Raw genomic sequence first — 57,671 nt, forward strand, 5'->3', positions numbered from 1 at the left:
CTTGGTTGAAGCAGACGGCGTCAAAGGTGCAGAAGTCATTAACGGTATGGGAGCAAAAATTAACAGCTCCGGTTATGCCATCGTCCCATCATTGGTGCCTTATCGTTATAACGATATCAGCCTTGATGCCAAAGGGATCGAAAATGCCAGTGCCGAACTTACCGAAAACCAACAGCGCATAGCCCCCTATGCTGGTTCGGTCGTCAAAGTTCGCTTCAAAACGCTTGAAGGTTATGCTTTGTTAATCAAAGTCTTAGGTGAGAAAAACGCCAATATGCCGTTGGGCAGCAACGTATACGACAGCAACAACGCCGTTATCGGTTTAGTGGGCCAAGGCAACCAGATTTATGCCCGAGCTTCAGGCAAGCAAGGTGTATTGCAGGTGAAATGGGGTGAGTCTGCCAGCGAGCAATGCACGCTGAATTACGATTTACGCGATCAGGACATGACGCAGTCACTGTATCGTTTGGAGTTACCATGCAACAGCCACTGACGCCCAAAGTAAAACGTGAGATAACAACTATGCGTATGCGCAAAACCTTTTCTGCTGCATTGCTGGCGCTGGCAGGCGTCACGCTGGCAACGCCCAGCTGGGCTGAATGTTACAAGATCACCGCGATCGACAATAGGCCGAGTTCACCCACTTATACCGAAGCAGGTAAAGGGACAGCAGCCAATTGGGACGGTTCTGTTGACGCAGCGGGCTCTTTAGGAACTGTACAGTCGGTTATTAATGTCAACAGCAGCACTTTTCAACCAAATGGAACATTGATTGCCAGCGGCACCGTCAACTTCTTGCAGTCTGGAGCGCAACCGTACAGCCCAGATCAAATTCTGTTCCGCTGCACCGCTAGCGAAGCTGGAAAGCTGTTTGAGTACTATGCCACTAATGGCGACTCAACCTATGCGGGCTACGTAGAGGTAGGTACTGTCAATGGCATACCCCAGGCTTATCAGACTATTATTGATGGTGTTGCCCTAAGAGCGACAAATCTGGTTACTGGTGAATATTATTCTCGCTACTGGAAAGCTCGCCTTTTGACTAACCTGGATACAGACTCACAGGGGTGGATACTGGTTAAAGCCAAAAACTTTAGCAACACTAAAGTGGAGTTATTCCGCCTTAGTAACTCCGCAGGTTCAACCACTACCGGTGTCGTTAATTGGACACAGCCCAACACATATATTGCGTTCAAAGGAGGAACCCTTTCCTCTAATCTAAGCGTTGGTGCAGACTCTTTATCAATATACGGTGGTTGGTACGCTTACTGGCCTGGTGCAGTCAACCTGCATAACCGCATTTATGTCCGTCGGGCAGCTACCTGTTCAGTAACTAACGTAACCCCGACCGTGGTCTTCCCGCTTATCACGGTAGCAGAGCTTAAAGCCGGAGTAACGCGTCAACGGCCTATCACCATTCAATTTGCCTGCCAGACAGGAAAGCCAGCCAATACTGGTCTTGTGGCCCTGGCCAGTGGTGTCGGCGCTAACCAGACCGCTATGGGGATCCTAGTCAACCCCGCAAACGCGGCAGCAGCCGTGGCCGCAGGATTGGGTACCGCTGGTTCCGGCGTCAGCTATCTGCTGTCAGACGGCTATGGGATTGATCCTAATGTCGCCAGTGGCGTAGGCATTCAGATTTCGCGTCCTAACGGCACGACCATGAACTTGCTCAGCACGTTGAGTGGCGGCGTGTTAGGTGGTAATAACGCAGGTTGGTACCCGGTATTAGACGATGCTACTTCAAGCGGCGAAGTTAACGGTGTTACAACCTATACTAAAACCCTCAATGCGACGTTAAAGGCCTTGCCTGGCAAAACGGTTACCGCAGGCAAAGTAAGCGCGACGGCACAGGTTATTATTCAGGTGCAATGATGCGAAAATTAATCGGATTATGTATTGCAGGCGGCATATTGTTCAGCAGTTGGGCGCAGGCTGGCGTGATCATCGAATCATCGCGCGTAGTGTTTTCGGCTGCCGATCGCGAACGCTCACTGATGTTGTCGAACGGTAATCCTTATCCGGTCATCGTACAAACCTGGATTGATGATGGGTCACCGGAAGGAACGCCAGAAACTGCGGGAGAGGTCCCGGTGCTGCCTCTCCCGGGGCTTTTCCGGCTGGAACCGGGGGAAAAGAAAAACCTGCGCCTGCTGGCTACGCAGATAAAGCAGCCACAGGATCGTGAATCCTTGTATTGGCTGAATATTTACGAGATCCCCCCTACCGATGCCAAACTGCCACCTGGGGTTTCTGCGGTGAAAGTCGCGGTGCGCCTGCAGTTGAAGACCTTCTACCGCCCGCAGAATCTGAAAATAGACGTCGATAAACTGACTGCGCAGCAGCAATTCAGCCTGATCAGGCTACCCGGTGTATTGAAACTCAAAGTTGAAAATGCTTCACCTTACTACGCCACCTTCAGTGCAGCCGAACTCACGGGCGGGGGTAAATCCTCTCTGGCAAACATTGGTATGCTGGCCCCCTTCTCCACTAAAACGCTGGAGATCGGTGGCGAAGCCAACTGGCAACCCGATAGCATCAGTTATATTTTGGTCAATGATGATGGCAACAGCGTTGAAGGCAAAAAGTCCCTCAAGCGGCAATAAACCCGTGTAGCCCCTAAAGAACGGGGCTTTATCACCGTTATCAAACCCGTTGCTGCTGCAGACGCTCACTGCGGTAAAAACTCAACACACACCAGCCTAATGCGATCAGTGCCAACGGCGCAGCGACAAAGCCAATATTCGACATGCCTAAACGCAGGCTGACCTGGTTACCCAACAGCGCACCTGCTCCGATACCAAAGTTATACAGACCAGAATAAATTGACATAGCCACATCGGTCGCATCCGGTGCCAGATGCAATATTTTAGCCTGCATGGAAAGGCCAATCGCCATAATCGCCATGCCCCACACGATGCACAACAGCGTCAGCGACGTTTCACTGCCCGAAGCGGGCAACAGTAACAGCAGGCTGACGGCCAGCAAGCCAATCGCACCAATAAAGAAACCTGATGGGAAACGTTCGCTGTAGCGGCTAAACAGCAGGCTGCCGAGAATCCCCGCCGCCCCAAATAACAGCAGCATCAAGGTGGTAAAGTTTGCCGCCAGCGCTGCCACATTCTGAATAAAGGGTTCGATATAGCTGTAGGCGGTAAAATGCGCCGTTATCACCACGATAGTGAGCATATAAAGGCTAACCAGCGCTGGGCGCTTGAACAATAGCGGTATGCTGGAGAACGAGCCAGAATGTTCACTTTTCAGCACCGGCAGTAAGCGCCACAACATTATCAGCGCCAAGGTGGCACAAATGGCGATACCGATGAAGGTCATACGCCAGCCAAGCAGTTGCCCAACCACACGGCCTAACGGCAGCCCGAGAACCATCGCCAACGCGGTGCCTCCTGCCAGCATACTCAACGCCTGGGCTTTTTTGCCCGCCGGAGCAACGCGGATTGCCAACGATGCGGTAATCGACCAGAACACCGAGTGCGCAAGCGCCACTCCCGCACGGGAAATCACTAACGTCGTAAAGTTCCATGCCACAGCCGTGAGCACGTGGCTGGCAATAAACAGGGCAAATACGCCGATCAGCAATTTACGCCGCTCAATTTTGCTGGTCAGTAGCATACAGATCAGCGATGTGGCTGCAACGATCCAGGCATAAATGGTAATGATCAGGCCGACCTGTTCGGTTTGCATCTCAAAGCTTTGGGCAATGTCGCTCAATAATCCGACCGGAATAAATTCAGTGGTATTAAAGATAAATGCCGAAACGGCGAGCACAACAACGCGCATCCAAGCGGTTGAACGGGAAGGCGTACTTTCTTCCATTAAGGTGATCCATAACAGGGCAGGCAATGGCGATATGTTATCCAACCGACGAGGAAAATGCGATACAGATCACGCTTTTATTTCGCTGTTTTTTCAACCACAGGTTTTGGCGGTAAAAGCATAATATGGCCAACAAAAAACGCCCCCAATGAGAGCGTTTTGTTGTAGTACCAAGTATTTGTGGTTACATGAATATGGTCGGCTAACCCTAGAGCGAGGCTTTAGGCACCAACAACGCGTTCAACCAGAGCCTTGGTCAGGTCGGTACGAATCTGGTTGCAGGTTTTCGAAATCCGGAATTGGTAAGCGGCATCCATGATTTGGTGGATGTCGGTACTCACATTGTCACGAACCCGCATATACAGTTTGGCTTCCGACACAATATGGTTCAATTCAAGGCTACGGCTCTGGTACATCGCTTGATTAACCTGCTGCAAGGCATTTAATTCTTTCATGCAGGAATGTATTACCGTCTCCGTGCTTTCAGAAATCACTGGCCGAGGTGCCGGTTGAGTCACAGTGGTGGTTGTGCGCGGCGTTGCCGCTGGAGCAGTTTTGGCTTTGGGGGGATTGTTCAAATTTTGACACCCTGCCAACAACACACACAGTGCGGCTACCGCGATTGCTTTTTTCATTACTGAGAAACTCCGGAAAACAAAGGAACGGTGTAGTTTACCGCTATAAAAATGACTTTGCGTAGCATAGAGTAATAAATACAACCTTGACAAGGTCCGCCACATCCCAAGACCATGCCTACCAACAAACATTCTCTAGAGCAGCATAGAATAATCTTACGAAATAATCCATTCAAAATACAAAGAGCCGCATCATTGTATTGATAAATATCATCACGTTAAAAAAGGGTTAACCAATGAAAAGTGCTGAAAAACGAGCCAAGATGTTCAATCTGTCAGCAAACACACTTTTTTCTCACTTTAGTGCTTTGACAAACCCATAGTCCACCGCTATCATGCGCCCCGTTCACACGATTCCTCTGTAGTTCAGTCGGTAGAACGGCGGACTGTTAATCCGTATGTCACTGGTTCGAGTCCAGTCAGAGGAGCCACTTTCTATTCCATTGATGTCTTTTCAAGTCAATGGATGAAGCAAAATCAATAAGTTACGAATGAATGTGGTTACGCTAAATTCCACATTGTTACGTTGACTACCAGAACTTTTGAGGGCCTGCTCGACTCGATAACATCGAGGCCCTCAATGTCACTTAGCGAAACAGTAATCAGTAAAACGCAATATCAAGACAAACCTTTCAATCTAGCCGATAGCGCTGGTCTTTACCTCTTAGCCAAACCCAACGGTGCAAAACTCTGGCATCTCAAATACCACCATGGTGGTAAAGAGAGAAAACTCGCCTTCGGTGCCTATTTTGCCGTTTCTTTAACGCTGGCCAGAAACCCGGCAGCAAGACCCGGTATCTTTCCCGAAAATGCCGACAGTGTCAGGCTGCATGAAAAGTCAGGTTTTCGCATAATAGGTTTCAGGGAAAAGTCGGCAAGATGAGTGGCAAATGGCGGGATGTGATAACGCCCTTTTCGCTCATAAAAAACTCATAGCGTACTCGTTGGATTCACTCTCTCATTCTTAGCTAGTCTCTCCGAAACACTCACTTCACATTCGAAAAATCAGATGTAATATTGACTTTGTTGGCTAGCGTTTTAAGATGGCGTGAGTTATTTGAGTTGGAGCCATCATGACAACACTCACCCCCTTACAGCTGTTCAAAAACCTGTCAGACGAAACCCGCCTGAATGTCATCCTGCTGCTGCGAGAATCCGGTGAACTCTGTGTTTGCGAGCTTTGTAACACGCTCAATGAGTCTCAACCCAAGATTTCCAGGCACCTGGCCATGCTCAGAGAGTCTGGGCTGTTACTGGATCGCCGTGCAGGAAAGTGGATCCACTATCGCCTGTCACCACATATTCCTGCCTGGGCTGCTGCCGTGATTGAGCAGGCCTATCTCAGTCAACGAGACCAAATCGTTTTGCTGGCACGCGGTAATGGAACGATGAGCAGTAAGACTGCCTGTCTTTAATGTCCTAAAAAATTTACTCTTTCATATCTGTTTTTTCACATTTGATTGAGTAAGGTGCCAAACTGATTTAATAACAGAAAGGATGGAATCGATGAAAACGCTCTCAGTGTATGACCCGGCACTCTGTTGCAGTACCGGAGTGTGTGGCACCGATGTTGATCAGGCCTTGGTCACCTTCTCTGCTGATGTGGAATGGCTCAAAAAACGCGGTGTCACCGTTACACGTTATAACCTTGCCCAGCAGCCTATAGCCTTTATCGACAATACGCTGGTCAAAAACTTCCTCGAAAACTCAGGCGCTGAAGGCCTGCCGCTCATTCTGCTGGATGGCGAATTGGTCATGGCAGGACGTTACCCTACCCGTGCTGACCTAGCTCGCTGGTGCAAACTGCCGCTAGAAATCACCGGCATCACCCCGAAAAGCTGCTGTGGCGGCAACACGTCTTGCTGTTAATCAACACGTGGAGGGAAGGTCATGAAATTCTTACAACATCCACCAGTGTTTCTCTTTTTTACCGGGAAAGGCGGGGTCGGTAAAACGTCCATTTCCTGTGCCAGCGCGATTACCCTGGCCGATGCCGGTAAGCGCGTCTTGCTGGTCAGCACCGATCCGGCCTCGAATGTCGGCCAAGTGTTTAATCAGCCTATCGGCAACCAGATTACCGCGATCGCCACCGTGCCGGGACTGTCTGCGCTGGAAATTGACCCGCAGGCAGCGGCTCAGCTCTATCGCTCCCGTATCGTTGACCCCGTCAAAGGTCTGCTGCCAGAGGCGGTGGTTCGCAGTATCGAAGAGCAATTGTCAGGTGCCTGTACCACTGAGATTGCCGCGTTTGATGAGTTCACCGGTTTATTGACTGACGCTGCACTGCTGAATGATTTTGACCATGTGATTTTCGATACGGCACCTACCGGGCATACCATACGTTTACTGCAGCTTCCAGGGGCCTGGAGCAGTTTTATCGACAGTAACCCGGAAGGTTCTTCGTGCCTGGGCCCGTTGGCCGGTTTGGAAAAACAACGCGACCGTTATGCCCAGGCATTACAGGCCCTGTCCGATGCAGCAAGAACCCGCCTGATATTGGTTGCCAGGGCGCAAAAATCCACGCTCACTGAAGTCGCCAGAACCCATCACGAACTGGCACAGGTCGGCTTGCGCAACCAGTTTCTGGTCATCAATGGGATATTGCCTGAAGCTGAAGCGCAGGCAGACAAGTTGGCTCGCGCCTTGTATTGGCGTGAGCAGCAGGCATTGAGTGCGTTACCCGATGTCCTCACAGTGTTGCCCAGAGATGATTTGATGCTGCAACCGGTAAATATGGTGGGAGCTGACGCACTGCGCCAACTGCTGGTGAAAAGCGAAGCCCGCCGTTCAGCTTCAACACTGCCTCTGACCGAAGCATTCACCGAATTACCCACGCTGTCCTCTCTGGTTGAAGAGATCACCGCTGATGAACACGGTTTGGTGATGCTGATGGGGAAAGGTGGCGTCGGTAAAACCACTTTGGCCGCATCGATTGCGGTAAAACTGGCTGAGAAAGGGCTGGATGTTCACCTGACCACTTCTGACCCCGCTGCGCACCTGGAGAACACTTTGCATGGGCAACTCCCTAACCTGATCGTCAGCCGGATAGATCCGCTGGCTGAGACGGAACGCTATCGTCAGCATGTCTTGTCCACCAAAGGCAAGGATCTAGACGCCCAGGGTAAGGCGTTATTGGAAGAAGATCTCCGTTCCCCCTGTACTGAGGAAATTGCGGTCTTTCAGGCTTTTTCCCGCGTGATACGGGAAGCGGGTAAGCGCTTTGTGGTGATGGACACGGCACCGACCGGCCATACGTTGTTGCTGCTGGATGCCACCGGGGCCTACCACCGTGAGGTCGCCAAACGGATGGGGGAAAGTGGCCATTACTTGACGCCCATGATGCAGTTACAGGATGAAAAACGCACCAAAGTATTATTGGTGACGCTACCTGAAACGACACCGGTACTGGAAGCCGCCAATTTGCAGGAAGACCTGCGTCGGGCAGGTATCGAGCCTTGGGCGTGGGTCATTAACAACAGTTTAGTTGCTGCGGCCACCTCTTCACCGCTGTTGCAATTACGTGCATTGCATGAAGTTGAACAGATAAAAAAAGTCAGAGACTCATTGTCTTCACGCCTAGCACTCATTCCACTGCAAGAAGAAGAGCCAATCGGCATTGCACGGTTGAGTCAGCTGGCTGGCGGCGTTTAATTTAATATCATTTTTCCGGGTAAGAGTGCGTTCTTACCCTTTTGGGGGCGTTATGTTGTTGGCAGGAGCTATTTTTATTCTGACTATTGTACTGGTGATCTGGCAACCCAGAGGGCTAGGCATTGGCTGGAGCGCCATGCTCGGCGCAGTACTGGCGTTACTGAGCGGTGTGGTTCATCTCGGTGATATTCCAGTTGTATGGCAGATTGTCTGGAATGCCACCGCGACCTTTATTGCCGTAATCATCATCAGCCTGTTACTGGATGAGTCGGGTTTCTTTGAATGGGCAGCGCTGCATGTAGCACGCTGGGGCAATGGCCGTGGCCGTTTGCTGTTTACCTGCATCATCTTGTTGGGTGCGGCGGTGGCGGCGCTATTCGCCAATGATGGTGCCGCACTGATCCTGACACCGATTGTGATTGCGATGCTGCTGGCGCTGGGTTTCAGCCGTGGCGCGACCTTGGCGTTTGTGATGGCGGCAGGCTTTATCGCCGATACCGCCAGCCTGCCGCTGATCGTGTCAAACCTGGTGAATATTGTTTCGGCGGATTTCTTCAACCTCGGATTCACTGAATATGCAGCGGTGATGGTACCGGTTAACTTGGCTGCAATTGCCGCAACGCTGGTGATGTTGCACCTGTTTTTCCGCAAAGACATTCCGGCAGTTTACGATCTGTCCCTGCTGAAAGCACCGAAAGAGGCCATTCGCGACCTGAACACCTTCAAGACCGGGTGGCTGGTGCTGGTTCTGCTGCTGGTTGGCTTCTTTGCCCTGGAGCCGCTTGGTGTCCCCGTCAGTCTGGTCGCCGCCGTGGGCGCGCTGATTTTGTTCGCCATTGCCAAGAAAGGGAATGTTATCAATACCGGCAAGGTGCTGCGCGGCGCACCCTGGCAGATCGTGGTGTTCTCGCTGGGCATGTATCTGGTGGTGTACGGCCTGCGTAATGCCGGTTTGACCTACTACCTTTCAGCCCTACTGAACCAGTTTGCCGAACAAGGACTGTGGGCGGCCACGCTGGGCACCGGATTCCTGACGGCGTTCCTTTCCTCCGTCATGAACAATATGCCGACCGTTCTGGTAGGGGCCCTGTCGATTGACGGCAGTGATGCCAGCGGAGTGATCAAGGAGGCAATGATTTATGCCAACGTGATCGGCAGCGATCTGGGGCCGAAAATCACTCCGATAGGCAGCCTGGCCACCCTATTGTGGCTGCATGTGCTATCACAAAAGAATATGACCATCACCTGGGGATATTACTTCCGCGTGGGCATTGTCATGACGATCCCGGTGCTGTTAGTCACACTGGCGGCATTGGCCTTGCGACTATCCATTTCCCTGTAATTGTTTTTAAACAACCACGCCAGCAGGCATAACCGGCTGGCGTTTCAATGAGAGAGCATCACGATGAGCAATGTGGCTATTTATCATAATCCGGCTTGTGGAACATCGCGTAACACGCTGGAGTTAATTCGCAACAGTGGCACTGAACCCACGGTGATTCTGTATCTGGAAACACCGCCAAGTCGTGAGGTGCTAGTGAAACTGATCGCAGATATGGGGATCACGGTTCGTGCGTTATTGCGCAAGAATGTTGACCCTTATGAGCAGCTAGGGCTGGCAGAAGATAATTTCAGCGATGACCAGTTGATCGACTTCATGCTGCAGCACCCGATCCTGATCAACCGCCCGATAGTGGTCACGCCACTGGGGACCAAATTATGCCGGCCTTCTGAAGTAGTACTGGATATTTTGCCCGAGGCACAACGTGGCGCGTTCACCAAGGAAGATGGTGAACGCGTGGTGGATGCGCAAGGAAAACGTTTAGAGAAATAGAAAGATAACTCATGGAAGGCACGCGGTGTACTGCGTGCCTTGTATCGCTGAATAGGTTATTCGCTGTCAGCTAACCTTTGTAGCTGGGCCAACCCGACAGGGTCTGCCGATTGTTGAGGAACAATGGCGATCCGGGAAACCGTCAGTAATTCTGTGTAACTGCCAGTTCTGGATCAGCATACTCCATTTTTTCGACGCCGCCTGGATGGCCAGATAAATCACTTTTCTCACTGAGTCATCTGTCGAGAACACTTTACGTTTCTTTATCGCCTGACGGATCACGCTGTTCAGCGATTCGATGGCGTTGGTCGCGTAGGTCGCTTTGCGGATATCTGCGGGATAACCGAAGAACGTGTTGAGATTTTCCCAGTGACTACGCCAACTTTTGCTAATTTGCGGGTATTTCTCATCCCAAACACCAGCGAACTTGTCAGCGTCTATGCCTGGGCTCTGGCTACCAGAACCAGACGCGTCAGATCGAGGGCTGACAGTGCAGCTACCGCCTCAGCATGTTGATCCTGCTGTTTTTCCGCCCCAATGAGCGGCACGAGGTTCGCTGCGGCATCAGGCCGCCGCCAACGGGGTGTGGTGGTGGTCTGGTTTTTTCAACAGCATCAGCAGATAAATCAACGCCACTGCGGCGATCATTACAAACAGCAGACGATCGGAGTAATTTTGCATCAGCATAGAGGTCATTGACGGCCCGAGCAGGCTGCCGATGGTGTAACTCATCAGCAGCGCCTGATTCATCGCCACCAACTCATGCGGCAGCACTTTTTCACAGGCCCAGGACATAGCGACCGGATAAAGGGTAAAACCGGCACAGCCGAGAATAAACAGCGCAGGCGCCATGGCATAGTTCCCCAGCATCGCGATGCTGGCCAGGATCACCACAAACACCTGAATGCGCAGCACTAACAGCCTGCCATAGCGATCGGCCATCCGCCCTACCGGCCATTGGCCGACGATTCCCGAGCTGACCAGCAGCGCCATCCAATACCCTACGCTGGCATCGCTCATCCCCTGATGAGCCAGATAAAGCGGCATCAGGCCATAAAGCGAACCCAGTACTATTCCAGAAATAATGCAGCCATTGATCCCCAAACGCGCGCTGCGGCGCTTGAACATGGGCCACACGGCGATCTGCTGCGGTTCGTCATTCTGGTTGTTCACACGGGCAAACAGCATGGGCAGCATCGCCGCGATCACGATGGCCGTCACCCAGGGCAGCACGTTCAGTAATTCAGTGGATACCATGCTCAGCAACAGTTGCCCTGCGACGGTCCCCAGATAGTAAACCATCATATAGGCCGCCAGCAGTTGGCCACGGTTGCTCTGGTTACCGCTGCGCAACAGGGCACTTTCGACGATCACCCAGATCCACGCGCACCCTACCCCGGCAAAAAAACGCCAGCCTACCCAACTCCAGAAATCCAGCGACAGCGCCATACCGGCAGTGGCCACGGCAAAAACCAGGCAAGAAAAATGATAGCTCCTGGTAAAACCAATGTGCTTGATCAGTTTGCCCGCAATCAGCGTGCCCACCAGGTTGCCGGTAAAATAAGAAGAGCTGACGACGCCCACTTGCCAAGTTGACAATTGAGCATGAGTTAACCAAAGAGGGACCAGGGTATTTAAGACGGCAATGGAAACCGTGAGCAATAACAGACCGCAGAGCAACAACAGCACTGGGCGGGAATATACGGACATAATGAAATTGAAACCGAACGCGCTAAGAGAGTGCGCGCATCATGCCACTGGCGATAAAAAAGTCAATCAGTGGCTAAGTGATAACCGCACAATATGTTGGTGCGCCGTGCGCAACGCTGCTTATCCCTGCTCAGGCAAAGATTTTTCACCGAGCGGAGAAAGCGCAATATGGCCATGGAAGCAGGATAATTTACACAAGCCGCAGCCATTGCAACGCTCATTGTTACACTGCAATTGACGATCGCCGCTGGCAGAAACGCTGAAAGCCAACGCCTGCTGCGGGCAGTTAATCATGCACATTCGACAGCTGTCCTGCCGCCCAAGGCAGCTCAGGCTAATTTGCGGGCGCAACAACGTATCGCAAGGCATTTGCTCACGCAACGCCCCCGTTGGGCAGGCGGCGGTACATTTCTGGCAAGCGTCGCATTCGGTGAAATCGATGCTCAGCACCGCTTTGCCCTGTTCGATATGCAATAAACCATATGGGCAGCGGCTTACGCAGGCAGCACAGCCATCGCACAGCGCACCGAATAACGGTTCAGGCACGGCCTGGGGTGGGCAAGCCACCGCAGGCACGGCCAAAGACGGTTGTTCCGGCTGGCATTTTCGCCGCTCCATCCAGCCGGTCAGCAACCTGCGCCGGCTAGTGCCTTGCGGTGTGAGTTGCCGATCGTTCTTCATCAGTAATACAGTTCCCACTTAGCGATAGCTACCGGGCAATCTGCTGCCCAAGCGGCCAGCGTGACTTGCGCCAGTTGTGCCACTCCTTGGTAAAACGGATGCCCGGCGTGCTGCTGCAACAGTTCCAGGTAGCGTGGTGCCCAAGGCAGCAAATGCTCTGCCAGCAGCCCGCTCACCATGGCCTGCTGCTTTTCCTCTGCTAACCAGGCCGCCATCATCAGTAAAGTCCCGATATGGTCCTCTGGCTCATTGTGCTCGCGCTGGGCTTCGATACCGTTCACCCGCAGCCACTGGCGTAAACGCAGCGTCGAATCACCAAACAGCACGCTTTCTTTGTCGAGATATACCGATCCCCAAGGTGGTGCAGGTAAGGCATAAGGGCCAACGAACAGGCGTTGATAAGCCTCTGCCAGAGGCTCTGGTGGGTTATCCGCCAGCCCCTCGGCGATCAAGGCCGCAGCCTGCTGGCAGCCTTCATGCGGCCATTCCGCCGCCCATGTGGGATCCTGTAGCGTCGCCAGTAGTGGCTGGCACTCTTTGCTCTCTGGCGGTGCATACAGCAAAATACCCAGCACGCGGCCGGTTAACGCGATTTTTTCAAGCATCATCACTCTGGCTTCTCTAGGGGCGCAGCGCGCTGCGCCCAGGTTAAACGTCAGCCAGCCACGGCCATGCCAACGGTCATATGCAGGCCGTAGAACACACCACGGCCAATCAACTCACCGGCAAAGACTAACACAAAGCCCAAGGTCAACCCCATCACTCCCGCATTACCACGGCGCAACAGTGGATAAATCCAGCATCCCAACCCCAGTACCAGCAGCACCAGCCGCCAGACCATCAGTTGGCCGTATTGCGGGATCAATGCCGAAGCCTGCTGTACCGAGCTATTGATCGTCGCCAGTTCGCTGCCTTGCAGCAGCGCAGAGCAAAGGCTGAGCAACAATGCCAGCACGCTCAACATCACCAGTTGGTAACGCCCAGAAACCTCCAGCCCGGCAGCACGCAGCAACAATACCCCCAGCAGCGGCCCGCCGATCAGCACCGACAGGAAGAAGTTCAGCGTAGTGTAGCCATTATGCCAGGTGGGAACCGTATCGATCTGGTAGACGCGAGTCATGGCATAGACAAACAGCAAGCCCAGCACCATGGTCACTACCAGCCACGCTTTCCCCAACGACTGCGGCAGTTTTTTCAGCACCGCCAACAGCCAGTACAGGCCCCCTACCGCAAAGAACAGCGCACCGCTGGCAATTTCATTGCTCAGCGCCGAGTCGCCAATGCGATTCAACGAATTGAAGGCCCGCAGCGGCGTCCCCAAATGCAGCACCGAAGCGACAAACGCGATGCCCATCAGCAACCACAGGAAGAACATCGTGCCGTGGACCGCTTTACTCTGGCGATCGGTCAAATTCCCGGTGATCAGCGCCAGCCCCATGACTATCACGCCGCCCACCACAAACTGCCCTAATACGGTGAACACCATCAGCGGCCATTCATGCCATCCCATACCCATTTTAAACCTCCTTCGGATTGGCCAGATGGCCAGTAGTGTCACCACTTGGGCGGCTGTTGGCGTTCGGTTTCAGCACGATGCAGGGTTTGGTGAAATGGGCTGCCGGTAACGGAGCCACTTCCGCCAGGGTGCCATGCTGTTTACGCAGTTCATCGATCGGGCCAAAATCCAGTGCACGCAGCGGACAAGACTCCACGCACACCGGTTTTTTCCCTTCAGCCACGCGCTCGTAACAGCCATCACACTTGGTCATATGGCCTTTTTCCGCATTGTACTGTGGTGCGCCATACGGGCAGGCCATGTGACAATAGCGGCAACCGATACAAATCTCTTCATTCACCACGACCAAACCATCTTCCCGCTTATGCATCGCCCCGCTTGGGCACACTTTGGTACAGGCGGGGTCTTCGCAATGGTTACAGGCGATCGACAGATAATAGGCGAACACATTCTGGTGCCAGCTATCCCCATCCTGCTGCCAGTCACCGCCAGCATATTCATAGATACGGCGGAAGCTGACGTCCGGCGTCAGATTTTTATAGTCTTTACAGGCCAGCTCGCAGGTTTTGCAGCCGGTGCAACGACTTGAATCGATAAAGAATCCATATTGCGTAGTCATCAGCTACTCCTTACAGTTTGGCGACCTGCACCAGGTTGGTATGAGAAGGGTTCCCTTTGGCAAGCGGCGAAGGACGCTGGGTAGTCAGTACGTTAATACTGCCAGCGTGATCGATACGGCTGCCGTCTGGTGAATACCAGGCCCCCTCACCCAGCGCGACCACGCCTGGTAACATACGTGGCGTGACTTTGGCATTAATGCGCACCTCACCACGATCGTTATAAATGCGGATCAGGTCACCATTGCTGATTCCGCGAGCCTTCGCATCAATCGGGTTGATCCACATCTCCTGACGACAAGCCGCTTTCAGCACATCCACATTACCGTAGGTGGAGTGGGTGCGCGCTTTAAAGTGGAAACCGGTCATCTGCAGCGGATACTTGCTGCTCAGGGGATCGGCTGGGCTTTCAAAACCTGCGGCATAAATGGGCAATGGGTGTATTACATCGTCTTTTTCCAGTTCCCAGGTGGCCGCCAGCTTCGCCAGTTCAGCAGAGTAGATTTCGATCTTGCCGGATGGCGTGGTCAGCGGGTTAGCCTGCGGATCGGCACGGAACGCTTTGTATGCCACATGGTGGCCATCAGGATCGCGCTGTTTGAAGATCCCCTGCTGCAAGAATTGCTCATAGTCAGGCAACGCCGGGATTTTCTCGCGGGACTGCTGGTAAAGATGACGCAGCCACTCTTCCTGCGTCCGGCCTTCGGTGAACGCCTGCTCCACCCCCATGCGCCGAGCGATCTCGCTGGTCATGTCATAAATGTTTTTGCATTCAAAACGCGGTTTAATGGCCTGATCGGCAAAGATGACGTAGCCCATATTGCCGCTCGAGGCATCCAGACAGAAATCCCGCTGTTCAGAAGCGGTGCAATCCGGCAGCACCAGGTCTGCGTATTTCGCCGACGACGTCATGTGGTTATCGATCACCACAATCATTTCGCACTTCTTGTCGTCCTGCAGAATGTCGTGAGTCCGGTTGATTTCAGAGTGCTGGTTAACCAGGCAGTTACCGGCATAGTTCCAGATAAACTTGATTGGCACATCCAGCTTGTCTTTACCACGCACACCGTCGCGCTTGGCGGTCATTTCCGGCCCACGCAGGATGGCATCGGTCCACAGGAACATCGAGATGCTGGTTTTTACCGGGTTTTCCAAGGTTGGCATACGCACGAACGGTAGCCCGTAAGATCCTTCACGCGCTCCGCTGTTGCCGCCATTAATCCCTACGTTACCGGTCAGGATCGGCAACATGGCAATCGCACGCGAGGTCAACTCACCGTTAGACTGGCGCTGTGGCCCCCACCCCTGGCAGATATAAGCTGGCTTCACACTGCCGATTTCACGCGCCAGTTGGATGATGCGAGCGGCCGGAATACCGGTGATTTTTTCAGCCCAGGCAGGCGTTTTCGCCACGCCGTCCTCGCCCTGGCCCAGGATATACGCCTTGTAGTGCCCATTGGCCGGAGCGCCAGCTGGCAAGGTTTTCTCGTCGTAACCGACGCAGTATTTATCCAGGAAAGGCTGATCAACCAGATTCTCACTAATCAGCACGTGTGCTAATCCGGCGACCAGTGCCGCATCGGTACCAGGGCGGATGGGGATCCATTCATCTTCACGCCCGGCGGCGGTGTCGGTATAACGCGGATCGATAACAATCATGCGCGCATTCGAACGCTCACGCGCCTGTTCCAGCAGATAGGTGACACCACCGCCGCTCATTCGGGTTTCGCCAGGGTTATTACCGAACATCACCACCAGTTTGCTGTTTTCGATATCGGTCGGGCTGTTGCCATCGGCCCACCCCCCATAGGTATAGTTCAGGCCAGCGGCAATCTGGGCCGTGCTGTAGTCACCATAGTGGTTCAAATAGCCGCCGCAGCAGTTCATCAGGCGGGCAATCAGCGTAGCACCCGGCGGCCAGGAGCGGGTCATGGTGCCGCCCAGTGTCCCGGTGCCGTAGTTCAGGTAGATGGCTTCGTTACCATAGTCTTTGATGATGCGCTGCAGGTTATCGCTAATCAGCGTGAAGGCCTCATCCCAACTGATGCGTTTGAACTTGCCTTCACCACGTTTACCCACCCGCAGCATGGGGTATTTCAGACGATCGGGGTTGTATACACGGCGGCGCATTGAACGCCCACGCAGGCAAGCACGCACCTGATGTAGTTCTGCGTACTCATCGTTACCGGTGTTATCGGTTTCGACATATTTTATCTCACCGTCGGCAACATGCATCCGCAGTGGGCAACGGCTACCGCAGTTTACCGTGCAGGCGCTCCAGACTACTTTTTCATCGGGTTGTTTGGTGGCCGGGGTTGTTGGAGAGGTATCAGCTCCCACTTGGCGGCTGAACGGTAGGGAGATACCGCCGACAGCAAGCGCAAGGCCGCCGATGGCGCTACTCTTAACCAGTTTTCGTCGCGAGCACTGGAGGCCGGACAATGGTTTTTTTTCAGATTCGCTCATATTTGTTTCGCTCTGGGTTGCTTCAGTTAGCCAGTGGATTGGTAACAAGAGAACCTGCAATCAAAGTGTTACGACATTCCGAAAGCAGATCAGCTTCAAATGCGCAGGAAAAATCGTTTTTATTGTGGCCTGCGAACAGCGGAACTATCCTCCTAAAGAGGTAGTTTCGCTTTGTTCGCAATCAATAAATGGTTGATATAAATAACCTTATTGATAATGATTTTTATTTGATAATTTGTTGGATTAATGCAGGGAAATTTAATTGGGGATGCGTTTTACAACGTAGACGAAAAAAGCGCCCGCAGGCGCTTTTTAATGATGATGCTCGGAACTGATGGTTAACCGATATATTCCAAACCACCCATGTAAGGGCGTAATACTTCCGGCACCTGAATGCGGCCATCAGCCTGCTGATAGTTTTCCAGCACCGCCACCAGGGTACGGCCCACGGCTAAACCAGAACCGTTCAGCGTGTGTACCAAACGCGGCTTTTTCTCGGTTTTGCTGCGGCAACGCGCTTGCATACGGCGCGCCTGGAAATCCCACATATTGGAGCAGGAAGAGATCTCACGATAGGTATTCTGCGCCGGTAACCACACTTCCAGATCGTAGGTTTTGCATGCGCCAAAGCCCATATCGCCGGTACACAGCAGCACCTTACGATACGGCAGATTCAGCAACTGCAACACCTTCTCCGCATGGCCCGTCAGTTCTTCCAACGCGGCCATGGAGTCTTCCGGGCGCACAATCTGCACCATCTCAACTTTATCGAACTGGTGCATACGGATCAGGCCGCGCGTGTCGCGGCCGTAGGAACCGGCTTCAGAACGGAAACATGGCGTATGCGCCGTCATCTTCAGCGGCAAGTCTTCTTCGTCAAGAATCTCGTCACGCACCAGGTTGGTGACCGGGACTTCCGCAGTAGGGATAAGCGCATAGTTGCTGCTGTCTGATTCCTCTTCCAGCGGCTTGGTGTGGAACAAATCTTCACCAAACTTAGGCAACTGACCCGTGCCGTACAAGGTGGCATGGTTGACCAGATACGGTACGTAAGTTTCCAGGTAACCGTGTTTCTCGGTATGCAGATCCAGCATAAACTGCGACAGCGCACGGTGCATGCGGGCCATTTGCCCCTTCATCACCACAAAGCGCGAACCGGTCAGTTTTACCGCGGCGGCAAAATCCAGGCCGCCAGCCATTTCGCCCAGTTCGACGTGATCGCGCACGGCGAAATCGTATTGACGCGGCTCACCCCAGCGGCTGACTTCCAGATTCTCGCTGTCGTCTTTCCCGTTCGGTACGGCGTCGTCCGGCAGGTTTGGCAACGTCAGCGCATAATCACGGATCTCATTTTGCAGCTTATCCAGTTCGGCTTTAGCGGCATCCAGCTTTTCACCCAGTTCGTTCACTTCGCGACGCAGCGGCTCGATATCTTCACCACGCGCTTTGGCTGCGCCGATGGATTTCGATCGGGAATTACGTTCTGCCTGCAGCGTTTCGGTTTCTACCTGCAGAACTTTACGGCGCTCTTCTTGCGAACGCAGCAGGTCCAAATCGAGTTTAAAGCCTCTGCGAGCCAGTTTTACGGCGACTGCGTCTAGCTCATTACGCAGCAAATTGGGATCGAGCATGCTAATCCTGTGCTTGTTGTTATTGAAAGAGAAATTGTTGTTTCATGCGGCGAAGTTAAAGCCGCACAAAAAGAAGAGTGATACCCGTTAACCTTACCGCAACGGCAACGCTAGCGGTAGCGTTTTGTCTGGCTATTTTGATCCTGCTCAGCGAGCCATGCCAACTTTTCACCGATTTTACCTTCCAGCCCGCGCGAGGTCGGATGATAGTAGCGCGTAGCCGCCATTTCTGGAGGGAAATAACTCTCGCCAGCCGCATAGGCATTGGGTTCGTCGTGAGCATAACGATACTCCGCTCCTAAGCCCATTTCTTTCATCAGCTTGGTCGGCGCGTTGCGTAAATGCTCCGGCACATCGTAATCCGCCCCCTCTTTGGCATCACGAATTGCCGCTTTAAATGCGGTGTAAACAGCGTTACTTTTCGGCGCACAGGCCAGGTAAACAATCGCCTGGGCGATGGCGCGTTCGCCTTCCGCCGGCCCGACGCGGGTGAAACAGTCCCAGGCCGCGATCGCCACCTGCATAGCGCGAGGATCGGCGTTGCCGACATCTTCAGACGCAATCGCCAACAAGCGGCGCGCCACATAGAGCGGATCGCCCCCCGCGGTAATGATACGCGCGTACCAGTACAGCGCCGCATCCGGTGCTGAACCACGTACCGACTTATGCAGCGCAGAGATAAGATCGTAATAGCGGTCACCTTTGTTGTCGAAGCGTGCACTGCGCTCACCAGAGACCTCTTTCAACAATTCCGGCGTTAATACCCGCATTCCCTGCGCATCGATCTCCGCCATATCGGCCATCATTTCCAGGCTGTTCAAAGCCCGACGGGCATCGCCCCCCACAAGCTCTGACAACATACGCTTGGTTTCTGCTGGCAAGACAACATTCTGCCCGCCAAAACCGCGGCTGTTATCCTGCATGGCCTGCTCCAGCACCTGGCAGATGTCTTCGGCGGTAAGCGCTTTCAGCAGATAGACACGAGCGCGGGATAACAAGGCCGAATTGAGCTCAAAAGAGGGGTTTTCCGTGGTCGCACCGATAAAGGTGATGGTGCCGTCTTCGATATGCGGTAAGAAGGCATCCTGCTGGCTTTTGTTGAAACGGTGCGCTTCGTCGACAAACAAAATGGTGCGGCGCCCGGCATCGCGATTTTGCCGCGCACGTTCGATCGCCTCGCGGATTTCCTTAATGCCGGAAGTCACCGCGGAGATCCGCTCGACGTCTGCCTGACCATAGCGGCCAATCAGCTCTGCCAGCGTCGTTTTCCCGGTTCCCGGTGGGCCCCACAGGATCATCGAGTGCAGTTGCCCGGCTTCGATCGCCCGTGGCAAAGGCTTACCCACTGCCAGCAAATGCTGCTGGCCGATGTACTGTGCAAGCGTTGTTGGCCGCATACGCGCGGCCAAGGGTTGAAATTCATTGTGGGAAAAATCGAGCGACAGATTACTCACGCAGACCTCTACTTCCGCTGGTCGTCCAGCGTCACTCCCTTCGGCGGGGTAAATTTGAATTTGGCGGCATCAACGCTGCTGTTCTGCTGGCTTTTTAGCTGATAATCACTGCGTTGGCCGTCTTGTTCAACCGCGGTAAAACTCTTGATCGTACCGCTGTTGGTTACCGTGATGGCAAACTGCTTCAAATTGCCGCTGCTGGCTTTTGGCGTCAGCTCAAAATCATCGCCTTTTTGCTTAACATGGTACTGCTTCCAATCGTTGGCATTATTGCGAGTAATCAGCATAAACGGCGTATTGCCAGTGGCATTTTTCAGCCAGGTAGCGGTTACCTGCTCAACAAACGGGTTGTAGAACCACAGGGTTTCGCCGTCGGAAACCAGCACGCTCTCATCCGGAGAAGTCATATGCCAGTTAAACAGGTTCGGGCGTTTGACCCACAGTTCACCTTCCCCTTGCTGCACCGCAGCGCCGTCGCCGCTGGTCACCGACTGGGAGAAACTGGCGTGGAAACTGTTCACTTTCGCCAGGCGACTTTGCAGATCCTGAGCGGCATCCGCCAGCACGGATGTGGAGGCAAACCCCGAAAGCAGACAACAGGCAACTAACAGTTTTTTCATTATTCCAAGCACCTTATGAAATACATTTACCGCAAGGCAACACCGTGCGGATCAAATAACCTTCAACGCTCACCACTGTACCTGAAGCCCTGAACGGGCTGCCAGAACAATACGCCAAGAAATTGCTGGGTTTACGCTTCTTTGCACAAGGGCCGCAAAAGCGGCCCTTTATTTATTTCTACGTGGCTAAAGAACGGCCATCAATCATGGCGCGGCGGAGCCAAGACTTCACGGTTACCGTTATGGCCTTGCTCACTGACGATCCCCTGCGCTTCCATCTGTTCAATGATACGCGCAGCGCGGTTATAGCCGATGCGGAACTGGCGCTGTACGCCAGAGATAGAGGCGCGGCGTTTATCCACCACAAACTCCACGGCCTGATCGAACAGCGGATCCAGCTCTTCATCACCGTCCAAGCTGCCCCCGGTACCGCCTTCACCCTCGTCACCACCGCTGAGGATTCCTTCTTTGTACTGTGGCCGTTCACGCGCTTTCCAATCTTTCACCACGGCGTGCACTTCCTGATCGCGAACAAAAGCGCCGTGCACACGCACCGGAATGGAGGAGTTTGGTGCCAAATACAGCATATCCCCCATCCCCAGCAAAGATTCTGCGCCGCTCTGATCGAGAATGGTACGGGAATCGATCTTGCTGGAAACGGTGAAGGCGATACGCGTTGGAATGTTCGCTTTGATCAAGCCGGTAATCACATCCACCGATGGACGCTGCGTTGCCAATACCAGGTGGATACCCGCAGCACGCGCTTTCTGTGCCAAACGGGCGATCAACTCTTCCACCTTCTTGCCGACCGTCATGATCAGATCGGCAAACTCATCCACCATCACCACGATGTAGGGTTCTTTTTCCAGCATCGGCATCACAGTACCCATGCCGTCACTCGGCTTCCAGAATGGATCCGGGATCGGCCTGCCCATGGCTTCAGCCTGATCGACCCGTTCGTTGTAACCCGCCAGATTGCGCACACCCAGTGCAGACATCAGCTTGTAGCGACGTTCCATCTCGGCAACACACCAACGCAGCGCATTAGCCGCGTCTTTCATGTCGGTGACCACATCGGTCAGCAGATGCGGAATACCTTCATAGACCGACAGCTCCAGCATTTTCGGGTCGATCATGATAAAGCGCACTTCTTTCGGCGTGGCTTTAAACAAAATACTCAGGATCATGGCGTTGACCCCAACCGACTTACCGGAGCCGGTGGTGCCAGCTACCAACAGGTGCGGCATTTTTCCCAGATCGGCCACTACCGGCTGGCCTGAAATATCCTTACCCAATACGATCGCCAGCGGCGATGGATTATCGCGGAACGCCGGGCAGTCCAGCACTTCACGCAGATACACGGTCTGGCGCTTGGCGTTTGGCAACTCAATCCCTACATAAGGTTTACCAGGGATCACCTCAACCACACGCACCGCCGAGGTTGAAAGCGAGCGTGCCAGATCGCGTGACAGGTTGGAAATACGTGCAGCCTTGACGCCTGGGGCCAGATCCAGTTCGAAACGCGTAATCACCGGGCCAGGCAGAATATCGACAACGTCAGCCTTAACCCGGTAATCCGCTAGGCTGGCTTCCACCAAACGGGCCTTCTGCTCCAGCTCGAAAGAATCGATCGGCGCCACCTCTTTCGGAGCTTCAGCCAGCAGATCCAGCGTTGGCAAAGGCGTTGTTGGCTTCTGCAATGGCTGATCGTTACGCATCAGGAAAGGATGGATCAGGCTGTCCATCGCTGGCGCAGCAGGTTGCGGCTGTGCAGGTGGCTGATAAGGCTGTTGCGCTTGGTAAGCAGGTACTGGCGGAGTTTGAGGTCGCGGTGCCTGATAAGCAGGCGCTTCTGGCTCAAACTGGCCGAAAGGCACGTCGTCTTCCTGTTCACTTTGCAGCTCAATACGTTCTTCGAGCTGCGGTGACAGGGTGAATAATGGCTCGGTTGGGCCATCATCGACTAAATCTGCCATCGGCGAGAAGCTGAAGGCCTTACTGGTGTCCACTGGGCGTGACAGGGGAGCAGGTTCAGGCTCAATATGCTCTTCACCATAACGCTCCTGTTGCTGTTGCGCAAAAGCCTGGCCCAGTGCCGCTTCCTGCAAGGCACTTTCATCATCATGCTGATATTCTTCGCCATAGCGCTGGCTTTGCTGTTCGGCAAATGCCTGACGTAACGCGGCTTCCTGCTGCGCCTCATCATCCGGCGACTGACTGGTTGGCGGGAGTGGCTCTTCACTACGATGGCGCAGCTCTTGCTCTGCCAGACGTTGTGAAGGCAGTTTGATCCCGTAAGAGGCCAGCTCACGCCGGGTTGGAATACGCACCGGGTTCGGGCGCGGTAATTCCGGGCCGATGCCTTGCTTGATCTGAGAGCTGCTATCGCTGGTGGCGGTAAATGCCGGCATAAAGGTGTGAGTTGCAGCGCCTGCGGCGGTTGTCGTACCGCCGGATGGTTTCACAGCCCCAAAGGCCGGCACATCATCGCGGCTACTGAACCCGGTTGAACCACTGAAATCGACCTGATCGCGCTGTGCGGCAGAAAAGTCAAACGGCGACGTCTCATGTTGCGGCGTGACGGATGCGTTCCAATCCCCCAAGCGCGGTTCTTTCTCATCCTGATAAGGATCAATCTGACGTTTGGTTCTTGGCGCAGGCGTTTCTTCCGGGAGCTCAAATGAATACAGCGGTGGCGTACTTTGCTCTGGCGCAGGGCTCAACGGATGCTGATTGACCGAAGCGGGTGCGGCAGGTGCCACCGTCACCGCAGCCGGAGTGGTGGCCTGTACATTGACCCGCGCATACTCAGGTTCAACTGAGGGGGACTCATCATCAATATCAATGGCACGCAAGCCGCTCAGCAATGGATCGCTATTATCTTGTTGGGCTATTTCAGTCACAGAAGGGGCAGAAAACAGCACATCATCATCCGCCACTGCCGCTGATACTACAGTTGTGCCCTTGCTATCTGGCTCTGGCTCCTCAAACTGCTCATCCTCATCGTAATAGCGCTCATCACGGCGCGAACGATTGGTCATAAAGGTGAGAGTTCCCAGTACCACTCCACCGATTTTTTCAGCAATCACCAACCAGGACCAGCCGGTGAACAGCGTTAAACCCACCGCCCAAATGCACAACAGCGCCAAGGTAGCGCCAATGCCATTGAACCACGGCAGCATGGCACTGCTCAGCAAGCTGCCAATCACGCCACCGGAGGCAAAATAATAGAGATCGTCAACATTCAACGCCGCCAGGCCGCACGAGGTCAGCACCAGTGCCAAGGTGCCAATCAGACGCAGCGACAGCGCAAAGTAATCGATGTAATCATGGTCGCCACGCTGGCGGAACCCAGCCCAGCAAAAAATGATCATGATCGGTGGTATCGTATAGGCGAGTACCCCGAAGGTGAAGAACAACGTATCAGCCAACCAAGCGCCAACACTGCCGCCCAGATTGTGGATAGGCTCGTGCCATGCGGTTTGCGACCAACTGGGGTCAGAAGGATTGAAACTGACCAATGCGGCCATGAGGTAAACGGCAAAAATCGCTACCACGATCGACAAAGCCTCAAGCAAACGCTGCCCGCTGCTGAGCCTTCTTAGGGTAACTTCTTTATCTTCTGTGTATTCCTGGCTCAAGAAAGGCTCTCCAGGTTCCTGTTAGCTGGCATAGTAACAGCGCCGAGAGGCTTCCTCGGCGCCGAAACTGTATGGATAAACAGGAGTATAACGAACTTTATCAGGTTTTGCACCTGTGCCTTACCGTGTTTTGATAACCAGACGGTTACTCTGTTTCACTTCTTCCATCACAACGTAAGTACGGGTGTCATTCACTCCCGGCAAACGCAGCAGAGTTTCGCCCAGCAACTTACGGTAAGCCGACATATCGGGTACGCGGGTCTTCAACAGGTAGTCGAAATCACCGGAAACCAAATGACACTCCTGAATTTCTTCAAGCTTCTGTACGGCTGCGTTGAATTGCTCAAACACATCTGGCGCACCGCGGTTCAGCGTGATTTCCACGAAAACCAGCAGGGAAGCATCCAGATAATGCGGGTTGAGCAATGCGGTATAACCATGGATAAAACCCTGGCGCTCTAGACGGCGCACACGTTCTAAACATGGCGTTGGGGATAACCCCACGCGCTTCGAAAGCTCGACGTTCGAAATTCGCCCATCCTTTTGCAACTCATTGAGGATGTTACGATCGATACGGTCAAGATCTTTACCCGGGCGTTTTTTGTTGTCTGCCATTATTATTGTCTCTCTTATGTTCTTCCCTGCACTTGCCACACCCTAGCCAACGTCAATGTGCAAGGGCTTGTTCCAAGCGAAGACCCGATGTCTTTGATAAGCGGTTTTCCCCTGAGGCAGAGGATATTTCTGTCATGCCAACCGCCGTACAGCTTCCTTCATTACCACCTGCCGCCGTTGTACAGCCTGTCTGTCAACCCTATACAACGAATGCAAATGGTGCTCACAACAGAAGAGAATTCACCACCATAGAGCCAAAGCCGCCCTCACCTGCAGCAATGATGTGATACGCTGCTTGTTCGGCATAAATACATACGATTTACTACCGGTGCGGGGATAATTTCTTCTTCCTATGATGTTTTCGCAAATGCGCAGCGGATTGTCAAAGTAAAAGAAGTAAAATCAGAAGAACGTACCGTGGAGAAAACCGAGCACCTCATTTTCATTTAGGAATATCCGTGTGAAAAACCCTAGAAATTAGCTGCATAAACCCAACAAAAATGCCACTTTTCGTGCATTTCTGCGCAATTTCCCCATACGTGTTGATTGATGAAATTGTAGTGTTTGTTGCTTGAAGGTGTGGAGGTATGGCCATTAATCAGGATTGGCTATCAGACAAATTGTTAACAACGTTGCCAGATGCTTTTTTTACTGCTTCATTTTCCCTACAATCGCTACCACTGTCCGCCATAGTGGAAAAAGAGGTCATTCATGGGTACGGCTAAACATAGCAAATTACTGATTCTGGGTTCCGGCCCGGCTGGTTACACCGCAGCTGTTTATGCAGCGCGCGCAAACCTGAATCCGGTGCTGATCACCGGCATGGAACAAGGGGGTCAGTTGACCACCACGACCGACGTTGAAAACTGGCCTGGGGATGCCGAGGGGCTGACTGGCCCGGCGTTGATGGATCGTATGCGCGAGCATGCTGAGAAATTCGAGACTGAAATCGTCTTTGATCATATCAACAGCGTCGATTTACAGAACCGCCCTTTCCGCCTGTCTGGCGACAGCGGCGAATACACCTGTGACGCCCTGATCATCGCAACCGGTGCCTCTGCCCGCTATCTCGGTTTGCCAACGGAAGAAGCCTTCAAGGGTAAAGGGGTGTCCGCCTGTGCGACCTGTGATGGTTTCTTCTACCGTAATCAGAAAGTCGCCGTCGTCGGTGGGGGCAACACCGCGGTGGAAGAAGCGCTGTATCTCTCCAACATCGCGTCTGAAGTGCACCTGATTCATCGCCGTGACAGCTTCCGTTCAGAAAAAATCCTGATTAACCGTTTGATGGATAAAGTGAAGAACGGCAACATCGTTCTGCACACCGACCGCACTCTGGACGAAGTGCTCGGCGATCAAATGGGTGTCACCGGGGTGCGTATCCGCAGCACCAAAGAGAGCAACGCGGTTGAAGAGTTGGCCGTTGCTGGCGTGTTTATCGCGATCGGCCACAGCCCGAACACCACCATCTTCGGTGGTCAGCTTGAGCTGGAAAATGGCTACATCAAGGTGCAGTCTGGCATTCACGGCAACGCCACCCAGACCAGCATTCCTGGCGTGTTTGCCGCTGGCGATGTCATGGATCACATCTACCGCCAGGCGATTACGTCCGCCGGTACCGGCTGTATGGCCGCCCTGGATGCCGAACGCTATCTTGATGGAATCGCCCAGTCTAACGCGTCGTAAATCCTCATTTTCGTTCAATCAAGGCGGCTTATTGGCCGCCTTATTTATCTGCAGCACATCTCTCATCCCCCTAAGCATAACCAAAAATCTGCCGCAGCTGGCACGACGAAAGGGAGATTTATTTTCAGTCTATCGAGTGACGAGGTAACATTAGCACTCACTTGTTTCGCTTCAGGTCGAGGCAAACACTTTTTTAACAATAAGTTAACCTGACCTGTTGCGACAGGCATCGGCGACGCAGACTACCTGATGAAAAAAACCAGACAATACCAATTAACCCGTTGGCTCAAAACCCAGAGCGCACTGGCGCAACGCTGGCTGCGTCTTTCTATGCTGCTTGGCCTGTTCAGCGGCATATTGATTGTCGCCCAAGCCTGGCTGTTGGCCTCCCTGCTTCATGCTCTGATTATCGAACATCAACCGCGTGCTGAACTTGTTTCCTCGTTTATCTGGCTGCTTGCCACCTTTGCGCTGCGGGCGTTGCTCAGCTGGTTGCGCGAGCGCGTCGGGTTTATCTGCGGGCAGGTGATCCGCCAGCGCATGCGGGTGCAGGTGCTGGATAAGCTGCAGCGGCTCGGCCCGGCCTGGATCCAGGGGAAACCCGCCGGTAGCTGGGCCAGTATCATCGTTGAACAGATTGAAGATATGCAGGATTACTATGCCCGCTATCTGCCGCAGATGTATCTGGCCGTCTTTATCCCGTTGCTGATCCTGATCACCGTCTTCCCGATCAACTGGGCTGCCGGGTTGATCCTGCTGGCCACCGCTCCGCTGATCCCGCTGTTTATGGCGCTGGTCGGCATGGGAGCGGCAGATGCCAACCGCCGTAATTTTGTCGCATTGGCACGCCTGAGCGGCAATTTCCTCGATCGCCTGCGTGGGTTGGATACACTGCGGCTGTTTAACCGTGGGCGGGCGGAAACGGAACAGATTGCCAAATCCTCGGAAGATTTCCGCCAACGCACCATGGAAGTGCTGCGTATGGCCTTCCTCTCTTCTGCAGTACTGGAGTTTTTTGCTTCCATCTCCATCGCCGTAGTGGCGGTCTATTTTGGTTTCTCCTATCTCGGCGAACTGAATTTCGGCAGCTATGGCACCGGAGTGACGCTGTTTGCCGGTTTCCTGGTGCTGATCCTCGCGCCGGAATTCTTCCAGCCGCTGCGCGATTTGGGGGCGTTCTACCATGCCAAGGCACAGGCCGTGGGCGCTGCTGAAGCGTTAGAAGCCTTTCTGGCAGAGGAAGGTGAACAGATGGGAAATGGCACTCAGGTACTGGATAACGAGGTCCCACTGACGTTACACGCGCGGGATCTGGAGATTCTCTCCCCCAATGGCGCATTGCTGGCCGGGCCGCTGACGTTTACCCTGCCCGCCAATCAGCGTATTGCGCTGGTTGGGCTGAGCGGTGCCGGGAAAAGCTCGCTGCTGAATCTGCTGCTCGGCTTCCTGCCCTACCGTGGCTCCTTGCTGGTTAACGGAACAGAACTGCGTGAGCTGGCAGCGGCAAACTGGCGCCAACAGCTCGGCTGGGTGGGGCAAAACCCACATCTGCCAGCCCCCACGCTACGGGATAATATTCTGCTTGGCTACCCCGAAGCCAGCGAAGAGCAGCTACGGCAAGCGGTTGAACAGGCCTATGTCAGCGAATTTTTGCCGCATCTGCCAAACGGGCTGGAAACCGAGCTGGGCGATAGCGCCGCGCGCCTCTCCGTCGGGCAAGCGCAGCGCGTGGCCGTAGCACGTGCGCTGATCAGCCCGCGTCGCCTGCTGCTGCTGGACGAGCCTGCCGCCAGTCTGGATGCCCACAGTGAACGCTGGGTCATGCAGGCATTGAATCGTGCTTCACATCAGCAGACCACCTTACTGGTGACGCACCAGTTGGAAGATACCGAAGATTACGACCAGATTTGGGTGATGGACAACGGGCAAATCGTACAGTGCGGCAACTATGCCACGCTCAGTTCGCAACCCGGCCTATTCGCTAATCTGATCGCACACCGCAGCGGGGAGCTATAACTATGGGCGTTTTATTGCCATTCCTGGCGTTGTACCGCAGGCACAGCGTCCTGATTGGCCTGGGGATTATCCTGGCGATCGTCACTTTGCTGGCCAGTATCGGCCTGCTGGCGCTTTCCGGCTGGTTCCTGGCCGCCTCTTCGCTGGCCGGGTTGGCCGGTCTATATACTTTCAACTACATGTTACCCGCGGCGGGCGTGCGCGGAGCGGCGATCTTCCGCACGGCGGGGCGCTATGCGGAACGCGTTGTCAGCCATGATGCGACGTTCCGCGTGCTATCACACTTGCGGGTATTTACCTTCAAGAAGATCTTGCCACTGTCGCCCGGTGGTATTGCCCGTTTTCGCCAGGCTGAACTGCTGAACCGGCTGGTGGCCGATGTCGATACGCTCGATCACCTGTATCTGCGCGTGATTTCACCCCTAGTCAGCGCGGCGGTGGTGATTATGGTGGTGACTTTTGGCCTGAGTTGGCTGGATGGCCCGTTGGCTTTCACCTTGGGTGGCATTCTGCTGCTGTTGCTGCTGTTGCTACCCCCGGTGTTCTATTACGCAGGCAAGCCGATAGGCGGTGAATTAACCGCATTGCGCAGCCAGTACCGCACCGATCTGGCCTCTTGGCTGCAAGGGCAGGCTGAACTGGTGATTTTTGGTGCGTTGGACGCTTTTCGCACCAGATTAAATGCCACGGAACAGCGCTGGCAACAGCGTCAGTGGCAACAGGCTTCGCTGGGCGGCATCGCCCAAGCACTCACGATTCTTGCCAGTGGTTTTACCGTCACGCTGCTGCTTTGGCTGGCGGCAGCCGGTATCGGTGGTGATAGCCAACCGGGGGCGCTGATTGCCCTGTTTGCCTTTGCCGCACTGGCCTCTTTTGAAGCTATGATGCCAGTTGCTGCCGCTTTCCAGCATCTGGGCCAGGTGATCGCTTCCGCCACGCGAGTCAAGCAGATTATCGATCAGCAACCGGAGGCTATTTTCCCTGACACGGGGCCAGCAGCACAGCCCGACGTAACGCTGAACCTGCACGATCTCTCTTTCACTTATCCAGGGCAGCCGCTCCCGGTGCTTCATGACGTGACATTGACTATTGCCGCCGGTGAACACATCGCGCTGCTGGGGCGAACCGGCTGTGGTAAATCCACCCTGCTACAGTTGCTGACGCGCGCCTGGAATGCCAACAGCGGCGAGATTCAGCTCAATGGGCAACCGCTGAACGCCTATGATGAAGCGACGCTGCGCGCCATGACTGCCGTCGTTAGCCAGCGGGTGCATATCTTCAGCAATACGCTGCGTGAAAACCTGCGCCTCGCTGCGCCGCAGGCAAGCGACGAAATACTGAAAAACGTGCTGCAACAGGTTGGATTGGACAAACTGCTGGAAAACGAAGGCTTGAATGCCTGGCTAGGCGAAGGTGGCCGCCAGCTTTCCGGCGGTGAACAGCGCCGTCTAGGGATTGCCCGCGCGTTGTTGCACCAGGCTCCGCTGCTGCTGCTTGATGAACCGACCGAAGGGTTGGATGCCGAAACCGAGCAGCAGATTCTGGCTCTGCTACGCCAGCATTGCCGCGGCAAAACGCTGATTCTGGTGACCCATCGCCTGTATGGGTTGGAACATTTCGATCGCATCTGTGTGATGGACGGCGGCCAGATCGTGGAACAGGGCCATCATGCTGTCCTGATGCAACAATCAGGTCGTTATGCCCAATTCCGCCAGCGGATCAACAATATCTCGCTGTAAAACGGCCTGTAGGCAACGCTGAGGAGTTCTATGCGCATTGTTAAGCTGTCACCGCAATCATTAGCGTTCCCCTCACCAGAGGGCGCTCTGCGCGATCCTAACGGCCTGTTGGCAATCGGTGGCGATCTCACGCCTTCACGCCTGCTGGCCGCCTATGAGCGCGGCATTTTCCCTTGGTACTCACCGGGGGAAGCGATTTTATGGTGGTCGCCCGATCCGCGTGCCGTTATGTTTCCCGCTGAGCACCACGTCAGCCGCAGCCTTAAACGCTTCCTGCGCGCCAATCCTTTCAGGATCACTCTGAATCAGGATTTTGCTGCGGTGATTGCTGCCTGCGCATACCGCCCAGACGAAGGAACCTGGATCGGCCCCGAAGTGCAGCAAGCTTATTTACAGTTGCACCAGCAGGGCCACGCCCACTCCGTTGAGGTATGGCAGGAAGATAAGCTGGTTGGCGGCCTGTACGGTGTCGCCCAGGGAGCGCTGTTTTGCGGCGAATCCATGTTCAGCCGCACCACCAATGCCTCAAAATGTGCCTTGATGGCATTTTGCCGTCATTTTGCCGCTTATGGCGGGGAATTGGTTGACTGTCAGGTGCTTAACGCTCACACTGCCTCGCTGGGAGCCAAAGAAATTCCCCGCCGCCAATTTTTGCAGTTGCTGAGTCACCTCCAACGCAGGGTTTTAGCGCCGGAATGCTGGCAATCACAAGTGATACCCCCACATCCGGTTGAACCGCCCTCCCCAACAAACTAATTTTGCGGAAACGGTGCATTGTTTACCGACACTTCTTTACATAATGTGGGTTTTTCGGCATTATCTTGCCGGTTAAAAACTAAGGTAGTTACACCTAGAGGATTCGATGGCCAAAGAAGACAATATTGAAATGCAGGGCACCGTTCTTGATACGCTGCCAAACACCATGTTCCGCGTTGAATTGGAAAACGGGCACGTGGTAACCGCTCATATCTCCGGTAAAATGCGTAAAAACTATATCCGCATCCTGACGGGTGACAAAGTCACTGTAGAGCTGACCCCGTACGACCTGAGCAAAGGCCGCATTGTCTTCCGTAGCCGTTAATCGGCTCACCCGTTGCCAACTTTTGGCAACATTGAGGATGTGATCCCTCAGGAGCCCTTTCCGTTTACCCCCGCACAACGTTCAACACCGAGTTGCACCGGCGCGAGTAAACTGAGAGGGCTCAATCATTTCTGTTGCGCGTGAATTCACGCATAAAAAAAGCGATGCCGAAGCATCGCTTTTTCATTACCAGGTTAGCGCTTAATGCACCGCACCTTCATCGGCTTTACGCATTGCAGCGCTGAGGAAGTGGTAGGTCAGCTGTTTCTTGTCTTTATCCAGCTCGACCTTCACCGAACCACCGTCGACCAGCGAGCCAAACAGCAGTTCGTTGGCCAGCGGTTTCTTCAGGTTTTCCTGCATCACGCGCGCCATTGGGCGAGCCCCCATCGCACGGTCATAGCCTTTCACTGACAGCCAGTCACGCGCTTCGTCGCTCACTTCCAGCGACACGCCCTTGGCATCCAGTTGTGCCTGCAGTTCAACGATAAACTTGTCGACAACCTGCTGGATCACCGCCGGAGACAGATGGTTGAACCAGATGATGTTATCCAGACGGTTACGGAATTCTGGCGTGAACACTTTCTTGATCTCTTCCATCGCGTCAATACTGTTGTCCTGCTCGATCAGGCCAATCGATTTACGTTCTGTTTCACGCACCCCGGCGTTGGTGGTCATCACCAGAATAACGTTACGGAAATCTGCCTTGCGGCCGTTGTTATCGGTCAGGGTACCGTTGTCCATGACCTGCAACAGCAGGTTGAACACGTCCGGGTGCGCCTTCTCGATCTCGTCCAGCAATACCACCGCATGCGGATGCTTGATCACCGCATCGGTCAGCAGCCCCCCCTGATCGTAACCTACATAGCCTGGAGGTGCGCCAATCAGGCGGCTAACGGTATGGCGCTCCATATACTCGGACATATCAAACCGCAGCAGCTCGATATCCAGCGCTTTCGCCAGTTGCACCGTGACTTCGGTTTTCCCGACGCCGGTCGGCCCGGCAAACAGGAAGGAACCCACCGGTTTGCGATCCTGGCCTAACCCCGCACGGCTCATCTTGATTGCCTCGGTCAAGGCTTCAATCGCCGGATCCTGGCCAAACACCAGCATTTTCAGGCGATCGCCCAGGTTCTTCAGCACGTCACGATCGCTGGCAGAGACGGTTTTTTCCGGGATACGCGCAATGCGTGCAACCACAGACTCAATATCCGCCACGTTAACGGTTTTCTTGCGCTTGCTGATCGGCATTAACCGGCTGCGCGCGCCCGCTTCGTCAATCACGTCAATGGCCTTATCCGGCAGATGGCGATCGTTGATATATTTCACCGACAGCTCAACCGCAGCGCGGATCGCCTTGGCGGTATAACGCACGTCATGGTGCGCTTCATATTTGGTTTTCAGACCGTTGATGATCTGAATGGTCTCTTCCGGCGTCGGCTCAGTAATATCAATTTTCTGGAAGCGACGTGCCAAAGCGCGGTCTTTTTCGAAAATATTGCTGAACTCCTGATAGGTAGTAGAACCGATCACCCGGATCTTGCCGCTCGACAGCAGCGGTTTAATCAGGTTGGCGGCATCCACCTGCCCACCGGAAGCCGCACCGGCACCGATGATGGTGTGAATCTCATCAATGAACAGAATGCTGTTCTGATCCTGCTCCAACTGCTTCAGCAGCGCCTTGAAGCGTTTCTCAAAATCGCCACGGTATTTAGTACCTGCCAGCAGTGAACCAATATCTAGCGAGTACAGCGTGCAGTCAGCCATCACTTCCGGCACGTCGCCCTGCACGATACGCCAGGCCAGCCCTTCGGCAATTGCAGTTTTACCCACGCCGGATTCCCCCACCAGCAGCGGGTTGTTTTTACGGCGGCGGCACAGCACTTGAATAGTACGCTCCAGCTCACGATCGCGGCCAATCAACGGATCGATACCGCCCACACGCGCCAGTTGGTTCAGGTTGGTGGTGAAGTTTTCCATACGGTCTTCCCCTCCAGACTGCTCTTCGTTTACCGGGTTCTCCGCATTCGGAGCCTGGCCCGGCTCATCTTTACGCGTACCATGTGAAATGAAGTTCACCACGTCCAAACGGCTGACGTCGTGTTTACGCAGCAGGTAAGCCGCCTGCGACTCCTGTTCGCTGAAGATCGCCACCAGCACGTTGGCACCGCTGACTTCGCTACGGCCAGAAGACTGCACGTGGAATACCGCACGTTGCAGCACGCGCTGGAAGCTGAGCGTCGGCTGAGTGTCGCGCTCTTCTTCGCTGGCAGGCAGCGTAGGCGTTGTTTGTTCAATAAAGGCTTCCAGTTCCTGACGCAACGCCGCCAGATCCACCGTACATGCCTCAAGCGCTTCGCGCGCGGCAGGGTTGCTGAGCAGGGCCAGCAACAGGTGCTCCACGGTCATAAACTCATGTCTGTGCTCACGCGCTCTGGCGAAAGCCATGTTGAGACTGAGTTCCAGTTCTTGATTGAGCATAGGCACCTCCCAAATAGATTACCTTTAAGCCTGTTCACCAGACTATCTTACTTGCCACTTTGCGCTAGGGCTACGTTCGCCTTTTCACGCACTGCGTATACGTTCTGGGCTACGCGTTGTCGACACCCAAACTGGCGGTACCGATAACGCCTATTGAATCAGACTCCATTCAGGCTTTCTCCAACGTACAAAGCAACGGATGCTCATGCTCCCTGGCGTAACGATTCACATGGACGACCTTGGTTTCCGCCACCTCGGCGGTGAAAACACCGCAGATCGCCCTACCTCGATAGTGAACCGTAAGCATCAGTTGTGTTGCACGTTCAATATCATAAGAAAAGAACTTTTGCAGCACGTCAATCACAAATTCCATCGGTGTGTAATCATCGTTGTTAAGTATAACTTTATACATTGATGGCGGTTTTACCGCATCGATTTGTTTTTCTTCAGCCAAGTGTTCAAAATTTAGCCAATCATTACTCTTACCCATCGCTGTTCATCTTCTCTGCTATACCCCCATATATCGGGGCACGTTTGGGTTATCCAAAGGGAGTATTGCTACTATTTTACCATCTTCATGGCAAACGCGCCGCAGCAGAAAGTTGGTAAAACGGCCCCGGTTTTTTGCACAATTTGTTACCAAACAATGTCAATAGCGTTAACTGCTTCAAACTTTGGCGAACTGCCCGGCACTGTCAAAAGCCGATCCCTTGACGTGATGATCATTTGCTCTAGAGTGTAATTTCGTGAGTTGCTGGTCTTTTGACCACCCCAAACTCACCAGAATCAGTTATTCATCTCACCTAAAATATTGCGTTGCGAGGGATGTAGAAGCATGGAGACGGGTACTGTTAAATGGTTCAACAACGCCAAAGGTTTCGGTTTTATCTGTCCTGAAGGCGGCGGCGAAGATATCTTCGCTCATTATTCAACAATCAAAATGGATGGCTACAGAACGCTCAAAGCAGGCCAGCAAGTCAGGTTTGACGTTCATCAAGGGCCGAAAGGGAACCATGCGAGCCTTATTATGCCGCTGGAAAGCGAGGCACTGGCCTAGACGCTCCCTCAAAGCTCTTCTACGATGCCACATAAAAATGCCAGCCAACGTTTGACTGGCATTTTTTATTGGGCTTATTACTCACGGGCCAGCGCATCAATCGGATTCAGCCTTGCCGCACTGCGCGCCGGTAAATAGCCGAATACCACACCGATCCCTGTCGAGCACAGAAACGCACTCAGCAACGCTGCGGGTGGGAAAGTGATCTGCCAACCCGGCAGCACCATTTGCACCAGCAGGCCGATGGCAAACGACAGGATAATCCCCAGCGCACCGCCAACCAGGCACACCAGCACCGCTTCAATCAGGAACTGTTGCAATACGTCGCCAGAGCGAGCTCCCACCGCCATACGAATGCCGATCTCACGCGTCCTTTCCGTTACCGAAACCAGCATGATATTCATCACCCCAATGCCGCCAACCACCAGCGAGATCACTGCCACTAAAGTCAGGAATAGTTGCAGAGTACGGGTGGTTTTTTCCGCCGTCTGTACCAGGGTGTCCATATTGTAAGTGAAGAAATCTTTCTTACCGTGGCGCAAGGTCAGTAAACGCGTCAACTGCTGTTCCGCCTCCAGGCTGTTGTACCCCTCGGGGATACGCACGGTGATCGAATCAAAGCTGTCTTTGCCTACCAAGCGGTTAGCCATCGTGGTGTAGGGCACCCACACGCTCAGCGATTGGCTGCTGCCAAACATCGACTGCTTATCTTTAGCCACGCCCACCACCGTGGCTGGCATATTACCGACCAGAATCACTTCCCCCACCACATCCTTTTGGTGCGGGAACAGACGGCGCTGGGTATTGGCGTCAATCACCACCACCTGCGCCTGTGATTGCACCTGCCGAGGATCGATACCCGCGCCCTGAGTGAACTCCATGCCATAAACCCGGAAAAACTGCTCGCTGACGCCGGTGACATTGGCCGCAACATCAATACTGCCAAAACGTAGCCGCATACTGCTGGCGATCTTGGGTGACAGTGCGCTGACGTAGGGCTGCTCGCGTAACGCCTCCAGATCGCCATATTTCAAAGCCTGGCGATAAGCGGGATCATCATCGCCAAAATCTTTCCCCGGAAAGACATCCAGAGTATTGGTACCGATCGATTTGATATCTGCCAGCACCATTTGTTTAGCTGCATCGCCAATCACCAAGATCGACACCACCGAAGCGATACCGATGATGATGCCCAGCATGGTGAGCGCCGTGCGCATTTTGTTAGCCACCATCGCCCGCCAGGCCATCACCAATGCTTCACGGAAACGGCCGGATATCTGCTGCCAGGAAGGGGCCGGAGTCGCTAGCTCCACGGTTTTTGACTGCGTATTGTTGCGTGCCACCGAGCCGGAATCGGCAATAATTTCCCCATCGCGAATTTCAATAATCCGTTCGGCCTGGCGCGCCACCGCCGGATCGTGCGTGACGATAATCACCGTGTGCCCCTGCTCACGCAGTTGCTTGAGGATCGTCATGACCTCTTCACCGGAATGGCTGTCGAGTGCACCGGTCGGTTCGTCTGCCAGGATCACCTGCCCACCGTTCATCAACGCCCGCGCAATACTGACGCGCTGCTGCTGGCCGCCAGAGAGTTGGCTTGGCCGATAAGCGATGCGTTCGCCCAGCCCCAGACGCTGCAGCAACGCCGCCGCCCTTTCCCGCCGCGCCGCCTTGCCTAAGCCGGCATAAATCGCTGGAACCTCAACGTTATGCGCTGCGCTCAGGTGGGGTAACAGATGGTAGCGCTGGAAGATAAAACCAAAATGCTCACGCCGCAGCTGTGCCAGCGCATCACCGTTGAGGGTGGCAACATCCCGCCCAGCCACCCGATAAGTTCCGGCACTGGGTTTATCCAGGCAGCCGAGAAGGTTCATCAACGTCGATTTACCGGAGCCGGAGGCCCCCATAATCGCCACCATCTCACCCGCCTCAATGCTCAGGCTGACGTCCTTCAGCACATCCACCGTCCGATCGCCAGAGAGATAGCTGCGCCGGATCCCCTTCAGTTCCAACAACGCCGCCATCAGTGGGCACCTACGCCGCCACGGCTGATAATCACTTCGTCACCCGCGTCCAACCCGCTGAGGATCTGCACATCAATGTTATTACGAATGCCGATGGTAACTTCACGCGCTTCTTCTTTGCCCTGTTTCAGCAGCGCTACGTGATAACGATTATCGGCGATCTGATCCCCTAAGGCGGTCAGTGGGATCACCAGCGCATCGTTGACACCAGAAAGCTGAATATGCACCTGAGCCGTCATTTGCAGGCGCAACAAACCTTCCGGGTTCGGCACTTCAAAACGCGCGTAGTAGAAAATGGCATTGTTGACCTTTTCCGGCGTCGGTTGGATGTCTTTCACCACGCCATCGAAGCGCTTTTTTGGATCGCCCAGCACGGTAAACCAGGCTTTCTGCCCCGGTTTCAGGTTGATCACATCGGCTTCAGACACCTGCGCTTTCACCAGCATGGTGCTCATATCCGCCAGCGTCAGAATATTAGGTGCCTGCTGCGCGGCGATCACCGTTTGGCCTTGCAGAGTAGTGATCTGCACCACATCGCCGTCCATCGGTGCTTCAATACGGGTATAGGCCAGGTTGATTTTTGCGGTATCCAGGCTGGCCTGATTTTTCACGATCTGCGCTTTGATGGTGGCAACCTGCGCTTTTTTCACCGCCAGTTCGGTCGCATATTGGTCCAGATCCTGAGGCGATACCGCCTGCAGTTTGGCCAGTTCACGGTTGCGCTGTAAGGTCACCGACGCCAACTGCTGTTCTGCCTGCGCTTGCTGCAATTGGGCCTGCAGTTGCTGCAGGGTAGCTTCGCTTTCACGAATGCTGTTTTGCGCCTGTTGCGGATCGATAATGGCCAGCAACTGGCCCTTTTTCACCCTGTCGCCAATCTCGACCTTCAGGCTCTCTAACTGGCCGCTGACCTGAGCACCGACGTCAACCTTGCGCACCGCGTCTAACTGGCCGGTTGCCAGTACGTTCTGCTGCAGATCACGCTTGGTTACCTTGACTGTTTGAAAATCTACCGGTATTGGATGGCTAAAATGCCAATAGAGCAGAGCGGCAAGCGCCACTAAAATGGTGCATCCAATCAACCAGCGTTTTTTACGTCCTGCTAACCGCATCAATATTTGTTCCTATCTGTTTTCTTGTCAGTCGAGGGCCACCGAATACCGCCGCCGAATAAAGTTATCATTCTTAGTTATCAATAACTAAACCTAAGCTCAACGCGTTGCCAACTTCCTGACGTTGAAGGGCCCTTATTGACCTGTTGTTTAGTTACATTTTGCTGAAATGACGCTATTCAATACCAACGAGAACGTCATCATGTCCCAGCTCAGCGATTCATTAACCTCTGCCAAACCTGCCAATGGTTGGCAATTGATAACGGCACTGCTCATTGGCGACAAGATACCCAGTCAGGCATGGAGAAAAACCACCTTCCGACTTAAGTTCTTCAGCCGTTCCCTACTCAATTGGCGCATTACCCATGGCCTGCTCAACACGCTGGCCAGCAATCCTTTGCTGGATGAGATTTTAAGCGCACAGCCGAGTTTGCCGTGCAAGCTGCATCGCCCTTACCTGGCCGCTAATATGAAACACATTGATGGCCTGTTTGCGTTGCGCGATCACTACAATTTGATCATCCAGCGTATGCCACTAAAAATGCGGCTTGGTCATCTTGGACGCCAGCCTTTTACCTTGAGTTCCGCCCAGAGCAAAAACGGCGAGCAAATTTGCCTGCAACTGGCCGCTATCGATAAATTGAACAAGGAAGGAGAAGCTACCCTGCTTCTGCGTAATGCCAAAGGTATCATGTTAGCGGAGATAACCTTTACCTTAATGAACTACCGCCAGCAGTCAACGCTGTTTATTGGCGGCCTGCAGGGCGCTGATTGCGCGGTTCCACATGCTGAGATCCAAAGCACCACCAAAGCCTGCCACGGCCTGTTTCCAAAGCGATTGGTTCTGGAGGGCATTCTTCAATTAGCGCAGCAGTTGAAGATCGGTCAAGTGATAGCGGTGGGTAACAGCACCCATATTTATCAAAACTGGCGCTATCACCGTAAAAAGAGAGCTCTGCTGCATGCCGATTACGATCAGTTCTGGGTTTCTATGGGAGGCAAACCGTGCGATGACGGGTATTTTCTGCTGCCCAAGCATGTTACCCGTAAACCCATGGAGGAGATTGCCAGTAAGAAACGCGCAGAATACCGCCGCCGCTACCAGTTGCTGGATGAGCTGCAACAGGGCATCGCCGCGCATTTCCCACAGCATCAGGCCTAATCAGCCCGGCCACGTGCCAGCCAGACGACGCGCGAAAACATTTTCTTCAGCAGTGGCGGCACGGAGTCCGTTCCCCATGTACCCGCCTGCATCGCCACCTCAATCGCCAGGTCGGGTTTCGATGAGTGATGCACTGCCTTGAGGATCACTTTCCGCACCGGCATCTGTACCTTGAGCGGCACCGACGCCACCCGGTGATAAACCGCGCTGAACCCTTCTTTGTACATAAAGTGCTCCATGTCCAGCGCAGGTAACACCGTCAGGCGATCGCGCTCGTTGTCCTCATGGTTATCCAGCAGGTTGCGCACGGTATTGGCATATTTCTTCCCGGCTTCGTCGCCATCGACTAACGTATGCCATTCAATCCCCATCCGGCGGGCGAACTTCAGCAACGGCTTCAGGCCACATTGGGCAAACTCGATCACCCGCACCCCTTCGGCCTCAAAATGGTAACCACACTGGCGTGCCAGTTCGTTCAGCAACCAGACTTCGGTTTCCCCCTCCACCAACAGCCAGCAGCGGGCAAATAGCGAAGAAGGCCGATTAAAACGGATATGAAACGCGATACGCCGCCCATCTTCCGGGCTCAAACCGCTCGGCCCCAGGCGATAGGTTGCCACGCGGGACGACTCACGCACCAGGCGGCAAATATGCTCCACCGGCACCAGGGAAACCAGTTCGCTGGAGTTGGTGGTAGTGATCCGCTGTAGCGGCATCTGATTGAGCAAGCTCCAGGCAACCGACAGCATAATCGGGTGCAGGCGCGTTTCCGGGTCTTCCACCAGCAGCAAAGGCCGGGCATGGGGATCGAGCTTCACGTTGCCCTTAGCCTGCAGCAGCGTGGAAAACATGCCGAGCAGGATCAGGCGCATGCTGCGGCTGCTGGGTTCAGCAATGGTGCGGTTGATGTTGTCCAGCGAGCGCCACGCTTGCCGATCCTCGGCCTGACGATGGCGGCGTGGCCCGGGCACCTGCGAACCCAACTCGGCAAAATAGTGCTCCAGCAGTTGCTGCATCGCCGCCAGCCCATGGCGCAGCTCGGAATTGGTCAACTTTTGCGGATTACGGACCAGTTCGCGCGTCAATTGATCCAACTGCTGTGCCAATGCTTCGTTGTCGACCGGGAGACGGTCGTTAAGAGAACTGGGGCGCAAACGGCGGATAAAACGCGCATCACGCAGCCGCATCACCGGGTGAATGCGGATTAGCGCATGTACCAGTTGATCGATATGATGCAGGTGCAGCGCATTGCCGTCGGCATCAAGAAAACGCCGCCAGGTGCACACCGTGCCATCATTTTCCAGCTCACCTTCACAACAGTAGTGAATGCGCCCCAGGTTATCCTCGCCCTTCGACCAAAGCGGCGAAAGATGGCGGTAACGTGGCAAGTGCGCATGGCCAATATCCTTTTCACAGAAGGTGAAAATAATCTGCAGATGACGTTCTTTGGCAGCCTCATCGCCAGGGGGAAAGTGGAAATCCCGCGTTTCAAAGCGGTACAGCGTTTGCTCTGGCGCTAGAAGAAAGGTCATTGCATCCAGCAAGCTGGACTTACCCCAGGCATTCTCACCCAGTAATACGGTGTTCTCATCCAGCATCAATGAAAGCCGGTTGATACCACGAAATCCAACAATTTCAACACGCTCTAAGAACATTATCCACCTCACCTGCGCACTCTACCCCGATGCGGGGAAGAGTCGCTAACCCCTTGCAACGTCAGATAGCCAGGGGGAAATCGCCCTGCCAATATGCGAACTCTACCTCTTGAGAATGGTCAAAAAAACCCTTTGAGGTCAAGCAGACATCATCAAATCTGCTGCTTTACTCCAGCGCGCATTTTCGTTAGCGTGTTTAGCTTGCCGGGTTCCCGGCCCTCTCCCAGATTAAAGGACACACGCTTCATCATGTATTCAGGACTGCTGATTATTCTCTTACCGCTGATCGCCGGTTACCTTATTCCTTTGCGCAGCAAACCCCTGATTCAGACTATCAACCGTCTGCTGAGCTGGATGGTCTACGTTATTTTGTTCTTTATGGGCATCAGCCTGGCATTTCTGGAGAATCTCAGCAGCAATCTGGTGCTGATATTTAAGTACACCGGGGTGTTTTTCCTGTGCATCTTCTGCGCCAACCTGTTGATGTTATTTGTGTTAGAACGCCGCAAACCGTGGAAAAATACCCACAAGCAGGAAAAACTGCCTTCGCGCCTGCATATGGCACTGGAATCGCTGAAGCTGTGCTTCGTGGTGCTGGGGGGATTTGTGCTGGGCCTGACGCAGTGGCAGTGGCTGCAGTTCGCCAGCAAGGGCAGCGAGTACGCCCTGCTCTTCTTGCTGCTATTGGTCGGTATTCAGTTGCGTAACAGCGGTATGACGCTACGCCAGATCGTGCTCAACCGCCGTGGCATGATCGTGGCACTGGTGGTTGCAGTCAGCGCACTGGCGGGCGGCGCGCTGGCGGCGCAGTTGCTGGGGCTACCGCTGAAAACCGGGCTGGCGATGGCGTCCGGCTTTGGCTGGTATTCACTTTCCGGTATCCTGATCACCGACGCCTACGGCCCGGTGTTAGGCAGCGCGGCCTTCTTCAACGATCTGGCGCGCGAATTGGTGGCTATTATGCTGATCCCGACGCTGGTGCGCCGCAGCCGCTCTTCGGCGTTGGGGCTGTGCGGCGCGACCTCAATGGACTTCACCTTACCGGTTCTGCAACGCAGCGGCGGGCTGGAAATGGTTCCACCGGCGATCGTACACGGTTTCTTGCTGAGCCTGCTGGGGCCGGTGTTGATGGCGCTGTTCTCCTGATCTTTTCATCTTGCCTTTACCCTGAATAACTCGAGCTGCTGGAAGGCCCACGTACCTGCAGCTTGAAATATGACGGAGCGCAAAGCGTAATAATTCCCATCCGCGCGCTAATTTGTCCTACATCAAGTTTAGGTAAAGTTTTAATAAAAAAGTCTTTTTAAGCCCTCCCTGACGATCTATGCTCAAAAACAGGCATTACAAATGCAACTTTAAAAAGGAAGCGATTATGTTCTGTGTGCAATGTGAACAAACTATCCGGACACCGGCAGGTAACGGCTGCTCTTATGCTCAAGGGATGTGTGGCAAAACGGCAGAAACCTCCGACCTGCAAGATCTGCTGGTCGCCGCGCTGCAAGGCCTCTCCGCCTGGGCCTTACAGGCCCGTGCATTGGGCATTATTGATCATGACATCGACAACTTCTCCCCACGCGCCTTCTTCTCAACGCTGACCAACGTGAATTTCGATTCCGATCGTATTATCAGCTATGCACGTGAGACCATTGCCCTGCGCGAATCGCTGGCCGCACGCTGCCGCCTGCTGGATGCCAGCGTGCGTGTCGATCACCCACTGGCGGCCTTGCAACTGGCTGGTAATGATATCCCCACGCTGTTACAGCAGGCGGCACAGTTTGCGCTCAACAGCGATAAAGCCGACGTAGGTGATGACATTCACGGCCTGCGTATGCTGTGCTTATACGGCCTGAAAGGGGCCGCCGCCTATATGGAACACGCCCACGTGCTGGGGCAGTTCGATAACCAGATCTACGCCGACTATCATGCCTTTATGGCCTGGCTCGGCACCGCACCGCGTGATGTCGATACCCTGCTGAATAACGCCATGGCCATCGGCAAGATGAACTTCAACGTTATGGCGCTGCTCGATCGCGGCGAAACCCTGGCGTATGGCGATCCACAGCCTTCCTCAGTCAACGTGCGCCCGGTGGCGGGTAAAGCTATCCTGATTTCCGGCCACGATCTGCAAGACCTGCGCCTGTTGCTGGAGCAGACCGAAGGTAGCGGCGTCAACGTCTATACCCACGGCGAAATGCTGCCAGCACACGCTTACCCAGAGCTGAAAAAATTCCCTCATCTGGTGGGTAACTACGGCAGCGGTTGGCAGAACCAGCAGACCGAATTCGCCAAGTTCCCAGGCCCGATCGTGATGACCTCCAACTGTATTATCGATCCGAACGTTGGTAACTATGGCGATCGCATCTGGACGCGCAGCATGGTCGGCTGGCCGGGTGTCAAACACCTGGAAGGGGACGATTTCAGCGCAGTGATCGACCAGGCCCAGCAGCTCAACGGCTTCCCGTACAATGAGCTTGAACACCTGATCACCATCGGCTTTGGTCGCCAGGTGCTGCTGAACGCGGCCGATACGGTGATCGATCTGGTAACACAGAAAAAACTGCGCCACGTCTTTCTGGTGGGCGGCTGCGACGGTAGCCGTGACGATCGCAGCTATTTCACCGATTTCGCCCGCAGCGTGCCGCAAGATTGCCTGATCATGACGCTGGGGTGCGGCAAGTACCGTTTCAACAAGCTGGACTTCGGTACGCTGGAAGGCTTGCCACGCCTGCTGGATGTCGGCCAGTGCAACGATGCCTATTCGGCGGTGATGCTGGCGGTAAAACTCTCCGAGAAACTCGGCTGCACGGTGAACGATCTGCCACTGAGCCTGGTGCTGTCCTGGTTCGAGCAGAAAGCGATCGTCATCCTGCTGACGCTGCTGTCACTGGGCGTAAAAAATATCGTTACCGGCCCGAGCGCACCGGCGTTCCTGACCGATAACCTGCTGGCGGTGCTGAACGACAAATTCGGTCTACGCCCGATCACTACCGTAGAGCAGGACATGCAAACGCTGCTCGGCTAATACCGTTTTCCGGGGCTGCAATAGCGGCCCCGTTTTTTATTTTTGAGGTGCACGATGACCCCACCCAGCCCACTTTGCCCTAACCCGATGCAGGTGCACTCCATCCAGCAGGAAACCGCCGATGTCTGGACGCTAAACCTGATTAATCCTGATGTTTACCTCTATCAACCCGGTCAGTTTGCGCTGGTCAGCATTCGTAACAGTGAAGATACGCTGCGCGCCTATACCCTCTCCTCCTCGCCCGGTTTAAGCCGTTTTATCAGCCTCAGCGTACGTCGTCTGCCGGAAGGCAGCGGCTCGAACTGGCTGACGCAGGAAGTCAAACCCGGCGATGTGCTGTGGCTGTCTGATGCTCAGGGCGATTTCAGCTGTGTCCAACACCCCAGCGATCGTTACCTGATGCTGGCAGCCGGCTGCGGCGTTACGCCGATAATGTCGATGTGCCGCTGGCTGGTAGCTAACCGCCCGCAATGCGATATCCGCGTAATCTATAACGTGCGCACGCTGGCGGACGTGATTTTTGCCGACGAATGGCAAGATCTGTGTACCGCTCACCCACAGCTGCAACTGACGCTGATCGCCAAACAGAGTACACAATCTGGCTTGCTGAACGGCCGTATCAGTGCGCCATTCTTACAGCAGGTCGCTCCCGATATCACCGAGCGTGTGGTCATGGCCTGTGGTTCCGAGCTTTATATGCAGCAGATCGAGCAACTCTGTACGCAGCTTGGCGTTCCCGCCTCACGCTTCCACAAAGAGCAGTTCCATACCTCAGCAGAACAGAGCGATGCGTCAAACGAGTCACTGACGTTGCGTATCGGCCAACCGCTGCGTGAGTTCCGCGTCCCGGTTGGTAGCACGCTGCTCGCGGCGTTGGAAGCCCATAAACTGCCGGTTCTTGCCGCCTGTCGTGCTGGCGTATGTGGCTCCTGCAAAACCCGTATTGTGGCAGGACACTACACCACCAGCAGTACTATGACGCTAACCCCGGCAGAAATTGAGCAGGGCTATGTCTTAGCCTGCAGTTGCCAGTTACAGGGTGATGCGACTCTCGCCTGATCGGACATCCAGCACGCACTGCATTTTCTGCTTTTTCAGCGCCGCAATCCGGTTATGATGGATGCCATTTCTCTGATTGGCGATAAGGATTCGTATGCTCATAGATTTACGCAGTGATACCGTCACGCAACCCTGCGCCGCGATGCGCAGCGTCATGGCGCATGCCGACGTCGGTGACGACGTGTATGGTGACGACCCAACGGTGAACGCACTGCAGGCAGAAGCCGTCAGGCTCTCCGGCAAAGAGGCGGCGCTGTTCCTGCCCACGGGCACCCAGGCCAACCTGGTAGCACTGTTAAGCCACTGTCAACGCGGTGAGGAATACATCGTTGGCCAGCAGGCGCACAACTACAAGTACGAAGCGGGCGGTGCCGCCGTGCTGGGCAGCATTCAGCCGCAGCCGATCGAGGCCAATCCCGACGGCACCCTACCCTTGGACAAAGTGGCGGCGGCGATCAAACCCGACGATATCCATTTTGCCAAAACCCGCCTGTTAAGCCTGGAAAATACCATCAGCGGGCGCGTGTTGCCGCTCGATTACCTGCAACAGGCCTGGCAATTCACCCGTGAGCACCATCTGGCACTGCACATCGACGGCGCGCGCATCTTCAACGCCGCCGTCGCGCTCAACGTTCCGTTGAAAGCCATCGCACAATATTGCGATACCTTTACCATTTGCCTGTCAAAAGGACTGGGTGCACCGGTAGGTTCGCTGTTATGCGGCAGTGAGGAATTTATCCAGCGTGCTCTCCGCTGGCGCAAAATGACCGGTGGCGGTATGCGCCAGGCCGGTATTCTGGCGGCGGCGGGCCTGTATGCGCTTGAGCATAACGTGGAACGCTTGAAAGACGATCATGACAACGCGAAATGGCTGGAACAGCAACTGCGTAATATCGGCGTAGACATCGCAGAGCCGGGCGCGCAGACCAACGTGCTGTATCTGCGTCAATCTCCGGGGATGGCCGCCAAACTCGGCCCATGGATGCGCGAAAACGGTGTGCTGATCAGTTCAGGGCCGCTGACGCGGATCCTGACCCACCTCAACGTCAGCCGTCAGGATCTGCAGAAAGTGGTCGATTTGTGGCAACAATTTCTGCATCAGCATGCCTGATGCCGTGTAGCCGCAATCCCCTGATGCTTTTTCGGGGGATTGCGCTGCCCGCGCTCAAACCACCATCCGGCCATAGAACCAATAACCGGCCCCCAGTATGGCCAGCAGGTTCACCACCACGCTAAGCATAAAATAGGTCTTGAAGGGCTGTTTTTGCGTTTTATGCCGGAAAAGCTGCTGGCCCAAAATAGCTCCCAGCCAGCCGCCGATCAGCCCAAACAGCAACAGCGTGATTTCTGGTACGCGCTGCCACCCCTTGCAGGCGGCGAGTTTATCCCCACCATAAATCAACAGCGTCAGCAGGTTAACCAGCAGTAGCCAGAGCCAAAGAGGGTTTGGAAAGTACAGGCAGCCAGCGGAGAGCAGCGCCAGGAAGAGATAGCAGAAATGATTGATTTTCATCGAAGTTCACGGATGCTGAGCAAGATACGCTGCGTATAGTGGACTGACGCCCGCTCAAATGCAACGCGGAATATCCATACAAAAAGTGAATTTAATCAGCAAATTTGGCATCCTGTCACTCCTCCTACACCAAAAATAATGATACAAGGCTGTATTAATGATACCCCAACGTATTCTGGTTCTCGGAGCCAGCGGCTATATCGGCCAGCATCTGATCCCCCGGCTGGTGGAACAAGGGCATGAGATCACCGCCGCCGCGCGCCGCATACAATGGCTGGAAGAGCAAAACTGGCCACGCGTGAGCTGCCGTTACGTGGATATCTATCGCCCGGAAACGCTGGAGGCAGCGTTATGGCAGATTGATACCGTTTACTACCTGATTCATGGTATGGGCGACGGTGATGGTTTTATCGAAAAAGAGCGTCAGGCAGCAGAAAACCTGCGTAACGCCTTGCGCGGTTCAAAAGTTAAACAGGTGATTTTCCTCGGCGCGTTGCAACCAAAAGAGAGCAAAAGCTCGCCACACCTGATCGCCCGCAAACTGACCGGCGAAATTCTGCGCCAGAGCGGTATTCCAGTGACCGAATTACGCGCCAGCATCGTCGTCGGCCCCGGTTCCGCCGCATTCGAAGTGATGCGCGATATGGTTTACAACCTGCCGATCCTCACACCTCCGCGCTGGGTGCGTTCAAAATCCTCGCCGGTTGCGCTGGAAAACTTACTGGTGTACCTCACTGAACTGCTGCAGCACCCGGCGCAGGAGAATCGCATTTTTGATGTCGCCGGGCCGGAATACATCAGCTATCAAACCCTGTTTGAGCGCTTTATCGTCATCAGCGGTAAAAAACGCTGGCTGATCCCGGTTCCATTACCCACACGTTTTATCTCGGTGTGGTTTATCAGCATGATTACCTCGGTTCCCACTTCAATCGCCAGTGCGCTGATACAAGGGCTGAACCACGATCTCCCTGCCGATGGCCAACCGCTGCAGGCGCTGATCCCACAGAGGCTGCAAACCTTTGATGAGGCGGTGAAGGAAACGTTGCGCCGCGAGGATGAAGTGATCGATTCAGCCGACTGGGGCTACGATCCTGAAGCCCGAGCCCGCTGGCGGCCAGGCTACGGCTTTTACCCGAAACAGGCTGGCTGCACGCTGGATACGCAGGCCTCCAGCGCCGCTTTATGGCACGTGGTGCAGCAACTGGGCGGCAAAGAAGGCTACTTCTACGCCAACATTTTGTGGCAGATTCGCGCACGTATGGATGACCTGACGGGTAACGGCATCGTTTATGGCCGCCCTGCGCGCGATACGCTAGAGGTTGGCGATCTGGTTGACGGCTGGAAAGTGATCACCATGAAGCCACTGCGTCAGTTGGCGCTGATGTTCGGTATGAAGGCGCCAGGTCTCGGTCGGCTGACATTCAGCATCAATGAGAAGAGCGATTGCCGTCAGCTTGATGTGCGCGCCTGGTGGCACCCCGCCGGTTTCAGCGGTTTGCTGTATTGGTTTGTGATGATGCCCGCACACCTGTTTATTTTCCGCGGCATGGCCAAACGCATCGCCAAATTGGCCGAAGAGTACGATCATCACCCCCCGGAGAAATGATGATGGTGTCTATTTACCGATCAACCGCACAGTTTACAGCAGCGGTTGGGTGCTTTCCGATTGCATAGCTCACTGATTCACGAAAGAATGGCGGCCAACTTGTACTGGGGAGTCGTAACTCCCCGCTCCGTATTCTGATTTTTGGTGAGAACTCGAGTTCGCTATGAAGGTATTGGTCACCGGTGCCACCAGTGGTTTAGGCCGTAACGCCGTTGAATATCTGCGCCGCCAAGGCATAAAAGTGCGCGCTACTGGCAGCAACCAGGCGATGAGCAGCCTGCTGCAAAAGCTGGGTGCCGAATTTATTCATGCCGATCTCACCAATCTGATCTCCTCACAGGCCAAGGCCATGCTGGCAGATGTGGACGTGTTATGGCACTGCTCCAGCTTTACCTCCCCCTGGGGCACTGAGAAGGCCTTTGAACTGGCCAACGTGCGTGCTACCCGCCGTTTGGGAGAATGGGCTGCCGCTTACGGCGTTTCGCAGTTTATCCATATCTCGTCACCGGCAATTTACTTCGACTATCGGCACCATCGCAACGTGGACGAGGATTTCCGCCCGCTGCGCTACGCCAATGAGTTCGCCCGCAGCAAGGCATCCGGGGAGCAAGTGATCCAGCAACTGGCGTTGTCCAACCCGCAAACCCACTTTACCATTCTGCGCCCACAGGGGCTGTTTGGCCCGCACGACAAAGTGATGCTGCCACGCCTGCTGCAGATGATTAAGCACTATGGCAGCCTGCTGCTGCCGCGCGGGGGTAACGCGTTGGTGGATATGACCTATCTGGAAAATGCGGTCCACGCCATGTGGCTGGCAACCCAGAAAGAGACCACCCAGTCTGGCCGTGCCTACAACATCACCAATCAGCAGGTCTGCCCACTGCGCGAAGTTGTACAGCAACTGATCGACGAATTGGGCATGAAATGCCGCATCCGCTCGGTGCCTTATCCCATGCTGGACATGATCGCGCGCGGCATGGAAAAGCTCAGCAACAAAAGCGAGAAAGAGCCGGTGTTGACCCACTACGGAGTCGCCAAGCTTAACTTCGACCTGACGCTGGACACCACCCGAGCACAGCAGGAGTTAGGCTACCAGCCGCTGATTTCGCTGGAGGAAGGCATCAGCCGCACGGCCCGCTGGCTGAAAGATCACGGTAAACTGCACGGTTTATGATCGGCGCACAGCACCATATTTCGCCAATAACGCATCAATAATCGCCTCACTTTCGGCATCCGGCTCACCGCGATAATCGCTGGGCCGGAAATGCATCTGAAATGCCGCCAGCACATTCCGCTGCTGTTTGGCATCCCACTGCGGATCGATACCGTAACCATAGCGTGCCAGCTTCTCTAACAGCGTCGCCATCGGCACTGGCATCTGTTTGTCACGCCCCGCCAGATAACGCTCGACCACTGGCCGATCCGGCCAGGCACCGATGCCCGCCTGCGCCAGTTGTTGCCAGGGGAATAACGGCCCAGGATCCTGCTTACGCTGCGGAGCGATATCGCTGTGGCCAACCACGTCTGTCGGCTGCAGGCCATAGCGCTGCACAATATCGCGGCTGAGGCGAATCAGCAGATCGATTTGTTCGCGGGTATAGGGCTGCCAATGTGTGCCTAATAGCATATGGCTGAAGCCAGGGTTGACGATCTCAATTCCGATCGAGGTATCGTTCAGATTACTGCGCCCACGCCAGTAGCTGGCCCCGGCATGCCAAGCGCGCATCTCTTCCGGCACCAGTTGAAAGGCAACGGGTTTACCATCGCGTAATGAGGGATTATCCGGCAGTAGATAATGAGCGCTGACGTGTTCATCGGTCAGGGTTTTCAGCGATGAATGGAAATTTTCGGCGGTATAATGCATCACCAAAAAACGGATACGCTGATCGGCCCCCAGCGCCTGATGCCGCGTTTCCAACTGATAGCTGCCGTGATCCACCCACGTGTCGCCCCCTGAGCTTTGGCAGCCCACCAACAGCGCTAGCATGATGGCAACGATCCCTAATCTTATATTCACCCGTTTCTTCCTGTCTTTTTTGTTCGCTGGTTTCTGCAATCACGGGCAACTTACCTCAGATAATCTGTACTAACACTCAACAAGAGTTCACAAAGCCCGCTGATTTACAAGGAAGTGTAACCCACTATCCATGCTGCAGCGCTACCCCGCTAGCCTGAAAAAACCTGCGTAAATTATCAGCAACTTGAAAAAATTCGCTACCGATATCACACAGTACGCGACAAATCCGCCATTCACGCGTGAGTCGCGGTATCTTGTGCTATTCTTTCATCATTTTGACGCGTAGTAATAAATTTTAACTCACAAAGATTGCATAAGTATTCTGTGGAAGTTAACATTCGCGGCATCAATGTCTATTCAATTCCGGCGCATGAGTATTCAACTAAAAGATATCAATTGCTTTTACGGCGCGCACCAGGCGCTGTTTAACATCACGCTGGATTGCCCAGCAGGGGAAACCTTAGTGCTGCTTGGCCCAAGCGGTGCGGGGAAAAGCTCATTGCTGCGGGTCCTGAACCTGCTCGAAATGCCGCGCTCAGGCCAACTGCAGATTGCAGGCAATCAATTCGACTTCAAACAGACGCCGAGCGAAAAAGCCATTCGCGAGCTGCGCCAGAACGTCGGCATGGTATTCCAGCAATATAATCTCTGGCCTCACCTGACCGTGGTGCAGAACCTGATCGAAGCTCCTTGCCGCGTGCTTGGCTTGAGCAAAGCACAGGCGATGGAGCGTGCCGATAAGCTGCTCAAACGCCTGCGTCTGACCGACTTTACCGATCGTTTCCCGCTGCATCTTTCAGGCGGCCAGCAACAGCGTGTCGCTATTGCCCGTGCGCTGATGATGGAGCCTCAGGTGTTACTGTTCGATGAACCGACGGCCGCACTGGACCCAGAGATTACCGCCCAGATTGTCAGCATCATCCGCGAACTGGCCGGTACCGGTATCACTCAGGTGATCGTCACCCACGAGGTTGAAGTGGCGCGTAAAACCGCCAGCCGTGTGGTGTATATGGAAAACGGCCACGTGGTGGAACAGGGCGATGCCAGCCACTTTGCGCAGCCGCAAACGGCTGAATTTGCTAACTATTTATCACACTAATAAATTGTCTTGCTGTTTTTAGGGGAGTTTGCGATGAAAAAATTCATTATTGCCGCCGTTCTGGCGGGTATCAGCGTTTCCGCCTCTGCGGCTGAAAAGGTCCGTTTTGCGATGGAGGCCTCCTATCCTCCTTTCGAATCTATCGGCGCAGACAATAAAATTCAGGGCTTCGATATCGATCTGGCTAATGCCTTGTGTAAAGAGATCCAGGCAGAATGCAGCTTCACCAACCAGGCTTTCGACAGCCTGATCCCCAGCCTGAAGTTCAAGCGCTTCGATGCGGTAATATCTGGGATGGATATCACCCCCGAGCGCCAAAAGCAGGTGCTGTTCACCCAGCCTTACTATGCCAACTCGGCGCTGTTTATTGCGCAGAAAGGTAAAGTGGCTGATGCTACCGCCTTGAAAGGCAAACGCGTTGGCGTGCAAAATGGCACCACTCACCAGAAATACCTGACCGATAAACACCCAGAAATCACCACCGTACCTTACGATAGCTATCAGAATGCCATTCTGGATCTGAAAAACGGCCGGGTTGATGCGGTATTTGGCGACACCGCCGTAGTTAACGATTGGCTGAAGCAGAACGCTGAGCTGGCCGCCGTGGGTGACAAAGTGACGGACAAAGATTACTTCGGCACCGGGTTGGGTATCGCCATGCGCCTGCAGAATACTGAGCTGCAGAGCAAACTCAATGCCGCCTTGGATAAAATCAAACAGGATGGGACTTACGAAACCATCTACAAAAAATGGTTCCAGCAGTAATCAACATCCATGAATGAAATCCAACCTTTAGCCAGCGCCGCCGGGATGACCGTCGGCCTTGCCGTTTGTGCCTTGGTCCTTGGGCTGATCCTGGCGATGCTGTTTGCCGTCTGGGAATCCTCACGCTGGAAAGTGGTCAGTTGGCTCGGCACCGCCTGGGTAACCCTGCTGCGCGGCCTGCCGGAAATTCTGGTGGTGCTGTTTATTTATTTCGGCTCGTCCCAGCTGTTACTGATGCTGTCGGACGGCTTTACCCTGAATTTTGGCCTGTTCCAGTTGCCGGTGCAGTTGGCTATCGATAACTTCGAAGTCAGCCCGTTCCTGTGCGGCGTGATCGCCCTGGCCCTGCTCTATTCTGCCTACGCCTCTCAGACGCTGCGTGGTGCGCTGAAAGCCGTGCCGCAGGGCCAATGGGAATCCGGCCAGGCTCTGGGGCTGGGGAAAGCGGCGATTTTCTTCCGCCTAATCATGCCGCAGATGTGGCGTCACGCGTTACCTGGATTAGGCAACCAATGGTTGGTGCTGCTGAAGGATACCGCGCTGGTATCGCTGATCAGCGTCAACGATCTGATGCTGCAAACCAAGAGTATCGCTACCCGCACTCAGGAGCCCTTTACCTGGTACGTGATCGCGGCGGCGATTTATCTGCTCGTGACCCTGTTCAGCCAATATATCCTTAAACGGATCGAACTCCGTACTACGCGTTTTGAGCGGGGGCCATCCTGATGCTTGAGTTCTTGCCGGAAATCATCAAAGGGCTGCACACCAGCCTGACGTTAACCATCGCGGCGCTGATCGTTGCCTTGCTGCTGTCGCTGCTGTTGACGGTGATCCTGACGTTGAAAACGCCGGTGCTTAGCCCCCTGGTGAAGATCTACATTACGTTGTTCACTGGCACCCCCTTGCTGGTGCAGATCTTCCTGATTTACTACGGCCCGGGCCAGTTCCCGGCGATCCGCGAATATCCGTGGCTGTGGAATCTGCTTTCACAACCCTGGCTGTGCGCGATGATTGCATTGGCGCTAAACAGTGCGGCTTATACCACCCAACTGTTCTACGGCGCGGTGCGGGCGATTCCGAGCGGCCAATGGCAATCCTGCGAAGCGTTGGGGATGTCGCGCCGGCAAACGCTGCGTATTCTGCTGCCGTTCGCCTTCAAGCGTGCGCTGTCGTCTTATTCCAACGAAGTGGTGCTGGTATTCAAAAGCACCTCGCTGGCTTATACCATTACGTTGATGGAAGTGATGGGCTACAGCCAACTGATGTATGGCCGCACTTATGATGTGATGGTGTTCGGTGCCGCTGGCATCGTTTACCTGTGCGTCAACGGTTTGCTGACATTGCTGATGCGCCTGATCGAACGCCGTGCGCTGGCGTTTGAACGCCGTAACTGATCCTACCCAGCTCTATCCAGCCCTGCCTATGCAGGGCTTTTTTTACCCGTTAATAAAATTAATAGTCATTTTAATTGCATATAAATTCACTGAATGGCATATTCTCAGCATAGCCATCCAAAATACCGCAAGGTAAAATCTAATGATGGCGCGATTAAAAAAACTATTTTCAGACAGGAGTTTTACCCATGAAAAAACTGTTACTCGCCGCCACGATTTTGGCCGGGATGACCTTTAACGCCAGCGCTGCAGAGACTATCCGTTTTGCCTCCTCGGCAACCTACCCGCCGTTCGAATCTCTTGATGCCAGTAACCAGATCGTCGGCTTTGACATCGATCTGGCTAAAGCCTTGTGCAAACAGATGCAGGCCGACTGTACCTTCACCAATCAGGCGTTCGACAGCCTGATCGCCGCGCTGAAATTCAAAAAATACGATGCGGTCATTTCCGGAATGGATATCACACCGGAACGCAGCAAGCAGGTTGCCTTCACTCAGCCATACTATGCCAACTCGGCTATCGTGATCGCTGAGAAAGGGAAATTCAATTCGCTGGCAGATTTGAAAGGCAAAAAGGTCGGGATGGAGAATGGCACCACGCACCAGAAATATTTGCAGGACAAGCACCCTGACATCCACACCGTCTCTTATGACAGCTATCAGAATGCCGTTCTGGAGCTGAAAAATGGCCGTATTGATGGCGTGTTTGGCGATACTGCCGTAGTTAATGAATGGCTGAAGACGAACCCGACGCTGGCTCCGGTGGGGGAGCATGTCACCGATGCCGCCTACTTCGGCACTGGCCTAGGCATTGCTGTGCGCCCGGATAATCAGGCGCTGCTGGCCAAATTGAATGCCGCGCTGGAGGCCATCAAAGCGGACGGCACCTACAAGGCGATCAACGATAAGTGGTTCCCACAGTAAGCAGGTTGCACGTTTACGGGCCTGCTTGCCGGGCCCGGTTAATTGCGCACCAGCAGCGTCAACACTTCATAATGCGCGGTGTGCGGGAACATATCGAACAGTTGAACACGTGCAATACGGTAATCCGTTAACCTCGCGATATCCTGCGCCATGGTCACTGCATTACAGCTTGAATAGAGAATATAACCTGGCGCCATGCGGTTGAGATACTCACACAGGTCTTTACCAATCCCACGACGTGGCGGGTTAACCAGCACCAGTTCCGGCACTTCCCCTTCTGCGGTGGCAAAGCGGGTTGAATCCAGTGCCTGGAAATCAACCTGCTGCAAACCCAGCGTTTGCGCCGACTGCTTAGCACAGGCGATGGCCTCGGCGCTGATCTCAATACCGGTCAGCCGCGTTTGCGGTTGAGCACAGTGCAAACCAAACCCCCCCACGCCGCAAAACAGATCCCACAGGCTATTAATAGCCAACGCACGCACCCAATCGCGCGCGGTCGCGTACAGGCGGCTGGCCACCTGCGGGTTAGTCTGGAAAAAGCTCTGCGGGCGAATATACAGCGGTATCTGATTGAATTGCTCTTCCAGCGCCTGCTGTTTGGTTAACGGGATTTCACGTTCCCCCTCTATGATCGCCATATGTACCGGCTGAATATTGGCGGAAATCACCTGCAGCTGTGGCAACTGCTGTTGTAACTCAGGCAAAGCGGCACGCAGCTGCGCCAGCTTGTTCTCTGAACGCAGCACGAAGCGCAGCATCATGCCGCCATTGCTGGTACTTTCGGTGAGCAGCAGATACTTCAGCTCACCGCGTTTACGCGCCACGTTGTAGGGCGTTAACCCCGCGCGGGCAATAAAACGCTTCAATGCGCTGAATACCGGTGCAAAACTGGCGGGATAGAGCGGGCAAGCACACAAGTCGACCGACGAGCCATCGCGGTGCAACATCCCCAGCAGCGGGCGTTCAACGCTGCCGCTGACCACCATTTTCGCCTTATTGCGGAATGCGCTTTGCTCACCGGCAACCGGATCCAACCACTGTTCTACCGGATGTTCAGCCAGTAGCGACTGCAGGTGATGCTGTTTTTCCGCCAGTTGCTGTGGATAAGGCTTTTCCAGCCACTGACAGGAACGGCAGGTGCCAGCCGAGTACAAAGCGCAATGCATGAATATTAACCGTGAAATCAGGGTGACTAATGAGGGCGCAGATTGTAGCACTGTAAACCCACAAAAACTTATTTGTGGGCGATCAAAAAGCGCCGCCTAATCAGGCGGCGCCTTGAGTCAGGTTCGGCGATCAGCCACGGGCGGCCCTTTGCAGCTCACGCGCACGCTGTTTCTCTGCGCGCGCCATAAACCACCAGGCAATAAAACCGATCACACCGACCACCAGCAGGATCAGCGTCGCCAAGGCGTTAATTTCCGGGTTAACCCCCATCCGCACGCTGGAGAACACCAGCATCGGCAGCGTGGTGGCGCCTGGCCCAGCAACGAAGCTGGCAATCACTAAATCATCCAGCGACAGAGTAAACGCCAGCATCCAACCGGAGATTAGAGCTGGCGCAATCATTGGCAAAGTGATGACAAAGAACACTTTCAGCGGCGTTGCCCCCAGATCCATCGCGGCCTCTTCGATAGAACGATCAAGCTCGCGCAACCGCGAACTGATCACCACCGAAACATAGGCGGTACAGAAAGTGACGTGTGCCAGCCAGATGGTAAACATCCCGCGTTCCGACGGCCAGCCAAATGCGTGCCCCATGGCAACAAACAGCAGCAGCAACGACAGACCGGTGATCACATCCGGCATGACCAGCGGTGCCGTCAGCATGAAGGCAAAACCGGTTGAACCACGGAAACGACCAAAGCGCACCATCACCACGGCGGCAATGGTGCCGAGGATCACCGCCGCCGTGGCCGATGCCGCCGCAATGGTCAGGCTCAGGCCAACGGCGCTGATCATCGCTGAATCGTGAAACAGCTCAATGTACCAACGGATTGACCACCCGGCCCACACCGTAACCAGTTTCGAGCTGTTAAACGAGTAAATCACCAGCATCAGCATCGGTGCATAGAGGAAGGTGAAACCCACCACCAGAATGGCAATACGCCATGGTGAACGAACAACCGGCAAGTTATTCATCCCTGCCCTCCCATTTCCTTGTTCTGGTGCTTGTGGAACCAGATAATAGGTACAATCAGCAGCAACAGCATAATGGTGGCAACCGCCGAGGCCACCGGCCAGTCGCGGTTGTTGAAGAACTCTTGCCACAACACGCGGCCAATCATAATACTATCCGGCCCACCGAGCAGTTCCGGGATCACAAACTCACCCACCGCCGGAATAAACACCAGCATTGAACCGGCAATAATGCCGCCACGTGTTAATGGCATAATCACGCTGAAGAAGGTCTTCAATGGTTTAGCACCGAGATCCAGCGAGGCTTCCACCAGCGAATAGTCAAGACGCGTCAATGCGGTATAAATCGGCAGCACCATAAATGGCAAATAGGAATAAACGATGCCGATATACACCGCCAGGTTGGTGTGGAGGATCACCAGCGGCTGATCGATCACCCCCAACCACATCAGGAAGTTATTCAGCACACCGTTGTTCTTCAGGATCCCCATCCAGGCGTAAACGCGGATCAGGAACGACGTCCAGGACGGCAAGATCACCAGCAGCAGCAGGATATTGCGGGTCGAAGGTTTACTGTGTGCGACCGCCCACGCCAGCGGATAACCAATAATCAGGCAGCACAGCGTAGAGACCGCGGCAATCTGCAGAGATTGCAGATAGGCATCGATGTACAGCGGATCGTCGGTCAGTTGCAGATAGTTGGCAAAGTTGAGCGCAATATCAAGCTTGCCGTCGGCCCAGCTCATCAGATCGGTATAAGGCGGCACCGCCAAGGCCAACTCTGACAGACTGATCTTGAACACGATCAGGAATGGCAGCATAAACAGCAGCACCAGCCACAGGTATGGCAGTGCGATCACCAGTTTGCGGCCGTGGGCCATCTGCAAGCGCTGAATAAAGGCTTTTATTGCACCGGGCGTGCGTGCCGGGGGCTCCGGCGTACGTTCAGAAAGCAATGTCATAATGGTTACTCCTCACCTTCTCAACTACACCGTCAAAACCACACAGCTATCGGTTTCCCAGCACAGGCGTACTTCGTCACCCCAGGTCGGCATCCCTTTGCGGAAACGGTGGCCGTTCTGCAACTGAGCGCTGATCATTTGCCCACTGAGTAATTTCACGTGGTAGATCGACAAATCCCCCAGGTAAGCAATATTCACCACTTCACCGATGGCAAAGTTACAGCCGTCTTCCGGCAGGTCTTCGCACAGCATGATTT

Annotated in this window: 49 protein-coding genes, 1 tRNA gene and 4 pseudogenes (2 of these 54 cut by a window edge); 28 read left to right on the plus strand and 26 right to left on the minus strand. The window is 54.4% G+C overall.

What is annotated here, in order from left to right; genetic code table 11:
• The 3 genes in view from BMI79_RS11360 to BMI79_RS11370 are tightly spaced (each overlapping or abutting the next) and all read left to right on the plus strand, a layout consistent with a single transcriptional unit that may run on beyond the window.
• Positions 1-493: the end of a fimbria/pilus outer membrane usher protein gene (locus tag BMI79_RS11360; RefSeq protein ID WP_083704428.1), read on the plus strand. Its footprint begins 2,123 nt before the window's first position; 493 of the gene's 2,616 nt are visible here — the last part of the coding sequence; its start codon lies off the left edge, out of view; it ends in the stop codon at positions 491-493.
• A complete protein-coding gene (locus BMI79_RS11365; RefSeq protein ID WP_244157334.1) occupies positions 478-1,875 on the plus strand; it encodes a fimbrial protein in 1,398 nt (465 codons plus the stop codon). The genes BMI79_RS11360 and BMI79_RS11365 overlap by 16 nt, the downstream gene beginning before the upstream one ends.
• Complete coding sequence (locus tag BMI79_RS11370; protein WP_241679990.1) at positions 1,875-2,606, plus strand: fimbrial biogenesis chaperone; 732 nt, start codon at positions 1,875-1,877, stop codon at positions 2,604-2,606. The genes BMI79_RS11365 and BMI79_RS11370 overlap by 1 nt, the downstream gene beginning before the upstream one ends.
• A 40-nt stretch (positions 2,607-2,646) precedes the next feature.
• Here the strand turns inward: BMI79_RS11370 and BMI79_RS11375 are convergent, their stop codons facing one another.
• Complete coding sequence (locus BMI79_RS11375; RefSeq protein ID WP_076942253.1) at positions 2,647-3,834, minus strand: sugar transporter; 1,188 nt, start codon at positions 3,832-3,834, stop codon at positions 2,647-2,649.
• A gap of 221 nt (positions 3,835-4,055) precedes the next feature.
• The gene (locus BMI79_RS11380) at positions 4,056-4,469 is read right to left on the minus strand and encodes a hypothetical protein (RefSeq protein WP_076942254.1); all 414 of its coding nucleotides are present in this window, start codon (positions 4,467-4,469) and stop codon (positions 4,056-4,058) included.
• A 355-nt stretch (positions 4,470-4,824) separates the two neighbouring features.
• On the opposite strand from BMI79_RS11380, the gene BMI79_RS11385 reads away from it, so the two are divergent.
• The 7 genes and pseudogenes from BMI79_RS11385 (at position 4,825) to arsC (ending at position 9,954) form a co-directional block, all read left to right on the plus strand.
• Positions 4,825-4,900, plus strand: a tRNA-Asn gene (locus BMI79_RS11385).
• A gap of 149 nt (positions 4,901-5,049) precedes the next feature.
• Positions 5,050-5,244: pseudogene (locus BMI79_RS24230) on the plus strand (Arm DNA-binding domain-containing protein); the annotation flags it as partial.
• A gap of 298 nt (positions 5,245-5,542) precedes the next feature.
• Entirely contained in the window at positions 5,543-5,884 is a 342-nt protein-coding gene (locus tag BMI79_RS11395) for a metalloregulator ArsR/SmtB family transcription factor (RefSeq protein WP_076942256.1), read from the plus strand.
• A 91-nt stretch (positions 5,885-5,975) separates the two neighbouring features.
• Complete coding sequence (arsD, locus tag BMI79_RS11400) at positions 5,976-6,338, plus strand: arsenite efflux transporter metallochaperone ArsD (protein WP_076942257.1); 363 nt, start codon at positions 5,976-5,978, stop codon at positions 6,336-6,338.
• A 21-nt stretch (positions 6,339-6,359) separates the two neighbouring features.
• Positions 6,360-8,120 carry an arsenical pump-driving ATPase gene (arsA, locus tag BMI79_RS11405; RefSeq protein ID WP_076942258.1) on the plus strand — a complete coding sequence of 587 codons (1,761 nt, stop codon included), beginning with the start codon at positions 6,360-6,362 and terminating at the stop codon, positions 8,118-8,120.
• Between the two features lie 52 nt (positions 8,121-8,172).
• A complete protein-coding gene (locus BMI79_RS11410) occupies positions 8,173-9,462 on the plus strand; it encodes an arsenic transporter (protein WP_076942259.1) in 1,290 nt (429 codons plus the stop codon).
• A gap of 63 nt (positions 9,463-9,525) precedes the next feature.
• Positions 9,526-9,954 carry a glutaredoxin-dependent arsenate reductase gene (gene arsC / locus BMI79_RS11415; RefSeq protein WP_076942260.1) on the plus strand — a complete coding sequence of 143 codons (429 nt, stop codon included), beginning with the start codon at positions 9,526-9,528 and terminating at the stop codon, positions 9,952-9,954.
• A gap of 66 nt (positions 9,955-10,020) precedes the next feature.
• Here arsC and BMI79_RS11420 read toward each other — a convergent pair.
• From BMI79_RS11420 to lrp, 13 genes and pseudogenes are all read right to left on the minus strand, one after another.
• Positions 10,021-10,386 (minus strand): annotated as a pseudogene (locus BMI79_RS11420) (transposase); the annotation flags it as partial.
• A gap of 132 nt (positions 10,387-10,518) precedes the next feature.
• Entirely contained in the window at positions 10,519-11,664 is a 1,146-nt protein-coding gene (locus BMI79_RS11425; protein WP_076942261.1) for an MFS transporter, read from the minus strand.
• 120 nt (positions 11,665-11,784) lie between these two features.
• Entirely contained in the window at positions 11,785-12,363 is a 579-nt protein-coding gene (locus tag BMI79_RS11430) for a 4Fe-4S dicluster domain-containing protein (protein ID WP_125828785.1), read from the minus strand.
• Positions 12,345-12,953: a Tat proofreading chaperone DmsD gene (dmsD, locus tag BMI79_RS11435; protein WP_076942263.1), complete on the minus strand. Its 609-nt coding sequence runs from the start codon at positions 12,951-12,953 to the stop codon at positions 12,345-12,347. The genes BMI79_RS11430 and dmsD overlap by 19 nt, the downstream gene beginning before the upstream one ends.
• A gap of 47 nt (positions 12,954-13,000) precedes the next feature.
• Complete coding sequence (locus BMI79_RS11440; RefSeq protein WP_076942264.1) at positions 13,001-13,861, minus strand: DmsC/YnfH family molybdoenzyme membrane anchor subunit; 861 nt, start codon at positions 13,859-13,861, stop codon at positions 13,001-13,003.
• A gap of 1 nt (position 13,862) precedes the next feature.
• Positions 13,863-14,480: a DMSO/selenate family reductase complex B subunit gene (locus tag BMI79_RS11445; protein ID WP_076942265.1), complete on the minus strand. Its 618-nt coding sequence runs from the start codon at positions 14,478-14,480 to the stop codon at positions 13,863-13,865.
• 10 nt (positions 14,481-14,490) lie between these two features.
• Positions 14,491-16,944 carry a dimethylsulfoxide reductase subunit A gene (dmsA, locus tag BMI79_RS11450; RefSeq protein WP_076942266.1) on the minus strand — a complete coding sequence of 818 codons (2,454 nt, stop codon included), beginning with the start codon at positions 16,942-16,944 and terminating at the stop codon, positions 14,491-14,493.
• A gap of 338 nt (positions 16,945-17,282) precedes the next feature.
• The gene (serS, locus tag BMI79_RS11455; protein WP_076942267.1) at positions 17,283-18,575 is read right to left on the minus strand and encodes a serine--tRNA ligase; all 1,293 of its coding nucleotides are present in this window, start codon (positions 18,573-18,575) and stop codon (positions 17,283-17,285) included.
• Between the two features lie 110 nt (positions 18,576-18,685).
• Positions 18,686-20,029: a replication-associated recombination protein A gene (locus tag BMI79_RS11460; RefSeq protein ID WP_076942268.1), complete on the minus strand. Its 1,344-nt coding sequence runs from the start codon at positions 20,027-20,029 to the stop codon at positions 18,686-18,688.
• 8 nt (positions 20,030-20,037) lie between these two features.
• Positions 20,038-20,649, minus strand: coding sequence for an outer membrane lipoprotein periplasmic chaperone LolA (gene lolA / locus BMI79_RS11465; protein WP_076942269.1), 612 nt, complete (start codon positions 20,647-20,649; stop codon positions 20,038-20,040).
• 200 nt (positions 20,650-20,849) lie between these two features.
• Positions 20,850-23,420 (minus strand): annotated as a pseudogene (locus tag BMI79_RS11470) (DNA translocase FtsK); the annotation flags it as partial.
• A 75-nt stretch (positions 23,421-23,495) separates the two neighbouring features.
• Positions 23,496-24,290: pseudogene (locus BMI79_RS24585) on the minus strand (DNA translocase FtsK 4TM domain-containing protein); the annotation flags it as partial.
• A 120-nt stretch (positions 24,291-24,410) separates the two neighbouring features.
• Positions 24,411-24,905 carry a leucine-responsive transcriptional regulator Lrp gene (gene lrp, locus BMI79_RS11475; RefSeq protein ID WP_076942271.1) on the minus strand — a complete coding sequence of 165 codons (495 nt, stop codon included), beginning with the start codon at positions 24,903-24,905 and terminating at the stop codon, positions 24,411-24,413.
• A gap of 711 nt (positions 24,906-25,616) precedes the next feature.
• Here lrp and trxB point away from each other — a divergent pair.
• The 5 genes from trxB to infA all read left to right on the plus strand — a co-directional run bounded on the left by trxB (position 25,617) and on the right by infA (position 31,424).
• Positions 25,617-26,588, plus strand: coding sequence for a thioredoxin-disulfide reductase (gene trxB, locus BMI79_RS11480; protein ID WP_076942272.1), 972 nt, complete (start codon positions 25,617-25,619; stop codon positions 26,586-26,588).
• A 249-nt stretch (positions 26,589-26,837) separates the two neighbouring features.
• Positions 26,838-28,604 (plus strand): heme ABC transporter permease/ATP-binding protein CydD, encoded by a 1,767-nt coding sequence (gene cydD / locus BMI79_RS11485; RefSeq protein ID WP_076942273.1) that lies wholly within the window; start codon positions 26,838-26,840, stop codon positions 28,602-28,604.
• A gap of 2 nt (positions 28,605-28,606) precedes the next feature.
• Positions 28,607-30,343, plus strand: a complete 1,737-nt coding sequence (gene cydC / locus BMI79_RS11490) for a heme ABC transporter ATP-binding protein/permease CydC (RefSeq protein ID WP_076942274.1) — start codon at positions 28,607-28,609, stop codon at positions 30,341-30,343.
• 30 nt (positions 30,344-30,373) lie between these two features.
• Complete coding sequence (gene aat / locus BMI79_RS11495; RefSeq protein WP_076942275.1) at positions 30,374-31,099, plus strand: leucyl/phenylalanyl-tRNA--protein transferase; 726 nt, start codon at positions 30,374-30,376, stop codon at positions 31,097-31,099.
• A 106-nt stretch (positions 31,100-31,205) separates the two neighbouring features.
• Entirely contained in the window at positions 31,206-31,424 is a 219-nt protein-coding gene (infA, locus tag BMI79_RS11500) for a translation initiation factor IF-1 (RefSeq protein WP_002211347.1), read from the plus strand.
• Positions 31,425-31,625: 201 nt separating this feature from the next.
• Here the strand turns inward: infA and clpA are convergent, their stop codons facing one another.
• Complete coding sequence (gene clpA, locus BMI79_RS11505) at positions 31,626-33,905, minus strand: ATP-dependent Clp protease ATP-binding subunit ClpA (protein WP_076942276.1); 2,280 nt, start codon at positions 33,903-33,905, stop codon at positions 31,626-31,628.
• A gap of 169 nt (positions 33,906-34,074) precedes the next feature.
• Positions 34,075-34,395, minus strand: coding sequence for an ATP-dependent Clp protease adapter ClpS (gene clpS, locus BMI79_RS11510; RefSeq protein WP_076942277.1), 321 nt, complete (start codon positions 34,393-34,395; stop codon positions 34,075-34,077).
• 345 nt (positions 34,396-34,740) lie between these two features.
• Here clpS and cspD point away from each other — a divergent pair, with 345 nt between their 5' ends.
• The gene (gene cspD, locus BMI79_RS11515; protein ID WP_037393863.1) at positions 34,741-34,962 is read left to right on the plus strand and encodes a cold shock-like protein CspD; all 222 of its coding nucleotides are present in this window, start codon (positions 34,741-34,743) and stop codon (positions 34,960-34,962) included.
• A 77-nt stretch (positions 34,963-35,039) separates the two neighbouring features.
• On the opposite strand, the gene macB is transcribed toward cspD, so the two are convergent.
• Positions 35,040-36,986 (minus strand): macrolide ABC transporter ATP-binding protein/permease MacB, encoded by a 1,947-nt coding sequence (gene macB / locus BMI79_RS11520; RefSeq protein ID WP_076942278.1) that lies wholly within the window; start codon positions 36,984-36,986, stop codon positions 35,040-35,042.
• Entirely contained in the window at positions 36,986-38,098 is a 1,113-nt protein-coding gene (macA, locus tag BMI79_RS11525; protein WP_076942279.1) for a macrolide transporter subunit MacA, read from the minus strand. The genes macB and macA overlap by 1 nt, the downstream gene beginning before the upstream one ends.
• Positions 38,099-38,300: 202 nt before the next feature.
• Between macA and BMI79_RS11530 the strand changes: the two genes are divergently transcribed.
• A complete protein-coding gene (locus BMI79_RS11530; RefSeq protein ID WP_076942374.1) occupies positions 38,301-39,260 on the plus strand; it encodes a VirK/YbjX family protein in 960 nt (319 codons plus the stop codon).
• Here BMI79_RS11530 and BMI79_RS11535 read toward each other — a convergent pair.
• Positions 39,257-40,915: an ATP-dependent endonuclease gene (locus BMI79_RS11535; protein WP_076942280.1), complete on the minus strand. Its 1,659-nt coding sequence runs from the start codon at positions 40,913-40,915 to the stop codon at positions 39,257-39,259. The two genes, BMI79_RS11530 and BMI79_RS11535, sit on opposite strands and share 4 nt — an antisense overlap.
• A 249-nt stretch (positions 40,916-41,164) precedes the next feature.
• On the opposite strand from BMI79_RS11535, the gene BMI79_RS11540 reads away from it, so the two are divergent.
• The 4 genes from BMI79_RS11540 (at position 41,165) to ltaE (ending at position 46,107) form a co-directional block, all read left to right on the plus strand.
• Positions 41,165-42,061 carry a LysO family transporter gene (locus tag BMI79_RS11540; RefSeq protein WP_076942281.1) on the plus strand — a complete coding sequence of 299 codons (897 nt, stop codon included), beginning with the start codon at positions 41,165-41,167 and terminating at the stop codon, positions 42,059-42,061.
• Positions 42,062-42,287: 226 nt separating this feature from the next.
• Complete coding sequence (hcp, locus tag BMI79_RS11545) at positions 42,288-43,937, plus strand: hydroxylamine reductase (RefSeq protein WP_076942282.1); 1,650 nt, start codon at positions 42,288-42,290, stop codon at positions 43,935-43,937.
• Between the two features lie 54 nt (positions 43,938-43,991).
• Complete coding sequence (gene hcr, locus BMI79_RS11550) at positions 43,992-44,996, plus strand: NADH oxidoreductase (RefSeq protein ID WP_076942283.1); 1,005 nt, start codon at positions 43,992-43,994, stop codon at positions 44,994-44,996.
• Between the two features lie 94 nt (positions 44,997-45,090).
• A complete protein-coding gene (gene ltaE / locus BMI79_RS11555; protein ID WP_076942284.1) occupies positions 45,091-46,107 on the plus strand; it encodes a low-specificity L-threonine aldolase in 1,017 nt (338 codons plus the stop codon).
• 54 nt (positions 46,108-46,161) lie between these two features.
• Here the strand turns inward: ltaE and BMI79_RS11560 are convergent, their stop codons facing one another.
• Positions 46,162-46,509 (minus strand): DUF1294 domain-containing protein, encoded by a 348-nt coding sequence (locus BMI79_RS11560; RefSeq protein ID WP_076942285.1) that lies wholly within the window; start codon positions 46,507-46,509, stop codon positions 46,162-46,164.
• 157 nt (positions 46,510-46,666) lie between these two features.
• Between BMI79_RS11560 and BMI79_RS11565 the strand changes: the two genes are divergently transcribed.
• Both BMI79_RS11565 and BMI79_RS11570 read left to right on the plus strand, forming a co-directional pair.
• Positions 46,667-48,115 (plus strand): DUF2867 domain-containing protein, encoded by a 1,449-nt coding sequence (locus BMI79_RS11565; protein ID WP_076942286.1) that lies wholly within the window; start codon positions 46,667-46,669, stop codon positions 48,113-48,115.
• Between the two features lie 163 nt (positions 48,116-48,278).
• Entirely contained in the window at positions 48,279-49,289 is a 1,011-nt protein-coding gene (locus BMI79_RS11570) for an NAD-dependent epimerase/dehydratase family protein (RefSeq protein WP_076942287.1), read from the plus strand.
• Here the strand turns inward: BMI79_RS11570 and BMI79_RS11575 are convergent.
• Positions 49,284-50,132 (minus strand): N-acetylmuramoyl-L-alanine amidase, encoded by an 849-nt coding sequence (locus BMI79_RS11575; RefSeq protein WP_076942288.1) that lies wholly within the window; start codon positions 50,130-50,132, stop codon positions 49,284-49,286. The two genes, BMI79_RS11570 and BMI79_RS11575, sit on opposite strands and share 6 nt — an antisense overlap.
• A 370-nt stretch (positions 50,133-50,502) precedes the next feature.
• Here BMI79_RS11575 and artP point away from each other — a divergent pair, with 370 nt between their 5' ends.
• The 5 genes from artP to artJ (BMI79_RS11600) all read left to right on the plus strand — a co-directional run bounded on the left by artP (position 50,503) and on the right by artJ (BMI79_RS11600) (position 54,313).
• The gene (gene artP / locus BMI79_RS11580) at positions 50,503-51,231 is read left to right on the plus strand and encodes an arginine ABC transporter ATP-binding protein ArtP (protein WP_095996127.1); all 729 of its coding nucleotides are present in this window, start codon (positions 50,503-50,505) and stop codon (positions 51,229-51,231) included.
• A gap of 33 nt (positions 51,232-51,264) precedes the next feature.
• Entirely contained in the window at positions 51,265-51,996 is a 732-nt protein-coding gene (gene artJ, locus BMI79_RS11585) for an arginine ABC transporter substrate-binding protein (protein WP_076942290.1), read from the plus strand.
• A gap of 9 nt (positions 51,997-52,005) precedes the next feature.
• The gene (gene artQ / locus BMI79_RS11590) at positions 52,006-52,722 is read left to right on the plus strand and encodes an arginine ABC transporter permease ArtQ (protein WP_076942291.1); all 717 of its coding nucleotides are present in this window, start codon (positions 52,006-52,008) and stop codon (positions 52,720-52,722) included.
• The gene (artM, locus tag BMI79_RS11595; protein WP_076942292.1) at positions 52,722-53,390 is read left to right on the plus strand and encodes an arginine ABC transporter permease ArtM; all 669 of its coding nucleotides are present in this window, start codon (positions 52,722-52,724) and stop codon (positions 53,388-53,390) included. The genes artQ and artM overlap by 1 nt, the downstream gene beginning before the upstream one ends.
• A gap of 188 nt (positions 53,391-53,578) precedes the next feature.
• The gene (artJ, locus tag BMI79_RS11600; RefSeq protein WP_076942293.1) at positions 53,579-54,313 is read left to right on the plus strand and encodes an arginine ABC transporter substrate-binding protein; all 735 of its coding nucleotides are present in this window, start codon (positions 53,579-53,581) and stop codon (positions 54,311-54,313) included.
• 38 nt (positions 54,314-54,351) lie between these two features.
• Here the strand turns inward: artJ (BMI79_RS11600) and rlmC are convergent, their stop codons facing one another.
• From rlmC to potG, 4 genes are all read right to left on the minus strand, one after another.
• Positions 54,352-55,479 carry a 23S rRNA (uracil(747)-C(5))-methyltransferase RlmC gene (rlmC, locus tag BMI79_RS11605; protein WP_076942294.1) on the minus strand — a complete coding sequence of 376 codons (1,128 nt, stop codon included), beginning with the start codon at positions 55,477-55,479 and terminating at the stop codon, positions 54,352-54,354.
• 130 nt (positions 55,480-55,609) lie between these two features.
• The gene (gene potI, locus BMI79_RS11610; RefSeq protein ID WP_076942295.1) at positions 55,610-56,455 is read right to left on the minus strand and encodes a putrescine ABC transporter permease PotI; all 846 of its coding nucleotides are present in this window, start codon (positions 56,453-56,455) and stop codon (positions 55,610-55,612) included.
• Entirely contained in the window at positions 56,452-57,414 is a 963-nt protein-coding gene (potH, locus tag BMI79_RS11615; RefSeq protein WP_076942296.1) for a putrescine ABC transporter permease PotH, read from the minus strand. The genes potI and potH overlap by 4 nt, the downstream gene beginning before the upstream one ends.
• A 24-nt stretch (positions 57,415-57,438) precedes the next feature.
• A protein-coding gene (potG, locus tag BMI79_RS11620; protein ID WP_076942297.1) for a putrescine ABC transporter ATP-binding subunit PotG crosses the window boundary here: on the minus strand, positions 57,439-57,671 show its final stretch. 901 nt of this gene lie beyond the right edge of the window; 233 of the gene's 1,134 nt are visible here — the last part of the coding sequence; its start codon lies beyond the right edge, outside the window; the stop codon is at positions 57,439-57,441.

Source organism: Serratia oryzae (assembly GCF_001976145.1).
In the GTDB taxonomy this organism is placed as follows: domain Bacteria; phylum Pseudomonadota; class Gammaproteobacteria; order Enterobacterales; family Enterobacteriaceae; genus Chania; species Chania oryzae.

Bases quoted from the DNA above. Each gene is read 5' to 3' on its own strand.
- artJ (WP_076942293.1), top strand. From the start codon at position 53,579: ATGAAAAAACTGTTACTCGCCGCCACGATTTTGGCCGGGATGACCTTT.
- BMI79_RS11440 (WP_076942264.1), bottom strand. From the start codon at position 13,861: ATGGGTATGGGATGGCATGAATGGCCGCTGATGGTGTTCACCGTATTA.
- BMI79_RS11530 (WP_076942374.1), top strand. From the start codon at position 38,301: ATGTCCCAGCTCAGCGATTCATTAACCTCTGCCAAACCTGCCAATGGT.
- aat (WP_076942275.1), top strand. From the start codon at position 30,374: ATGCGCATTGTTAAGCTGTCACCGCAATCATTAGCGTTCCCCTCACCA.
- cspD (WP_037393863.1), top strand. From the start codon at position 34,741: ATGGAGACGGGTACTGTTAAATGGTTCAACAACGCCAAAGGTTTCGGT.
- ltaE (WP_076942284.1), top strand. From the start codon at position 45,091: ATGCTCATAGATTTACGCAGTGATACCGTCACGCAACCCTGCGCCGCG.
- rlmC (WP_076942294.1), bottom strand. From the start codon at position 55,479: ATGCATTGCGCTTTGTACTCGGCTGGCACCTGCCGTTCCTGTCAGTGG.
- arsC (WP_076942260.1), top strand. From the start codon at position 9,526: ATGAGCAATGTGGCTATTTATCATAATCCGGCTTGTGGAACATCGCGT.
- BMI79_RS11570 (WP_076942287.1), top strand. From the start codon at position 48,279: ATGAAGGTATTGGTCACCGGTGCCACCAGTGGTTTAGGCCGTAACGCC.
- BMI79_RS11375 (WP_076942253.1), bottom strand. From the start codon at position 3,834: ATGGAAGAAAGTACGCCTTCCCGTTCAACCGCTTGGATGCGCGTTGTT.
- artJ (WP_076942290.1), top strand. From the start codon at position 51,265: ATGAAAAAATTCATTATTGCCGCCGTTCTGGCGGGTATCAGCGTTTCC.
- BMI79_RS11365 (WP_244157334.1), top strand. From the start codon at position 478: ATGCAACAGCCACTGACGCCCAAAGTAAAACGTGAGATAACAACTATG.
- BMI79_RS11445 (WP_076942265.1), bottom strand. From the start codon at position 14,480: ATGACTACGCAATATGGATTCTTTATCGATTCAAGTCGTTGCACCGGC.
- dmsD (WP_076942263.1), bottom strand. From the start codon at position 12,953: ATGATGCTTGAAAAAATCGCGTTAACCGGCCGCGTGCTGGGTATTTTG.
- arsA (WP_076942258.1), top strand. From the start codon at position 6,360: ATGAAATTCTTACAACATCCACCAGTGTTTCTCTTTTTTACCGGGAAA.
- lrp (WP_076942271.1), bottom strand. From the start codon at position 24,905: ATGGCAGACAACAAAAAACGCCCGGGTAAAGATCTTGACCGTATCGAT.
- BMI79_RS11380 (WP_076942254.1), bottom strand. From the start codon at position 4,469: ATGAAAAAAGCAATCGCGGTAGCCGCACTGTGTGTGTTGTTGGCAGGG.
- BMI79_RS11410 (WP_076942259.1), top strand. From the start codon at position 8,173: ATGTTGTTGGCAGGAGCTATTTTTATTCTGACTATTGTACTGGTGATC.
- serS (WP_076942267.1), bottom strand. From the start codon at position 18,575: ATGCTCGATCCCAATTTGCTGCGTAATGAGCTAGACGCAGTCGCCGTA.
- arsD (WP_076942257.1), top strand. From the start codon at position 5,976: ATGAAAACGCTCTCAGTGTATGACCCGGCACTCTGTTGCAGTACCGGA.
- artP (WP_095996127.1), top strand. From the start codon at position 50,503: ATGAGTATTCAACTAAAAGATATCAATTGCTTTTACGGCGCGCACCAG.
- dmsA (WP_076942266.1), bottom strand. From the start codon at position 16,944: ATGAGCGAATCTGAAAAAAAACCATTGTCCGGCCTCCAGTGCTCGCGA.
- macB (WP_076942278.1), bottom strand. From the start codon at position 36,986: ATGGCGGCGTTGTTGGAACTGAAGGGGATCCGGCGCAGCTATCTCTCT.
- cydD (WP_076942273.1), top strand. From the start codon at position 26,838: ATGAAAAAAACCAGACAATACCAATTAACCCGTTGGCTCAAAACCCAG.
- trxB (WP_076942272.1), top strand. From the start codon at position 25,617: ATGGGTACGGCTAAACATAGCAAATTACTGATTCTGGGTTCCGGCCCG.
- BMI79_RS11370 (WP_241679990.1), top strand. From the start codon at position 1,875: ATGCGAAAATTAATCGGATTATGTATTGCAGGCGGCATATTGTTCAGC.
- macA (WP_076942279.1), bottom strand. From the start codon at position 38,098: ATGCGGTTAGCAGGACGTAAAAAACGCTGGTTGATTGGATGCACCATT.
- artM (WP_076942292.1), top strand. From the start codon at position 52,722: ATGCTTGAGTTCTTGCCGGAAATCATCAAAGGGCTGCACACCAGCCTG.
- potH (WP_076942296.1), bottom strand. From the start codon at position 57,414: ATGACATTGCTTTCTGAACGTACGCCGGAGCCCCCGGCACGCACGCCC.
- BMI79_RS11425 (WP_076942261.1), bottom strand. From the start codon at position 11,664: ATGTCCGTATATTCCCGCCCAGTGCTGTTGTTGCTCTGCGGTCTGTTA.
- lolA (WP_076942269.1), bottom strand. From the start codon at position 20,649: ATGAAAAAACTGTTAGTTGCCTGTTGTCTGCTTTCGGGGTTTGCCTCC.
- BMI79_RS11540 (WP_076942281.1), top strand. From the start codon at position 41,165: ATGTATTCAGGACTGCTGATTATTCTCTTACCGCTGATCGCCGGTTAC.
- hcp (WP_076942282.1), top strand. From the start codon at position 42,288: ATGTTCTGTGTGCAATGTGAACAAACTATCCGGACACCGGCAGGTAAC.
- BMI79_RS11395 (WP_076942256.1), top strand. From the start codon at position 5,543: ATGACAACACTCACCCCCTTACAGCTGTTCAAAAACCTGTCAGACGAA.
- hcr (WP_076942283.1), top strand. From the start codon at position 43,992: ATGACCCCACCCAGCCCACTTTGCCCTAACCCGATGCAGGTGCACTCC.
- infA (WP_002211347.1), top strand. From the start codon at position 31,206: ATGGCCAAAGAAGACAATATTGAAATGCAGGGCACCGTTCTTGATACG.
- clpS (WP_076942277.1), bottom strand. From the start codon at position 34,395: ATGGGTAAGAGTAATGATTGGCTAAATTTTGAACACTTGGCTGAAGAA.
- clpA (WP_076942276.1), bottom strand. From the start codon at position 33,905: ATGCTCAATCAAGAACTGGAACTCAGTCTCAACATGGCTTTCGCCAGA.
- BMI79_RS11535 (WP_076942280.1), bottom strand. From the start codon at position 40,915: ATGTTCTTAGAGCGTGTTGAAATTGTTGGATTTCGTGGTATCAACCGG.
- cydC (WP_076942274.1), top strand. From the start codon at position 28,607: ATGGGCGTTTTATTGCCATTCCTGGCGTTGTACCGCAGGCACAGCGTC.
- BMI79_RS11560 (WP_076942285.1), bottom strand. From the start codon at position 46,509: ATGAAAATCAATCATTTCTGCTATCTCTTCCTGGCGCTGCTCTCCGCT.
- BMI79_RS11565 (WP_076942286.1), top strand. From the start codon at position 46,667: ATGATACCCCAACGTATTCTGGTTCTCGGAGCCAGCGGCTATATCGGC.
- artQ (WP_076942291.1), top strand. From the start codon at position 52,006: ATGAATGAAATCCAACCTTTAGCCAGCGCCGCCGGGATGACCGTCGGC.
- potI (WP_076942295.1), bottom strand. From the start codon at position 56,455: ATGAATAACTTGCCGGTTGTTCGTTCACCATGGCGTATTGCCATTCTG.